Source organism: Pseudomonas sp. PSE1(2024), assembly GCF_050990555.1.
Classification (GTDB): domain Bacteria; phylum Pseudomonadota; class Gammaproteobacteria; order Pseudomonadales; family Pseudomonadaceae; genus Aquipseudomonas; species Aquipseudomonas aphyarum.
Genome location: NZ_CP158967.1, coordinates 3,122,930 through 3,179,018, shown reverse-complemented (window position 1 = coordinate 3,179,018; position 56,089 = coordinate 3,122,930). Strand labels below are relative to the sequence as shown.

General features: G+C 59.4%; 56 protein-coding genes and 1 pseudogene (2 of these 57 cut by a window edge). 39 read left to right on the top strand and 18 right to left on the bottom strand.

Annotation, left to right across the window (positions count from 1 at the left end):
* The 8 genes from ABTV87_RS14385 to ABTV87_RS14350 form a co-directional block, all read left to right on the top strand.
* A protein-coding gene (locus tag ABTV87_RS14385) for an ABC transporter substrate-binding protein (protein ID WP_221533323.1) crosses the window boundary here: on the top strand, positions 1-625 show its final stretch. Its footprint begins 686 nt before the window's first position; the window shows 625 of its 1,311 coding nt (coding positions 687-1,311); its start codon lies beyond the left edge, outside the window; it ends in the stop codon at positions 623-625.
* 153 nt (positions 626-778) lie between these two features.
* A complete protein-coding gene (locus tag ABTV87_RS14380) occupies positions 779-1,705 on the top strand; it encodes a carbohydrate ABC transporter permease (RefSeq protein WP_039768250.1) in 927 nt (308 codons plus the stop codon).
* Between the two features lie 8 nt (positions 1,706-1,713).
* Positions 1,714-2,544: a carbohydrate ABC transporter permease gene (locus ABTV87_RS14375; RefSeq protein ID WP_007957423.1), complete on the top strand. Its 831-nt coding sequence runs from the start codon at positions 1,714-1,716 to the stop codon at positions 2,542-2,544.
* 23 nt (positions 2,545-2,567) lie between these two features.
* Positions 2,568-3,671: an ABC transporter ATP-binding protein gene (locus ABTV87_RS14370; RefSeq protein ID WP_007957424.1), complete on the top strand. Its 1,104-nt coding sequence runs from the start codon at positions 2,568-2,570 to the stop codon at positions 3,669-3,671.
* Positions 3,672-3,687: 16 nt separating this feature from the next.
* Positions 3,688-5,163, top strand: coding sequence for a mannitol dehydrogenase family protein (locus ABTV87_RS14365; protein WP_085603841.1), 1,476 nt, complete (start codon positions 3,688-3,690; stop codon positions 5,161-5,163).
* 123 nt (positions 5,164-5,286) lie between these two features.
* Positions 5,287-6,783, top strand: coding sequence for a xylulokinase (gene xylB, locus ABTV87_RS14360; protein WP_433899815.1), 1,497 nt, complete (start codon positions 5,287-5,289; stop codon positions 6,781-6,783).
* Positions 6,784-6,796: 13 nt separating this feature from the next.
* Entirely contained in the window at positions 6,797-7,735 is a 939-nt protein-coding gene (locus ABTV87_RS14355) for a carbohydrate kinase family protein (protein ID WP_433899814.1), read from the top strand.
* 44 nt (positions 7,736-7,779) lie between these two features.
* Positions 7,780-8,400: a hypothetical protein gene (locus tag ABTV87_RS14350; protein ID WP_085603850.1), complete on the top strand. Its 621-nt coding sequence runs from the start codon at positions 7,780-7,782 to the stop codon at positions 8,398-8,400.
* 57 nt (positions 8,401-8,457) lie between these two features.
* On the opposite strand, the gene ABTV87_RS14345 is transcribed toward ABTV87_RS14350, so the two are convergent.
* Complete coding sequence (locus ABTV87_RS14345; protein ID WP_433899813.1) at positions 8,458-9,759, bottom strand: OprD family porin; 1,302 nt, start codon at positions 9,757-9,759, stop codon at positions 8,458-8,460.
* A gap of 361 nt (positions 9,760-10,120) precedes the next feature.
* Between ABTV87_RS14345 and ABTV87_RS14340 the strand changes: the two genes are divergently transcribed.
* The 7 genes from ABTV87_RS14340 to ABTV87_RS14310 all read left to right on the top strand — a co-directional run bounded on the left by ABTV87_RS14340 (position 10,121) and on the right by ABTV87_RS14310 (position 17,760).
* On the top strand, positions 10,121-12,193 hold the full coding sequence (locus tag ABTV87_RS14340) for a type VI secretion system tip protein VgrG (RefSeq protein WP_433899812.1): 2,073 nt from the start codon (positions 10,121-10,123) through the stop codon (positions 12,191-12,193).
* Positions 12,190-13,014, top strand: coding sequence for a DUF4123 domain-containing protein (locus ABTV87_RS14335; RefSeq protein ID WP_433899811.1), 825 nt, complete (start codon positions 12,190-12,192; stop codon positions 13,012-13,014). The genes ABTV87_RS14340 and ABTV87_RS14335 overlap by 4 nt, the downstream gene beginning before the upstream one ends.
* Positions 13,015-13,082: 68 nt before the next feature.
* A complete protein-coding gene (locus tag ABTV87_RS14330; protein WP_433899810.1) occupies positions 13,083-13,937 on the top strand; it encodes a hypothetical protein in 855 nt (284 codons plus the stop codon).
* 12 nt (positions 13,938-13,949) lie between these two features.
* Positions 13,950-16,178, top strand: coding sequence for a lipase family protein (locus ABTV87_RS14325; protein ID WP_433899809.1), 2,229 nt, complete (start codon positions 13,950-13,952; stop codon positions 16,176-16,178).
* Between the two features lie 247 nt (positions 16,179-16,425).
* The gene (locus ABTV87_RS14320; RefSeq protein WP_433899808.1) at positions 16,426-16,614 is read left to right on the top strand and encodes a hypothetical protein; all 189 of its coding nucleotides are present in this window, start codon (positions 16,426-16,428) and stop codon (positions 16,612-16,614) included.
* Positions 16,615-16,673: 59 nt separating this feature from the next.
* The gene (locus ABTV87_RS14315; RefSeq protein ID WP_433899807.1) at positions 16,674-17,468 is read left to right on the top strand and encodes a hypothetical protein; all 795 of its coding nucleotides are present in this window, start codon (positions 16,674-16,676) and stop codon (positions 17,466-17,468) included.
* A gap of 22 nt (positions 17,469-17,490) precedes the next feature.
* Positions 17,491-17,760: a hypothetical protein gene (locus ABTV87_RS14310; protein WP_433899806.1), complete on the top strand. Its 270-nt coding sequence runs from the start codon at positions 17,491-17,493 to the stop codon at positions 17,758-17,760.
* A 198-nt stretch (positions 17,761-17,958) separates the two neighbouring features.
* Here the strand turns inward: ABTV87_RS14310 and ABTV87_RS14305 are convergent, their stop codons facing one another.
* Together ABTV87_RS14305 and ABTV87_RS14300 are read right to left on the bottom strand one after the other, a co-directional pair.
* The gene (locus tag ABTV87_RS14305) at positions 17,959-18,255 is read right to left on the bottom strand and encodes a hypothetical protein (RefSeq protein ID WP_433899805.1); all 297 of its coding nucleotides are present in this window, start codon (positions 18,253-18,255) and stop codon (positions 17,959-17,961) included.
* Between the two features lie 364 nt (positions 18,256-18,619).
* A complete protein-coding gene (locus ABTV87_RS14300) occupies positions 18,620-18,757 on the bottom strand; it encodes a hypothetical protein (protein ID WP_433899804.1) in 138 nt (45 codons plus the stop codon).
* Here ABTV87_RS14300 and ABTV87_RS14295 point away from each other — a divergent pair.
* Together ABTV87_RS14295 and ABTV87_RS14290 are read left to right on the top strand one after the other, a co-directional pair.
* Complete coding sequence (locus tag ABTV87_RS14295) at positions 18,750-19,019, top strand: DUF2790 domain-containing protein (RefSeq protein ID WP_273903077.1); 270 nt, start codon at positions 18,750-18,752, stop codon at positions 19,017-19,019. The two genes, ABTV87_RS14300 and ABTV87_RS14295, sit on opposite strands and share 8 nt — an antisense overlap.
* A 90-nt stretch (positions 19,020-19,109) precedes the next feature.
* Positions 19,110-19,508, top strand: coding sequence for a hypothetical protein (locus ABTV87_RS14290; protein WP_163975128.1), 399 nt, complete (start codon positions 19,110-19,112; stop codon positions 19,506-19,508).
* Here ABTV87_RS14290 and ABTV87_RS14285 read toward each other — a convergent pair.
* Positions 19,505-19,771, bottom strand: a complete 267-nt coding sequence (locus ABTV87_RS14285; protein WP_007957441.1) for a DUF1652 domain-containing protein — start codon at positions 19,769-19,771, stop codon at positions 19,505-19,507. The two genes, ABTV87_RS14290 and ABTV87_RS14285, sit on opposite strands and share 4 nt — an antisense overlap.
* A gap of 371 nt (positions 19,772-20,142) precedes the next feature.
* On the opposite strand from ABTV87_RS14285, the gene eco reads away from it, so the two are divergent.
* Entirely contained in the window at positions 20,143-20,628 is a 486-nt protein-coding gene (gene eco, locus ABTV87_RS14280) for a serine protease inhibitor ecotin (protein ID WP_258713557.1), read from the top strand.
* A 26-nt stretch (positions 20,629-20,654) separates the two neighbouring features.
* Here eco and ilvA read toward each other — a convergent pair.
* Positions 20,655-21,644: pseudogene (ilvA, locus tag ABTV87_RS14275) on the bottom strand (threonine ammonia-lyase, biosynthetic); the annotation flags it as partial.
* Positions 21,645-21,895: 251 nt separating this feature from the next.
* Between ilvA and ABTV87_RS14270 the strand changes: the two are divergent.
* Entirely contained in the window at positions 21,896-22,234 is a 339-nt protein-coding gene (locus ABTV87_RS14270; RefSeq protein ID WP_085603881.1) for a DUF2834 domain-containing protein, read from the top strand.
* Here ABTV87_RS14270 and ABTV87_RS14265 read toward each other — a convergent pair.
* Both ABTV87_RS14265 and ABTV87_RS14260 read right to left on the bottom strand, forming a co-directional pair.
* Positions 22,215-23,138, bottom strand: a complete 924-nt coding sequence (locus tag ABTV87_RS14265; RefSeq protein WP_258713556.1) for a magnesium transporter CorA family protein — start codon at positions 23,136-23,138, stop codon at positions 22,215-22,217. The two genes, ABTV87_RS14270 and ABTV87_RS14265, sit on opposite strands and share 20 nt — an antisense overlap.
* Before the next feature lie 7 nt (positions 23,139-23,145).
* Positions 23,146-24,720 carry a RimK family protein gene (locus ABTV87_RS14260; RefSeq protein ID WP_258713555.1) on the bottom strand — a complete coding sequence of 525 codons (1,575 nt, stop codon included), beginning with the start codon at positions 24,718-24,720 and terminating at the stop codon, positions 23,146-23,148.
* Positions 24,721-24,812: 92 nt separating this feature from the next.
* Between ABTV87_RS14260 and ABTV87_RS14255 the strand changes: the two genes are divergently transcribed.
* Positions 24,813-25,916 carry a GNAT family N-acetyltransferase/peptidase C39 family protein gene (locus ABTV87_RS14255; protein ID WP_258713554.1) on the top strand — a complete coding sequence of 368 codons (1,104 nt, stop codon included), beginning with the start codon at positions 24,813-24,815 and terminating at the stop codon, positions 25,914-25,916.
* Positions 25,917-25,921: 5 nt separating this feature from the next.
* Here the strand turns inward: ABTV87_RS14255 and ABTV87_RS14250 are convergent, their stop codons facing one another.
* Together ABTV87_RS14250 and ABTV87_RS14245 are read right to left on the bottom strand one after the other, a co-directional pair.
* Positions 25,922-27,067, bottom strand: a complete 1,146-nt coding sequence (locus tag ABTV87_RS14250) for a PQQ-dependent sugar dehydrogenase (RefSeq protein ID WP_258713553.1) — start codon at positions 27,065-27,067, stop codon at positions 25,922-25,924.
* Between the two features lie 50 nt (positions 27,068-27,117).
* On the bottom strand, positions 27,118-27,459 hold the full coding sequence (locus ABTV87_RS14245) for a hypothetical protein (RefSeq protein ID WP_085603893.1): 342 nt from the start codon (positions 27,457-27,459) through the stop codon (positions 27,118-27,120).
* Positions 27,460-27,653: 194 nt separating this feature from the next.
* Between ABTV87_RS14245 and ABTV87_RS14240 the strand changes: the two genes are divergently transcribed.
* Complete coding sequence (locus ABTV87_RS14240) at positions 27,654-28,514, top strand: Ku protein (protein WP_258713552.1); 861 nt, start codon at positions 27,654-27,656, stop codon at positions 28,512-28,514.
* A 42-nt stretch (positions 28,515-28,556) separates the two neighbouring features.
* Here ABTV87_RS14240 and lpxO read toward each other — a convergent pair whose 3' ends face one another.
* A complete protein-coding gene (lpxO, locus tag ABTV87_RS14235; protein WP_221535435.1) occupies positions 28,557-29,456 on the bottom strand; it encodes a lipid A hydroxylase LpxO in 900 nt (299 codons plus the stop codon).
* A gap of 390 nt (positions 29,457-29,846) precedes the next feature.
* On the opposite strand from lpxO, the gene ABTV87_RS14230 reads away from it, so the two are divergent.
* On the top strand, positions 29,847-31,433 hold the full coding sequence (locus ABTV87_RS14230; protein ID WP_045121838.1) for an ABC-F family ATPase: 1,587 nt from the start codon (positions 29,847-29,849) through the stop codon (positions 31,431-31,433).
* Positions 31,434-31,736: 303 nt separating this feature from the next.
* Positions 31,737-32,924, top strand: a complete 1,188-nt coding sequence (locus tag ABTV87_RS14225; protein ID WP_258713551.1) for an MFS transporter — start codon at positions 31,737-31,739, stop codon at positions 32,922-32,924.
* A 4-nt stretch (positions 32,925-32,928) separates the two neighbouring features.
* On the opposite strand, the gene ABTV87_RS14220 is transcribed toward ABTV87_RS14225, so the two are convergent.
* Together ABTV87_RS14220 and ABTV87_RS14215 are read right to left on the bottom strand one after the other, a co-directional pair.
* Positions 32,929-33,966 carry an alpha/beta hydrolase family protein gene (locus ABTV87_RS14220; protein WP_007957461.1) on the bottom strand — a complete coding sequence of 346 codons (1,038 nt, stop codon included), beginning with the start codon at positions 33,964-33,966 and terminating at the stop codon, positions 32,929-32,931.
* 235 nt (positions 33,967-34,201) lie between these two features.
* Complete coding sequence (locus ABTV87_RS14215; RefSeq protein ID WP_258713550.1) at positions 34,202-34,813, bottom strand: FMN-dependent NADH-azoreductase; 612 nt, start codon at positions 34,811-34,813, stop codon at positions 34,202-34,204.
* Between the two features lie 127 nt (positions 34,814-34,940).
* On the opposite strand from ABTV87_RS14215, the gene ABTV87_RS14210 reads away from it, so the two are divergent.
* Both ABTV87_RS14210 and ABTV87_RS14205 read left to right on the top strand, forming a co-directional pair.
* The gene (locus ABTV87_RS14210; protein ID WP_258713549.1) at positions 34,941-35,849 is read left to right on the top strand and encodes a LysR substrate-binding domain-containing protein; all 909 of its coding nucleotides are present in this window, start codon (positions 34,941-34,943) and stop codon (positions 35,847-35,849) included.
* Positions 35,846-36,205, top strand: a complete 360-nt coding sequence (locus ABTV87_RS14205; protein WP_085603902.1) for an MmcQ/YjbR family DNA-binding protein — start codon at positions 35,846-35,848, stop codon at positions 36,203-36,205. Before ABTV87_RS14210 ends, ABTV87_RS14205 begins: the two co-directional genes overlap by 4 nt.
* On the opposite strand, the gene ABTV87_RS14200 is transcribed toward ABTV87_RS14205, so the two are convergent.
* Together ABTV87_RS14200 and ABTV87_RS14195 are read right to left on the bottom strand one after the other, a co-directional pair.
* On the bottom strand, positions 36,202-36,630 hold the full coding sequence (locus ABTV87_RS14200; protein ID WP_289202916.1) for a DUF1294 domain-containing protein: 429 nt from the start codon (positions 36,628-36,630) through the stop codon (positions 36,202-36,204). The two genes, ABTV87_RS14205 and ABTV87_RS14200, sit on opposite strands and share 4 nt — an antisense overlap.
* Positions 36,627-37,457 carry an undecaprenyl-diphosphate phosphatase gene (locus ABTV87_RS14195; RefSeq protein WP_433899803.1) on the bottom strand — a complete coding sequence of 277 codons (831 nt, stop codon included), beginning with the start codon at positions 37,455-37,457 and terminating at the stop codon, positions 36,627-36,629. The genes ABTV87_RS14200 and ABTV87_RS14195 overlap by 4 nt, the downstream gene beginning before the upstream one ends.
* A 304-nt stretch (positions 37,458-37,761) precedes the next feature.
* Here ABTV87_RS14195 and ABTV87_RS14190 point away from each other — a divergent pair, with 304 nt between their 5' ends.
* The 9 genes from ABTV87_RS14190 (at position 37,762) to ABTV87_RS14150 (ending at position 45,887) form a co-directional block, all read left to right on the top strand.
* The gene (locus ABTV87_RS14190; RefSeq protein WP_085603911.1) at positions 37,762-39,396 is read left to right on the top strand and encodes a methyl-accepting chemotaxis protein; all 1,635 of its coding nucleotides are present in this window, start codon (positions 37,762-37,764) and stop codon (positions 39,394-39,396) included.
* Positions 39,397-39,478: 82 nt separating this feature from the next.
* Complete coding sequence (gene pnuC, locus ABTV87_RS14185) at positions 39,479-40,042, top strand: nicotinamide riboside transporter PnuC (RefSeq protein ID WP_007957471.1); 564 nt, start codon at positions 39,479-39,481, stop codon at positions 40,040-40,042.
* Complete coding sequence (locus ABTV87_RS14180; RefSeq protein ID WP_258713545.1) at positions 40,039-40,563, top strand: AAA family ATPase; 525 nt, start codon at positions 40,039-40,041, stop codon at positions 40,561-40,563. Before pnuC ends, ABTV87_RS14180 begins: the two co-directional genes overlap by 4 nt.
* Before the next feature lie 357 nt (positions 40,564-40,920).
* Positions 40,921-41,370, top strand: coding sequence for a hypothetical protein (locus tag ABTV87_RS14175; RefSeq protein WP_221535436.1), 450 nt, complete (start codon positions 40,921-40,923; stop codon positions 41,368-41,370).
* Positions 41,371-41,943 (top strand): adhesin, encoded by a 573-nt coding sequence (locus tag ABTV87_RS14170; protein WP_085603919.1) that lies wholly within the window; start codon positions 41,371-41,373, stop codon positions 41,941-41,943.
* A gap of 70 nt (positions 41,944-42,013) precedes the next feature.
* Positions 42,014-43,003, top strand: a complete 990-nt coding sequence (locus ABTV87_RS14165) for a heme utilization protein (RefSeq protein ID WP_258713543.1) — start codon at positions 42,014-42,016, stop codon at positions 43,001-43,003.
* Between the two features lie 63 nt (positions 43,004-43,066).
* Positions 43,067-43,747, top strand: a complete 681-nt coding sequence (locus ABTV87_RS14160) for a C39 family peptidase (RefSeq protein WP_007957477.1) — start codon at positions 43,067-43,069, stop codon at positions 43,745-43,747.
* A 43-nt stretch (positions 43,748-43,790) separates the two neighbouring features.
* Entirely contained in the window at positions 43,791-44,537 is a 747-nt protein-coding gene (locus ABTV87_RS14155) for a hypothetical protein (RefSeq protein ID WP_085603925.1), read from the top strand.
* A gap of 45 nt (positions 44,538-44,582) precedes the next feature.
* Entirely contained in the window at positions 44,583-45,887 is a 1,305-nt protein-coding gene (locus ABTV87_RS14150; RefSeq protein WP_085603928.1) for a transporter, read from the top strand.
* Between the two features lie 82 nt (positions 45,888-45,969).
* Here ABTV87_RS14150 and ABTV87_RS14145 read toward each other — a convergent pair whose 3' ends face one another.
* Entirely contained in the window at positions 45,970-47,295 is a 1,326-nt protein-coding gene (locus ABTV87_RS14145; protein ID WP_007957480.1) for a sigma-54 dependent transcriptional regulator, read from the bottom strand.
* A 345-nt stretch (positions 47,296-47,640) separates the two neighbouring features.
* Here ABTV87_RS14145 and ABTV87_RS14140 point away from each other — a divergent pair, with 345 nt between their 5' ends.
* From ABTV87_RS14140 to nhaB, 3 genes are all read left to right on the top strand, one after another.
* Positions 47,641-47,907, top strand: coding sequence for a hypothetical protein (locus ABTV87_RS14140; RefSeq protein WP_007957481.1), 267 nt, complete (start codon positions 47,641-47,643; stop codon positions 47,905-47,907).
* A 285-nt stretch (positions 47,908-48,192) separates the two neighbouring features.
* The gene (locus ABTV87_RS14135; RefSeq protein ID WP_433899802.1) at positions 48,193-49,482 is read left to right on the top strand and encodes a hypothetical protein; all 1,290 of its coding nucleotides are present in this window, start codon (positions 48,193-48,195) and stop codon (positions 49,480-49,482) included.
* Positions 49,483-49,556: 74 nt separating this feature from the next.
* Positions 49,557-51,059, top strand: a complete 1,503-nt coding sequence (nhaB, locus tag ABTV87_RS14130; RefSeq protein WP_433899801.1) for a sodium/proton antiporter NhaB — start codon at positions 49,557-49,559, stop codon at positions 51,057-51,059.
* Positions 51,060-51,169: 110 nt separating this feature from the next.
* On the opposite strand, the gene ABTV87_RS14125 is transcribed toward nhaB, so the two are convergent.
* Genes ABTV87_RS14125 through gnd form a run of 3 tightly spaced genes read right to left on the bottom strand, consistent with a single transcriptional unit; the run spans position 51,170 to position 54,470 of the window.
* Positions 51,170-51,973 (bottom strand): HAD family hydrolase, encoded by an 804-nt coding sequence (locus tag ABTV87_RS14125; RefSeq protein WP_433899800.1) that lies wholly within the window; start codon positions 51,971-51,973, stop codon positions 51,170-51,172.
* Entirely contained in the window at positions 51,970-53,493 is a 1,524-nt protein-coding gene (gene zwf / locus ABTV87_RS14120; protein ID WP_127798041.1) for a glucose-6-phosphate dehydrogenase, read from the bottom strand. The genes ABTV87_RS14125 and zwf overlap by 4 nt, the downstream gene beginning before the upstream one ends.
* Complete coding sequence (gene gnd, locus ABTV87_RS14115) at positions 53,490-54,470, bottom strand: phosphogluconate dehydrogenase (NAD(+)-dependent, decarboxylating) (protein ID WP_258713539.1); 981 nt, start codon at positions 54,468-54,470, stop codon at positions 53,490-53,492. Before gnd ends, zwf begins: the two co-directional genes overlap by 4 nt.
* A gap of 272 nt (positions 54,471-54,742) precedes the next feature.
* Here gnd and ABTV87_RS14110 point away from each other — a divergent pair, with 272 nt between their 5' ends.
* Both ABTV87_RS14110 and ABTV87_RS14105 read left to right on the top strand, forming a co-directional pair.
* On the top strand, positions 54,743-54,925 hold the full coding sequence (locus ABTV87_RS14110) for a DUF6026 family protein (protein ID WP_258713538.1): 183 nt from the start codon (positions 54,743-54,745) through the stop codon (positions 54,923-54,925).
* A gap of 212 nt (positions 54,926-55,137) precedes the next feature.
* Positions 55,138-56,089: the 5' portion of a phosphoethanolamine transferase CptA gene (locus ABTV87_RS14105; RefSeq protein ID WP_007957509.1), read on the top strand. Its footprint extends 800 nt past the window's final position; 952 of the gene's 1,752 nt are visible here — the first part of the coding sequence; it begins with the start codon at positions 55,138-55,140; its stop codon lies beyond the right edge, outside the window.

The window sequence follows — 56,089 nt, the reverse complement described above, 5'->3', positions numbered from 1 at the left end:
CACCATGAAGAAGTCCGGCCCGCCCGGTGCATCCAGCAACGGTTTCAACGAAAACCTCGCCCTGTTCAACAGCGGCAAATGCGCGATGTGGGTCGATGCCAGCGTCGCCGGCTCGTTCGTCACCGACAAGACTCAAAGCAAGGTCGCCGATCACGTCGGCTTCACCTACGCGCCGCATCAGGTCACCGACAAAGGTTCGGCGTGGCTGTACTCGTGGGCGCTGGCGATTCCGACCAGCTCCAAGGCCAAGGATGCCGCCAAGCAATTCAGCGCCTGGGCCACTTCCAAAGAGTACGGCGAACTGGTCGCCAAGACCGACGGCATCGCCAACGTTCCGCCGGGCACCCGCGCGTCGACCTACAGCGACGCTTACATGAGCGCCGCGCCGTTTGCCAAGGTCACGCTGGAATCGCTGAAAGCGGCTGATCCGAGCAAACCGACCCTCAAACCTGTGCCGTATATCGGCATCCAACTGGTGACCATTCCTGAATTCCAGGGCGTGGGCACCCAGGTCGGCAAGCTGTTCTCGGCAGCGCTGATCGGCCAGACCACGGTCGACCAGGCGTTGACCGCTGCCCAGCAAACCACCGAACGCGAGATGAAGCGCGCGGGTTATCCGAAGTAACTCGCAAAGCTCGCTCCTGCCTCCTGTGGGAGCGGGCTTGCTCGCGAAAGCGGTGTATCAGTGAAACATTTGCTGTCTGACACGACGCCTTCGCGAGCAAGCCCGCTCCCACCGGGGATCTCCATAGGTCTGTATGACTCGGTTGTGATCACCATGAATACTTCAACTGCCAAAGCCCACATCGACCTGTCGCAGCCCCGGCGCAAAAGCCGTGTGGCCAATCCCGGCTGGTTTCTGGTCAGCCCTTCGGTGGCCCTGTTGCTGCTGTGGATGATCGTGCCGCTGGGCATGACCGTCTATTTCTCGATGATCCGCTATAACCTGCTCGACCCGGGCACCAACGAATTCGTCGGGCTGGAAAACTTCACCTACTTCCTGACCGACTCCGGCTTCATGCCCGGCGCCACCAACACTTTGCTGCTGGTGGGCAGCGTGCTGCTGATCAGCGTGGTGTTCGGCGTATTGATCAGTGCGCTGCTGGAGGCCAGCGAGTTCTTCGGTCGCGGCATCGTGCGGGTGATGCTGATTTCGCCGTTCTTCATCATGCCCACGGTCGGCGCTTTGATCTGGAAGAACCTGATCTTCCACCCGGTGTCCGGGATCCTCGCCTACATCTGGAAACTGTTCGGCGCGCAACCGGTGGACTGGCTCGCTCACTACCCGCTGCTGTCGATCATCATCATTGTCTCGTGGCAATGGCTGCCCTTCGCGATCCTGATCCTGATGACCGCCATGCAGTCCCTCGACCAGGAACAGAAAGAAGCCGCCCGCCTCGACGGCGCCGGCCCGATCGCGATCTTCTGGCACCTGACCCTGCCGCACCTGGCACGCCCGATTGCCGTAGTCGTGATGATTGAAACCATCTTCCTGCTATCGGTGTTCGCCGAAATCTTCACCACCACCAACGGTGGCCCCGGCTACGCGTCGACCAACCTCGCCTACCTGATCTACAACCAGGCGCTGGTGCAGTTCGACGTCGGCATGGCCTCGGCCGGCGGCCTGATCGCCGTGGTCATCGCCAACATCGCCGCGATCATTCTGGTGCGGATGATCGGCAAAAACCTGACTGACAAAGCCTGAGGCCTGCCATGACTCTTCAACAATCCCGCCGGCTGCAAAGCCTGCTGCTCGGCACGCTGGCCTGGGCCATCGCGATCATCATTTTCTTCCCGATTTTCTGGATGGTGCTGACCAGCTTCAAGACCGAAATCGACGCCTTCGCCACGCCGCCGCAGTTCATCTTCACGCCGACGCTGGAGAACTACCTGCACATCAACGAGCGCAGTGATTACTTCAGTTTCGCCTGGAACTCGGTGGTGATTTCCTTCAGCGCCACGGCTCTTTGCCTGCTGATCGCGGTGCCGGCAGCCTACTCGATGGCGTTCTACGAAACCCAGCGCACCAAAGGCACGCTGCTGTGGATGCTCTCCACCAAGATGCTGCCGCCGGTGGGCGTGCTGATGCCGATCTACCTGCTGGCCAAGAGTTTCGGCCTGCTCGACACGCGCATCGCGCTGATCGTGATCTACACGCTGATCAACCTGCCGATCGTGGTCTGGATGGTTTACACCTACTTCAAGGACATCCCCAAAGACATCCTCGAAGCCGCCCGCCTCGACGGCGCCACCCTCGCCCAGGAAATGCTCCGCGTGCTGCTGCCGATCGCCAAGGGCGGCCTCGCGTCGACCGTGCTGCTGTCGCTGATCCTGTGCTGGAACGAGGCGTTCTGGTCGCTGAACCTGACCTCGTCCAAAGCCGCGCCACTGACCGCGCTGATCGCCTCCTACTCAAGCCCTGAAGGATTGTTCTGGGCCAAGTTGTCGGCTGTCTCGACCCTGGCCTGCGCGCCGATCCTGATCTTTGGCTGGATCAGCCAGAAACAACTGGTGCGCGGCCTGTCGTTCGGCGCCGTCAAATAAGAATTCGCATGAGGAGCGCCACCATGGCCAACCTGAAAATCAAGAATCTGCAAAAAGGCTTCGAAGGTTTTTCCATCATCAAGGGCATCGACCTTGAGGTGAACGACAAGGAATTCGTGGTGTTCGTCGGCCCGTCGGGCTGCGGCAAATCCACCCTGCTGCGACTGATCGCCGGCCTTGAAGAAGTCAGCGGCGGCACCATCGAACTGGACGGGCGCGACATCACCGAAGTCAGCCCGGCCAAGCGCGATCTGGCGATGGTGTTCCAGACCTACGCGCTGTACCCGCACATGACCGTGAAGAAGAACATGTCGTTCGCCCTCGACCTGGCCGGCGTGCCAAAAGCCGAAGTCGAGAAGAAAGTCGGCGAAGCGGCGCGCATTCTCGAACTGGGCCCGATGCTGGAACGCAAGCCGAAGCAGTTGTCCGGCGGCCAGCGTCAGCGCGTGGCCATCGGCCGGGCGATCGTGCGCAACCCGAAAATCTTCCTGTTCGATGAGCCGCTGTCCAACCTCGACGCCGCCCTGCGGGTGCAGATGCGTCTGGAGTTGCTGCGCCTGCACAAGGACCTCAAAGCGACAATGATCTACGTGACCCACGATCAGGTCGAAGCCATGACCATGGCCGACAAGGTCGTGGTGCTCAATGGCGGCAAGATCGAGCAGGTCGGCTCGCCGCTGGACCTGTATCACAACCCCGCCAACCTGTTCGTCGCCGGTTTCCTCGGCACGCCGAAAATGGGTTTCCTCAAGGGCCAGATCACGCGAATCGATGGCGCGAGCTGCGAAGTTTCGCTGGACGCCGGCACCCGCATCACTCTGCCGTTCAACGCGTCGAACCTGAGCGTCGGCAGCGCCGTGACCCTGGGCATTCGCCCGGAACATCTGGAACTGGCGCAAGCGGGCGACTGCACCCTGCAAGTCACCGCCGACGTCAGCGAACGGCTGGGCAGCGACACCTTCTGCCACGTCAAGACCAACGCCGGCGAAGCCCTGACCATGCGCGTACGCGGTGATCTGGCGAGCCGATACGGCGAACAACTGAACCTGCACCTGGACGCTGCCCACTGCCATCTGTTCGATGCCGACGGTGTGGCGCTGACCCGCCCGTTGCGCGCGGCCGCCTGATTTCGAGACTGACCCGATGAAACTGAACAAGCAAAATCTCAACCGCCTCGCCGCCGAAGTGAAACTGCCGGCCTACAGCCTCAGCGACACCCGCCAGGGCATCGCTCACATTGGCGTCGGCGGTTTCCATCGCGCGCATCAGGCGTATTACACCGATGCGCTGATGAACACCGGTGAAGCGTTGGACTGGGCCATCTGCGGCGTCGGCCTTCGCGCCGAGGACCGCCGTGCCCGGGACGACCTCAAGGAGCAGGACTACCTGTTCACCCTGTTTGAACTCGGCGACAGCGACGACACCGAAGTCCGCGTCATCGGCGCGATCCGCGACATGCTGCTGGCCGAGGACAGCGCCCAGGTGCTGATCGACAAACTCGCCGACCCGCAGATCCGCATCGTCTCGCTGACCATCACCGAGGGCGGTTATTGCATCGATGACAGCAACGGCGAGTTCATGGCGCACCTGCCGCAGATTCAGCACGACCTGACGTACCCGCAACAGCCGAAAACCGTGTTCGGTTTCCTCTGTGCCGCACTGGCCCGACGGCGTGCGGCGGGCATTCCGGCGTTTACCGTGATGTCCTGCGATAACCTGCCGCACAACGGCGCTGTCACCCGCAAGGCACTGCTGGCCTTCACCGCGCTGCTAGATCCGGACCTGCGCGAATGGATCGACGCCAACGTCAGTTTCCCCAACGCCATGGTCGACCGCATCACGCCGATGACCAGCACCGCGCATCGCCTGCAACTGGCGGACAAACACGCCGTCGACGACGCCTGGCCGGTGGTCTGCGAACCGTTCGTGCAATGGGTGCTGGAAGACAACTTCGTCAACGGCCGACCGGCCTGGGAAAAGGTCGGCGTGCAGTTCACCGACGATGTTTCGCCCTATGAAGAGATGAAGATCAAACTGCTCAACGGCAGCCATCTGGCGCTGACTTATCTGGGCTTTTTGAAGGGTTACCGCTTCGTTCACGAGACCATGAACGACCCGCTGTTCGTGCGCTACATGCGCGCCTACATGGACCTGGACGTGACTCCGCAACTGGCGCCGGTGCCGGGGATCGACCTGACCGAGTACAAGGACACGCTGGTGGCGCGGTTTTCCAATCAGGCGATTGCCGATCAGCTTGAGCGGGTTTGCTCGGATGGTTCTTCGAAGTTTCCCAAGTTCACCATTCCGACGATCAATCGGTTGATTGCCGATGGGCAGGAGACCAAACGGGCAGCGTTGGTGGTGGCGGCTTGGGCGCTTTACTTGAAGGGTGTGGATGAGAATGGCGACACTTATTCGATTCCGGATCCTCGGGCGGCGTTTTGTCAGGCGTTGGTGGCGGAGGATGCCTTGATCACTGAGCGGTTGTTGGGGGTTGAGGAGATTTTCGGCGTGGCGATACCGCGTTCGCCAGAGTTTGTTGCGGCGTTCGAGTGGTGTCTGAACAGCTTGCGAGAAGACGGCGTGACACGAACTCTGGAAAAAATTCTCGTCGCCTGATCGTTCCCACGCTCTGCGTGGGGATGCAGCCCGGGACGCTCCGCGTCCCATTCAACAGCGGACGCAGAGCGTCCATTGAGGCATTCCCACGCGGAGCATGGGAACGATCTTTGTGGAGAGCATATGACAACCCAGCAACTGTTCCTCGGCATCGACTGCGGCACCCAAGGCACCAAAGCCATCATCCTCGACGCCACCAGCGGTCAGGTGTTGGGCCAGGGCGCCGCCGCCCACACGATGATCAGCGGCGCCAACGGTCGTCGCGAGCAAGACACCGCGCAATGGCTGGAAGCCTTCGCCCTCGCCACCCGCCGCGCTTTATTGGCGGCAAATGTCGATGGCCAGTCAATCATCGGCATCGGCGTTTCCGGCCAGCAACACGGCCTGGTGCTGCTCGACGACCAAGGCCAGGTCTTGCGCCCGGCCAAGCTCTGGTGCGACACCGAAACCACGCCTGAAAACGGCCGCCTGCTGACTCACCTGGGCGGTGAACAAGGCTCACTGGAACGCCTCGGCGTGGTCATCGCGCCGGGCTACACCGTCTCTAAATTGCTGTGGACCAAGGAGCAACATCCGGACGTGTTCGCCCGCATCGCACGAATCCTGCTACCCCACGACTACCTGAATTTCTGGCTCACCGGCCGTGCGTGCAGCGAATACGGCGATGCGTCCGGCACCGGCTATTTCAACGTGCGCACCCGCCAATGGGATCTGCAGTTGCTGCGCGACATCGATGCCAGCGGTCGCCTGCAATCCGCGCTGCCGGAACTGATCGACGCCCATCAAGCGGTCGGCACGATCCTGCCCGCAATCGCCGAACAACTGGGCCTCAACCCCAACGCATTGGTGTCCAGCGGTGGCGGCGATAACATGATGGGCGCCATCGGCACCGGCAATATTCAGCCGGGCGCGATCACCATGAGCCTCGGCTCTTCCGGCACGGTGTACGCCTACGCCGAAGCGCCGAAGGTCAGCCCGGACGCATCGGTCGCGACCTTCTGCTCGTCAAGCGGCGGCTGGCTGCCGCTGATCTGCACCATGAACCTGACCAATGCCACCGGCGCGATCCGCGAACTGTTCGACCTCGATCTCGACGCCTTCAACGCCTTGGTGGCCCAGGCCCCGATCGGCGCAGAAGGCGTAAGCATGCTGCCGTTCCTCAACGGCGAACGCGTGCCTCCCCTGCCCCACGCCACCGGCAGCCTGCATGGCCTGACGATCGATAACCTGACGCAAGCCAATCTGTGCCGCGCCGCCGTCGAAGGCACCACCTTCGGCCTGCGTTATGGACTGGATCTGTTGCGCCAGAATGGTTTACAAAGCCGCAGCATTTGCCTGATCGGCGGCGGTTCGAAAAGCGCGGTGTGGCGGCAGATCGTCGCCGACATCATGAACACCCCGGTGATCTGCACCGAGCAAAGCGAAGCCGCTGCGCTCGGCGCGGCGATTCAGGCGGCGTGGTGCAAGTCGTGGTCGAACGGCCACGAAGACACTCTGGCCGATCTGTGCCAGCGCTGCGTGAAGCTCGACCTGAACAGTGAAACCCTGCCGGTTGCCGCCAATGCCGCGGCGTTCCAGCAGGCCTATGAACGCTATCGACTGCATGTCGCAACCTTATAAAGAGCAAACAACTATGTACCTGGTGTGTGGCGAAGCGCTGTTCGATTTCTTCAGCGAAGACGATGCCGGCGGACAGGCATCGAAAGTCAATTTCAAGGCGATTGCCGGTGGCTCGCCGTTCAACGTGGCGGTGGGTTTGCGCCGGCTGGGCGTGGATTCGGCGCTGTTTGGCGGGTTGTCCACCGACTACCTCGGCCGGCGCTTGCAGCAAGTGCTGCAGGATGAAGGCGTAAGCCCGGACTATCTGGTGGATTTCGCTGCGCCGACCACGCTGGCGATGGTCGCGGTGGGCGCCAATGGCTCGCCGCATTACAGCTTCCGTGGCGAAGGCTGCGCAGACCGCCAGTTGAGCCTGGCGCACCTGCCAACGTTAGGCCCTGAAGTGCGTGGTCTGCACTTCGGTTCCTTCTCGCTGGTGGTGCAACCGATTGCTGACACCTTGCTTGCGCTGGTGCAACGTGAAAGCGGCAAACGCCTGATCAGCCTCGACCCGAACGTGCGCCTCAACCCCGAGCCGAACATCGACCTGTGGCGCGAACGAATCGCTACGCTGGTGCCGTTGGCGGACTTGATCAAAGTCAGCGACGAAGACTTGAGCCTGCTGTACCCCGAGCAGGATCCGGCGCGCGTCATCGAAGGCTGGCTGCAGCATCGCTGCCAGGTGGTGTTCCTGACCCGTGGCGGTGAAGGCGCGACCGTGTTCAGCCGCGCTCACGGTTCATGGTCGGTGCCGGCAAGCTCCGTGAAGATTGCCGACACCGTCGGCGCCGGCGATACCTTCCAGGCCGCGTTGATCACCTGGCTGACCGAGCATGAGCTGGATTCGGTGGAAGGCGTGCAGCACCTGAGCCGTGAACAGATCGACGGCATGCTCAGGTTTGCCGTACAGGCGGCGGCCCTTACATGCAGTAAAACAGGTCCGGATTTGCCTTATCGCCACCAGTTGACCTGACCGCGTAGACTGGCGCCCTTTTTTGCACGACGGGATGACGGCTTTTGAATTCGGGGCGCACGGTTGGACTGGTGGTATTGGCGGCACTGTTGACCGGTTGCGGAACATCGCCACCGCGTTCGCCGGAAAACCTCTGCGAGATTTTCCGCGAAAAAAGTGATTGGTACGACGCGGCGCAAGTCACGCAAAAGCGCTGGGGCGTACCGATCCAGGTGCCGTTCGCGATCATGTATCAGGAGTCAGGCTACCGCTACGACGCCAAGACGCCGCGCAAATACCTGCTATGGGTGATTCCGTGGGGTCGCGTCACGACGGCCTCGGGTTATGCGCAGGCCAAGGATGAAGTCTGGTCCGACTACCAGAAAAGCACCGGCCGATATGGCGCCGATCGCGAAGACTTCGATGACGCCATCGACTTCGTCGGCTGGTACATGGACAAGACGACGTCGATCAACGGCGTGTACAAGTACGACGCCTACAACCAGTACCTCAACTATCACGAAGGATGGGGCGGCTTTCGCCAGAAGACCTACGCCAGCAAGGCGTGGCTGCCGCCGGTGGCGCGCAAGGTGCAGAATCGCTCGGACATGTACGGTCAGCAATACGCAGCGTGCAAGGATGATCTGAATCGCGGGTTCTGGAGCCGGTTCTGGCATTGGCTCTGATCGCAGGCCAAAAAACCATCACGAGTTAACTCGCGATGGTTTTTTTTCGGTTCGGATTTACAACACCGAAAAGTTGTAACTCACGATCAACCGGGTCTCATCCACATCCCGGGCAAAGTTCTCGTAGTTGGTACGGTAAGTCGCATTACGCAACCGCAGGCTGACATCCTTGAACGTCCCGGTCTGAATCACGTACTTCAACTCGCTGTCGCGTTCCCACTCTTTGCCTTCCTGATCGCTGCCCGGCACTTTGATGTGGTCGCCGTTCACATAACGGGTCAGGAAGCTCAGGCCGTTGATGCCGATCGCCTTGAAGTCATAATCATAACGCAGCTGCCAGGAACGTTCCTGCGCGGCGGCGAAGTCGTTGACCTGCACGTAATTCACCAGATACGGGTTGCTGCCATCCAGATACGGCATCGAATTGTCGCCGTTCATGCGCTGCCAGCCAGCGCTGAAGGTATGACCACTGATGCCGTAGGACAGCATGCCGCTCAACGCCCGGTTATCGATGGAGCCGGCTTTTGCATCACCGCTGTCGGCGCTTTTCAGCAAACGCAGATCGGCTTTCAACACACCGTCACCCAGAGGCTGATTGGCCAACAGACCCACGAAGTGCTGGCGATAGATGTCTTCCAGCTCGGCGTAGTGGTACTGCGCGGTCAGGCGATCGTTGATCTTGTAGTCGAAGCCGTACATGTCGAAATGATCGGCGGTGGTGTTGCAGGCGTAGCGCTTGTTCTTGCAGTGCACGCGGATGTCCTGCGAATCGGTCGAATCCCGCGCGGTGTACTTGTCCAGACGCGCGGCCATGAAGGTCAGATCCTTCACCTCTTTGGAGGTCAGCATCGCACCGTTGAACATGGTCGGCAGCAGACGGCCGTCGTTGTACTTGAGCAGCGGCAGATCCGGCAGCAGCGCGCCGTATTTCAGCACCGTATCCGAGACTTTTACCTTTGCGGTCAGCCCCATCTTCGCGTACTGACCTTTCGAACCGCGCGGGTTCTCGCCGCTGGACGGCAACAGGCCGCTGTTGCTGCGATCCGGGCTGGAATCGAGCTGGAAACCCGCCATGCCCAGTGCATCGATCCCGAAACCGACGGTGCCTTCGGTGTAGCCCGATTGCAGATTGAGAATGAAGCCCTGCGCCGACTCTTCGCGCTTGGACGCGCCCTGATCACTGGAGGTGTGCCCGTCACGGAAGTCGCGGTTGAAGTACATCGTGCGCGACTCGATCTTCGCCGTGGTGTCTTCGAAAAAACCGCTGGCCTGGACCTGCGCGGTAAAACCGGCGCACAGCACAAAGGCTCCGAAGCCAAGCGACTGGCGCGGGGTGATGAGGGGAAATGGGGGACGCATTGAAAACTCCAACAGAACAACGATTGCGCAGAGGCGCAAACAACCAGAAATAGCTCCCGTCCCGAGTCGATAAAGAACCAGGAGGCAGTGAACACGCGGGGTGAGCGGCAATGATGGCAGATGGCTTTGACGTGCTACAGACGACTTTAGTCTGAAACTGACTGGTTGTTCCCGGATGCCGGATGCGGCGTTCGCGGCAGATCGGTCCATCCGCAAGTACCGGTTTTACTGGGCCAAACCGTGTGTCTAAGGGTTTTCCCTATGGGCTCGGACCACTTCCTCTACGGCATTTGCGCCTTGAACGAGGCGGTTTAATCCTGCACCATCCGCCCACGCTAATCCAAAGGACGGAAATAAAGGCATGCTGGACGCCAACGCTACCCACATTACCCTCACGCTCGAAGGCGCTTCCGCCGACCTGCAAGTCCTCAGCTTCACCGGTCGCGAAGCCCTCAACGAACCGTTCCGTTTCGACATCGAACTGGTCAGCGCCCGTCCCGACCTCAAACTTGAAGAACTCCTGCACAAGCCTGGCTGCCTGACGTTCGGCGCCACTGGCGAGGGCAAGATTCATGGTCTGGTGTATCGCATCGAGCAAGGCGATTCCGGCAAGACCCTGACCCGTTACAGCCTCAGCCTGGTGCCGCAACTGGCCTACCTGCGGCACAACCATGACCAGCAGATTTTCCAGCAACTGACGGTGCCGAAGATCATCGCCCAGGTTCTGGAAGATCGCGGGATCCTGGCCAACGCCTACAGCTTCCAGCTCGGCGCCGAATACCCGGAACGCGACTACTGCGTGCAGTACGACGAATCCGACCTGCATTTCATCCAGCGCCTGTGCGAAGAGGAAGGCATTCACTTCCACTTCCAGCACAGCAGCAGCGGCCACAAACTGGTGTTCGGCGACGACCAGACCGTGTTCCGCAAACTGAAACCGGTCAACTACCAGCAAGACTCCGGCATGACCGCCGACAAACCGGTGATCAAGCGCTTCAACCTGCGTCTGGAAACCCGTACCAGCCGCGTCAGCCGCCGCGACTACGATTTCGAGAAACCGAAGATCCTGCCTGAAAGCGCGGTCAAATCCGCGTTCATGCCGGATCTGGAGGACTACGACTACCCCGGCCGCTTCACCACGCGCGAGCGCGGCAAGTTCCTCTCGACGCGAGCGCTGGAACGCCATCGCAGCGACTACAAACTCGCCGAAGGCAAAGGTGACGAACCGACCCTGACCAGCGGCCACTTCATGACCCTGGCCGAACACCCGCGCGCCGAATGGAACGATTTGTGGCTGCTGCTGGAAGTCTTCCACGAAGGCAAACAGCCGCAAGTGCTGGGCGAAAACGTCACCAGCGACGTCACCGACAACAAGAGCGATTTCCACCAGGGCTACCGCAACTCGTTCGTGGCCACCCCGTGGGACGCCCACTACCGCCCTGCCCTCGATCACCCGAAACCGAAAGTCCTCGGCAGCCAGACCGCCATCGTCACCGGCCCCGCTGGCGAAGAGATTCACTGCGACCAGTACGGCCGCGTGAAAGTGCAATTCCACTGGGACCGCGACGGCCAGGCCGACGACAAGACCACCTGCTGGCTACGCGTCGCCAGCGGCTGGGCCGGCGCAGCCTACGGCGGCATCGCCGTCCCGCGCATCGGCATGGAAGTGCTGGTGACCTTCCTCGAAGGCGACCCCGACCAGCCATTGGTGACCGGTTGCCTGTACCACAAGGAAAACGTTGTTCCTTACGACTTGCCGGCGAACAAGACCCGCAGCACCTTCAAGACCCTGAGTTCCCCGGGCGGCAAGGGCTACAACGAATTCCGCATCGAAGACAAGAAAGGCGCGGAACAGATCTACATCCACGCCCAGCGCGACTGGGACGAGAACATTGAGCACGACCAGAAGATTCGGGTTGGCAATGAGCGGCATGACACGGTCGAAGCCAATGTTTTAAGTGAATTCAAGGTTGAAGAGCACCGCATCACTCATCTGGATCGTGTCAGTGAGATGCGGGCGAATGATCACCTGACCGTGGGCGTGACCCAGCATGTGAAGGTCGGCACCGGGCAGTTTGTCGAAGCGGGCACGGAGATTCATTACCACGCCGGCGAAAAAGTGGTGATCGAAGGCGGGATGGAACTGACGGCGAAGGCTGGCGGCAGTTTCGTCAAGGTTGATGCGGGTGGCGTGACCATCAGCGGTGCGGAAGTGAAGGTCAACACTGGCGGTGCGCCGGGCGTCGGAACAGGCATCGGGATTCTCGAACCCGTTATCCCGTGGCTAGCGGCCAAAGACAAGGCTGGTGCCCTGCTCGTTCCCGCAGTTGTACAAATGGCCATGGCCAAAGCCGCCCGGGAGGCAGGCAATACCCGTTGCCCGATCTGTGAAGCTTGCCGTGAAGGCAAATGCGATTTGGGGGCAACAGCATGAGTGACGCCCTCAACAATTGGCTGAGTGAACAGTCACGCCTCAATCGCGTGCTGATCTTGGCCGTCGACAGTCTCGCCGAACCCAACCCGGTTACGTCGCTTTACAGCGCTGGGGCGATGCAGCGTTCGGTGCAGCTCTACCAACGTACCGAGTACGCGAAATTCGCGGCCATCAGCCCATGGCTGACCGAACTGGACAATCCAGGCAACGAGGCGTTTCGCGAACTGCTCGACGCCCCCCAACGCAACTGGGGCTGGATTGGCAGCATGGATCAGGCCGACCTAGACAGTCTGACCCAGCACTGGGTCGCGCGCATGGTCATCGACGAAGACGGCGACCGATCACTGTTCCGCTTTCAGGACAACCGCGTACTTGCCCGCTGTCTTGGCAACCTCAATGAAAGCGAATTTGCGCTGCTGTTGGGGCCGATCAGCAGTGTTCTGTATTGGGATGAAAACCAGTGGAAACACACGGACAACGGCAAGCCAGGCATGTACCCGGTACCCAGCCCTGAACCGTGGCTGCGCAACCCCGAGTCCGGCGAACAGGCGAGAAGCATCCTGCGTGACAACCTCAGACGCTGGCTGCTGACCTATCACGTCGAAGCCGCCGCTAATCTCGCCGAAACCCGAGTGGTCAGCGAATGGCTGGAGGAGCAGATGGATTTACTCGATGCATGGGGCTGGCAGACGCCGGAGCAGCGCGAGTTGATGCTCAGCCGGCGACTGTCTGAGCAGTGCATGAAAGATGTTGCGTGGGAGCCATTGCCGGAGGAGTCACCGGAGGTTCATTTTGCGCGGTGTCAGCGAGTGTTCGGATAAATCAATCTACGGCCTGACGGCACGAATTTTCAGAAAGCCATCCCAATGGGATTGGTTTGGAGTATCCAGTGAGCAGGATCTTTCTTCCATTCAGTACCAAATCATTAGCTTTGTGGATGCTGCCTTTGATTGGAGCTTGCAGCTCGGCCGGCCAGCTCGTTACGAGTACTGTTGACGGTGCATCCAGCTATTACGGAACCGACTCATTCACTCTCGTAGCGACGTCTCCTGCCAATTTCGGGCTGGTATCGAAAGCACAGTACGCACCCGAGGCAGGACAAACCTGCAAGGTTTATTCACCCGGACTAGGCGGCGAGGTCTCGCGACGGCATCAAAAAACCGACGAAATTCATATTAAGGATGTGGAGCAAACCGCCACTTTTAATATTCCCCTTAGTTACCATGTCGCCGGGTGCCGCATGGAGCTAAAGCGGGTAGAACTGTCAATCGAAGCACGCTATGGCCCTTCGTCTTTGGATATTGCTGGAGATGTGGGCGGAATATCCATCGTGAGCAACGCCTCACCTAGTCAAAATGACAGCGCAACAACTGCTAACTTCCGTGGTGTGTGCACTTGGATGTTTCAGCTCAGCGAAGCAAGAATCCAAAAAGATGGAATATCAAAGGTTCTTTCCTGCAGTGCGGCAAGCTCGGACTGGACAGTGCCGAGCGACTATATGGAGCGATCCAAGATTGGCGGCAGCATTCAAAAATCCAAGTTAAATAACAGCAAGGTGACTATTGATTTCCGCGTGGCGGGTGAAGAAGAACCCAGCATGGACAATCGGTGGGTTAAAACTGTAAAAGGCTGGAAACCCTGCCAAGGTACCGAAAAATCAAATCGCTGCCAGACACCTCCTTCCTTTAAATCATTCAAAATGAACGGCCGCGAGTGCACGGTTTATCCCGCTTGCAATGAATAAGGACATTCGCTAATGACGGAACCATATCTGTGTGACAAGAGAGTCTGCCCTGCAAGAGGCAGCTGGATTAGTTTCAGGTTCGTGGACGAATTTGGGGACGGAAAACCATATGCTGGCTTGGCCTACGAGCTGACTGACTCAGAGGGCGAGAAGACGGAAGGTAACCTTGACAGCGACGGTTATGCGAAAGTCAGTGACAACTACAAAGGGCCGGTTACGTTGTCATTAGCAAAGCCTTACGCTGGTGGGGACAAGTGGTATGAAGATCTTGCTGACCGAAAAAATTACCGACTTCCACTGACCGACTTTCAAGTCGCCGCTGAACAAACCTTGCATCGCCCAATCGGTAGTGCAGCAAAGAGCGGTGCATATAGAGCCTCGTCAGAGAAGGCCGAATTTTATAATGTTGAAGTACGACAGTTTGTTAAATACTCTCGCCATCTTCCAACCGCAGCAAAGCTATCCAAACCTGTCCCCTATGGCTGGACGAAACTTGCATGTGATTTTGGCAAAAATAAAGTACCGGACTATGGAACAGCTTTACTCCCGGACAAACATTACGTACTTGAGGTGCGTGCGTTACGCGCATATAGACCACTGATCTCACTTTCACCGAAATTCAGCGCAATCAACCTTTATCACATGTCGCTCTTCGCGACGCTGAGTTACGCACCTTTCGGACAGTTTCCGTTAGATCCGAATGCACCGAAGGACCCGAAAGACGAAAAATCCAGAGAGCCTGGTGGGGAAATCAGCTTTCCAGTTGTCGGCAGTATCGGCCACGTGCTTCAAACCTGTCTGGCTTGCCATGAAGAACCTATGCGCTACGCGGACTCAAAAACGCCAAATTATCCAATCGTCGAAGATGTGCCGTATTCGAAACGTTTGGAGATCGTGCCGTACGATCCGAAAACCTACATCGCAGATGATGAGCAAGAAACGCCATCGCAGGTCCATTTTTTCAGCGATGAACGTCAAGGAATGACCGATTGGAAAAATACCGACACTCAAGCGTTCGCTACGCATGATGACCGTATGATTTTAATCGCAGTGCGCGGAACCGCCGAGAAATGGGATGCATGGCGAGACGGCGACGCAATGCAGGTCCCGGTCGAAGATGGCGTAGGAAAAGCTCACCAAGGTTTCCATGAGGGTTACGTCGCGGTAAAAAAATTCGCCATCAAATACCTCGACAGGTTTCGCACTGGTAACCAAAGAATCATGGTGTGCGGACATAGTCTCGGCGGGGCAATTGCACTCTTGCTGGCGGCCTGGATTCGTAACAACTATGACGAGAACGTGATTCTTTATACCTTCGGTGCTCCACGAGCGGGCGATGCGACATTCGTTGAAAGCGCCAAAGGGCTGATTCACCACCGAATTGTAAACAACAACGACCCTGTACCTAGCGTACCCGCTGGCTGGATGGACACCAAAAAAGCCGTGTGGATCACAGGTGTTGCTGCAACAGTTACTGGCGGCGTGGCACCAGTTGTTGGAGGCCTTGTTTTTGGGGCGGGGTTAAGCCGCTTCGGTGGAGAACCCTATCGACATCAGGGCGAACAACGTTACTTCATGCCGTTGAGACTGCCGGGCAACCAAGTGTCTTCGATTTTGTGGACGCCGGGGTGCGAGGGCTACGAAGAGTCCGCGATGACTCAACTGTGTTACGCAAACCTCAAGAATAACGATACGCCGGATCGGAAGAGCTTGGCTGTCCAGGCGCTTAACGCTGGTGATCACACTATGCTGAGCGGCTACATTCCGGCGTGCTGGGCAACCCTGCGGCGTTGGCAAGATACGCAAACCAGCGGCGGAAATATTTTGACCGCGCGCGAAGCGGTTAACCTTCGCACTCAGTTGGAAAATTACCGTTCTGCTCTTGAACAATGGCAGCAGGCACAACGGGTCGAATTCCCAGGCCGAACGATTGAGGGCCGACCGCAGGATCGAGCCACTGCTACCCAAAGACGATCGACGATGTCCGATTTGCAATCTCGTCAAAAAGAGATCGACTTGGCTATTCGACACAATGAGAACGAAATGGTTGATATCAGCGAATCCTTGGCACGAATCGGATCGCTTGAATCAACACAGTTGAATATCGCCGACGTTTACGGCGACCGAGCCGACCTTCCCGAACTCAAGAAGCACGTTGAGCGTTGGGCGGCACACAAGGAAAACCAGGCCGTTGTCCGAATTGCTCAGATTCCTCAAGACGCAATGTCCAGCACAGCCTGACCCTGTCTAGCTCTGCACTCAGCCAGCCCCCACACTAATGTGCGAGGGCTGGTTAGTTTTTCGGAACAAAGAGCACTGACTAAGAGATGGCTTGAATCCGGCGCCTTGGCTGTAAGTCCCTACCCCGCCGGAACGAACCCGCGAAATCCTGCGTGCCAACCTGAAACGCTGGCTGCTGGTGTATCACGCCGAAACCGCTGCAAAAATTTCCGAAACCCGCCCCATCCTCGAATGGCTGGAAGAACAGATGGACCTGCTCGAAGCCTGGCAATGGAACACGCCGGAGCAACGGGAGTTCATGTTGACCCTGCACCTCGATCCCAGGAATGCCGAGGACCTGGCCTGGCAGCCCCTGCCGGGGGAAACGCCGGAGAAGCATTTCGAGCGGTGCGAACGGTTTTTCGCCGATCACAGCGACGACGCCGCACTGAATTGAATTCAAGACCTTGGGCGTCACTCGCTCGAAACGACCGCCACGGGACAAAGGACAATCAAATGCGTCAACGCAATGTTTTCAATGGGTTTGTTTGCAGCTTGATGATTGGGCTGGGTGCGATTGGGGCTACTGGTTGTTCGGTTGCTCAGCAGGACAGCTTTACGTTGGTGACGGAGCTTCCGCCGGGGTTTGAGATACTAGTTGAGGCGAAGTATGTTCCTCGGATGGGTGAGACGTGCAGTGTCCCTGTCAAGAAGGGACGTGAACATCCGGGTTACAAGTTCTTCGAACAGAAACACAGTGATAAGGCCCAAACTGCGAACTTTCAAGTTCCGTTGACCAGTATCGAAGGGGGATGCCCGCTCGTTTTGGATAATTTCGATTACGAAATTTATGCCAAATATGCCGCCGGCCGTTCTGACGTTGGAAGAGGCTACTCAGGAGTTGGATTTCAGGAAGGTACGGCTGACAAAGGAAGTCTTCCCTCTCCTCTGATGTTACAACGACAGTGTGAGTGGTTGTTTCGCACCGCTGGGCCGGATCGAAATATCGTTAAGATCTTAAAATGCGCTCCAGTGGACACAGCGGAACAAGTAAACGGCTCCGTTGCGAAGGGGCCTTTGCAACGCACGCAGTTGGCAGGAAAGACGTTGAACGTTTCTTTCTCAATGTCCAATGAGGAAAGGCCAGCTGTCGGAGACAACTGGGTGAAATTCCCCAATGGATGGAAAAGGTGCATGGGCAAGAGTCTCGAAGACCCCTATGCGTTCTGTCGCGGTAACACAACCGATTTCAAACCTTTCAAAATGCCGGGCGGACGCGATTGCACCATCTATCCGACGTGTACCGAATAGCTTGAAAGCCAAAGAGGCAGAGTTGAACAGTCCTTTCCAATCCGATCGCCGAGCCGCCATGCAACAGGCAAGCGTATTGAGAGCGGAGATTGGCCGACTGGATACTTCTCGCCAGCGTCTTCATACCCTGAACTATCTCAAGCTCACGCCTGAAGACATCTATGGTTCTGCGACTCAGGCACCGGAGCATGACGAGAACCTGCAACGCTGGCTGGCGAAGAAAGAGAACAATGTCGAGGTTCGACTCGCGATGATTCCCCAGGCGGGCAGTGCCCAGCTAAGGACTGCGTAATTTCGGTAGGAGCGCATGGGGAAAGCCTGAAAGCCCCCTATGCATTCTGTCGGGACAACACCACCGGCTTCAAACCCTTCAAAATGTCAGACGGCCAAGACTGCACCATCTACCCCGGCGCACAAAATAAGCTGATTCCAGCCAGCCCAATGACCAAGGGGAGTCCAGACGGACTCCCCTTTTTACTTTTGCGTTCCGTTAAACCGACGCCTGACAGTTCAACATCCGTTGCTGCGCAACCTGCAGCAAATCACTGCCATCCTGCGTCAGCAGATACAGCGCATGGGTGATGTGGGGAATGTCCTGGACATCGGCGTGTTTGAAGCACAGGCAGTGCAAGGTTTCGAGCAGGTCGCTGGCGGCGCGGATGCGTTGCACAGCGGCTTCGAAGAGATCTTTTGGGTTGGCTTGGGTGTCGATGACCAGCGGAGCGCTGTCGGTGACGCCGCTGTTGAGTGGGAGGTAACGAGCGGAGCTTAATTTCAGGATTGGCATTGGAATTACTCAAGGCAGCTTGAAAGTAACCGCCAGCACCGTGACCAAACGATGGGGAGGCGGACTGTGAACAGGCTTGGTCAACCGAGAACCACCTGACTCGGCTCGCCCGAAGGCGACCCTGTACACAGCCGCCACAGCAATGCACTCCACGGACACGAATGTCCGTCGGGGCGAATAATGGCACACATGCACAGGTGATTACGTTAGGTGACCAAACCTAAGCCGCTGATTTTGCAGCGACGCCAAACCATAACCTCCCCACTCCAGCCCCCGAAAGCAGACAAGGCATCCACCCTTGTAGGAATCCGCCGAGACTCCCCCGCGAAACAATCCCCGCCCAGACAGCCGGCGTTCAGCCCGGTTAACCATCGCTTAACGCCGCGGTCAAAAACTCTACTGAACCGCACACCCTCAGCCCTTGGCTGACGCCCAGTGCGGCAGGTTTGGCTTGCAACAAGTTGAACTCAATTTCCGTCGCACCGGAGTCCATCATGAACATTCGTCCGTTCCTGCTCACCACCGCCCTCGCCTGCACCGCGTTTGCCGGGCTGGCCCAGGCCAATGATACGTCCGCCAATGCCAAGGCTGTGCCTTACGAATACGGCATGCCGCTGCACGTCAGCAAAGTGATCTCGATGACCGAGCCGCAGACGCAGCAATGCAAGGTCATTACCGCCGACATGAAGTACCTCGACAACGCCGGCAAGCCCGAGGAAATCAGTTACCGGAAAATGTCTGACGCCTGCAACTTCCAGAACTGACAGAAAGCTCTGATTTGCGGCTTTGCGGTAGGCGAGCACGGGTCTCGAAGAGTATGCTCGGGGCCCTCCTCACTGCCGCAAGGATTCGCCATGCAGTTGTCGTTTCGCACGTTGTCGACCCTCACCTTCTCCCTGTGTTTTCTGCTTTCCCTTGCATGGGGCCTGGCGCCACAGGTGTTGCTGGCGATCTGGAGCATTGAGTATTCGGAAGCAGCCGGATTCGTCGCACGGCGCAGCGCAGTGCTGTTTGCAGCGTTAGGAGTGATGTTTTATCTGGTGCGCAACGCGCCGGTGTCGATCGCGCGCAATGCGCTGAGCAACGGCTTTATCGTCGGCTGTTTTGGCCTGGCGGTGCTGGGGTTTGCTGAATGGCTCAACGGCCACGCCGGCCCCGGGATTCTGCTTGCGGTGCTGGTCGAGTTCGCGCTGGGCCTTGGCTTCTTGCAGGCCCGGCGCGTGACGGTCGAACTGGGTGAAACAGTCGGTTAGACGACTCGGGATCGCGGCACTGAATGAGTTGCCGAATGTTGCGCAAGATCCGAGCGCAACCCGGCGATCAGGCCGTTGATTTCGCGACAGCTGTTCAAGTGACTGGCATCGATGCCACTCACCAGCAGCTCAACCTGATCGGTTTGGTGATCGCCATACACCTTGACGGTCATCGACAGATCCGGGGACAGCGTGCACTGGCAGCGTTTTGGTAGAAAGCTGCTTTCTATGATGTTGCGGAGTTCCAAGGCAGACAGAAACATGGCGAAACCTCTCCTTACTGTGAGACTGCCAATCAAGTATTCACGTTGACCGTTGCCACGGCTTCCCACGGGTGTATCCCCGCTGAATCCCTGGGTGTGACAAGCGGCTGTACTGCGAAATGCCCATTGGAGTGTAGGCGCCCAGACTCGGTGCGCCGCACCAAATCAACGCATAAAACGTGCCTTTCATCGGGTCGCTTTCACCTCCTTGCAAATCAATGACTTGTGGAAAAGGGACGCCACTGGCCAGTTGCAAAATGCAAGATTCGATCGTGCAGGCACTGCAATTTGCATGCGGCTGGCAGTTTGCATTCATCGCCTGTGACAGTGAGAATGCCCGTCAACCAACGTACACCCGCCAGGAGGCTTCAATGGGAAATTTCACTGTTTACGCGACCGCCGGCCTGATGCTCGCCAGCCTGTCCACCCTCGCCCACGCCGCCAAACTTGAAGACACCGCGCCCTATCCGAAGGCCGAAGCGGGCTTCACGCGTCAGGTCATCCACCTGCCGCAACAAGCCCAGGAAGAAAACTTCAAAGTAGAAATCCTCGCTGGCAAGACCCTCGAAGTCGACTGCAACCGCCAGCGTCTGGGCGGCACCCTCGAAGAGAAAAACCTCGAAGGCTGGGGCTATCCGTTCTACCGACTGGAAAAAGTCAGCGGCCCGATGAGCACGCTGATGGCCTGCCCACCCGGCACCCCGAAAAAACGCGCGTTCGTACCGGTGATCGGTGACGGTTTCACCGTGCGCTACAACAGCAAGCTGCCGATCGTGATCTACGCACCGCAGGACGTCGAAGTGCGCTTCCGCATCTGGTCGGCTGCGGACAAGGTTGGCGTGGCCATTCCCGAATAATCTCAAGCCACAACGCCGCACGCCGCCGCTCGCTCGGCGACATGGCGCAGGCTGTCGAAGTTGATATTGGCGCCGGAATCGATGGCGATAAACGTCTGATTCCGTGCGCCGGTTTGCGCGACGTACTGTTTGATGCCTGCGACCGCCAATGCACCGGAAGGCTCGGTGATCGAGCGGGTATCGTCGTAGATATTCTTGATCGCCGCGCAGAGCTCATCGTTGCTGACGGTGATGACCTCATCCACGCAGAAGCGACAAACCGCGAACCCGTAGGCGCCGATCTGCGCCACCGCCACGCCATCGGCGAAAGTGCCCACATTGGGCAGCACCACTCGCTCATCTGCTTGCATGGCAGCCTTCAGGCAGGCCGAGTGCTCGGACTCGACACCGATGATCCGTACTTCAGGTCGCAGGTATTTCACATACGCCGCGATGCCGGCGATCAACCCGCCGCCGCCCACCGGGACGAAGATCGCATCCAGTGCGCCCTGGTGCTCGCGCAGGATTTCCATCGCGACCGTGCCTTGGCCAGCGATCACATCGGGATCGTCGAAAGGCGAAACGAACGTTCGCCCAGTCTGCTCAGCCAGTTGCAGCGCGTGAGCCAGGGCAAAGGGGAAGCTTTCGCCATGCAATAGCGCCTCGGCCCCACGACTGCTGACGCCCCGCACTTTCAACTCCGGGGTGGTTGCCGGCATGACAATGGTCGCGGCAATACCCAGTTCCCGCGCCGCCAGCGCTACGCCTTGCGCATGATTGCCCGCCGACGCCGTGATCACCCCGCGCGCCTTTTGCTCGTTGCTCAATTGCACCAGTTTGTTGTAGGCACCACGGATTTTGAAGGAGAACGTCGGTTGCAGGTCTTCGCGCTTAAGCAGGATCCGGTTGCCCAGCGCTTCGGACAGCGCCGGCGCCGGTTGCAGCGGCGTGCGCACCGCCAGTTCATACACCGGCGCGGCGAGGATCTTTTTCACGTACTGCTCAAGCAGGGCTTGCTGGGCGGGGCTGTAGCGCATGGTCGTCTCCTGACGTGTGATTCAGAACCCCGGAGACAGAAAGTAAAAACCCGCCTCTAGGGCGGGTTGGGTGCTGCAGTCGTGAGCTAGCCCGCCAAATGAGGAATGGCGGTAATAATGCTTGGCTGGCAGCGCAGTACGGTGAAAGTCATGGCCCCGAAATTAGCCCGGGCGGTGCTGGCAAGTCAATGGCGATTTTTGCGGCGGGTCTGTAGGCTGGCCTTTCGCTCATCTGCCCAAGGAAGGAATACCTGATGTCCATCGCCCTGCCCCTCACTGCATTGATTGCCTTCAGCGGCTACACCGTTTCCGTGATGCTGCAAGCCGAGCAATCGCTGATCGACTTCGGCATCAGCCTGATGTCGCGGCCCGACACAGCGCAAGTGGTGATCGACCTCTATCTGCTGGCAACACTGGCCGGCGTCTGGATGTACAAGGACGCGCGCAAGCGTGGGCAGTCGGGCTGGTCCGTGGTGCCGTATCTGTTGCTGACGGCGGTGTTTGTTTCAGTCGGGCCGCTTTTGTACCTGGTGATTCGGGGCCTGCAGGATCGCAAACGCCCGGCCCCGGTCATTTCGCCAGACGCCTGAGCCCGAACAGCATCCCCCCCGCCCCCAACAGCATCGCCGCCAGGAACAACGGGTACGACACCCACCACGGCGTGCCGGCGGTCATCATGCTGAATTCCGACATGCCGCCGATGCTCGCAATCAGGTTGAGCGGCAGAAACACCACGTTGATCAGCGTCAGTTTGCGCAGCAGGTTGTTCATGCTGTTGTTCATCAGGTTGCCCCGGGCGTCGATCAGCCCGGAGAAAACCGTCGAGTAGATTTCCGCCTGCTTGTAGCACTGGTTGTTTTCGATGATCAGGTCGTCGATCAGGCCGATCGCTTCGCTGCCGAAATGCTGTTTTTCCGCGTGATTGCGCAACCGCGTGAGCACCGCGCCGTTGCTGTGCAGGGCGTTGATGTAATAGATCAGGCTTTCGCTGAGGTTGAACATCTGCACCAGATGATGGTTTTGCATCGAGGCGTTGAATTTCTGCTGCAACTCCCGGGCGACCAGTTTGATCACCTTCAGGTGCCCGAGGTAGTGATGGATGTTGTTGAACAGCAGATCCAGCAACACATCCAGCGGAGTGTTCAGTGGCTGACGTGTGCCGACGCCGTGCAACGGCGTGTCGTCGGTGGCGATGACCAGCAACTGGCCCGGTGAGAACAGCAAACCGCAGGACGACACCTCGAAGGCCAGGCTGCCACCGCCGGAATAGTTTTCCGGGCGTTTCCAGATCAGAAACAAGTGATCGGGGTGAAACTCGATCCGCGACACCTCGTCCGGGTCGAGCGCCGAGGCCAGCGCGTGTTCATCGAGTTTGAAGTGACTGTGCAGCAAGTCGCGCTCGGCGGCGTCGGGGTCGCTGAACAGCATCACCTCGGCGTCCAGCCGCTCGACCCGCTGCAAGGCGCCGTGATTGAGTGCAAAGCTGTTGATCATCGGCCGGTCACCAGGCCTGGCCGCGACGTTTGAGTTCGAGGCGCCGCACGAACTCTTCCAGTACCAGCGAATACAGGTCGTCCTGCAGGTAGGCGTCTTCGATGCCGGCGTCGAGGTTCGGGTTGTCGTTGACCTCGATCACCACCACCTTGTCGCCGGCCTGTTTCAAATCGACACCGTAAAGTCCGTCGCCGATCAGGTTGGCGGTTTTCACCGCCAGTTCCACCACCGCACGCGGCGCCTCGTGGATCGCCAGCGTGCGGCATTCGCCGTTGACGTCCTGGCCTTTGGCCTTGTGGTTGTAGATCTGCCAATGGCCCTTGGACATGAAGTACTGGCAGGCAAAGATCGGTTTGCGGTTGAGCACGCCGATGCGCCAGTCGTACTCGGTGTAGAAAAACTCCTGAGCCAGCAGCAGCACCGAATGCTCGAACAGTTCGGCGGTGGCTTCCAGCAAGGCCTGCTGGCTCTCGACCTTGATCACGCCACGGGAGAAACAACCGTCGGGGATCTTCAGCACCAGCGGAAAACCGAGGCGCTCGCCGACCCGCTCGAAGTCTTCGGGTCGCTCCTTGTAGAGGATTTCCGTAGCCGGCATGCCCAGTTGATGGCTGTTGAGCAGGTCGGTGAGGTAGACCTTGTTCGTGCAGCGCAGGATCGACGTCGGGTCGTCCATCACCACCAGCCCTTCACTTTCGGCTTTCTTGGCGAAGCGGTAAGTGTGGTTGTCGACGCTGGTGGTCTCGCGGATCAGCAGGCCGTCGTACTCGGCCAGCCTTGCGTAGTCCTTGCGTTCGATCAGCTCGACATCGATGCCCATGCCCTTGCCGACCCGCACGAAGTTTTCCAGCGCGCGAGCGTTGGATGGCGGCAACGCCTCCTGCGGATCGTGCAGGATCGCCAGGTCATAACGCGCCACTTGCGGCGAACGCGGAACACGCCAGACCTTGCGACTGAAGCCGTCCAGCGCATTGGCGAACTGATCTTCCTGATCGTCGCGCAACTTGTGCAAGACGCCGGACTTTATACCTTCGATGTGCCAGCCGTTAGTTCTACGGAATTCAACTAACAGAATCGGACACGGGAACACTTCAAACAATTGCCGGGCCAGATCCTGCAATGGCTCAATATGGGTTCTGCCGAAATAAAGTGTCAGCGTAAAACCTTCGGTGTCGCTGTAGAGATGATGGCTGAGGGCTTTTTCCAGGGTTTTATCCAGGTCGTCCAGTGCCAGGCCATAAAGAGATTTTCGCGTCAGCTCGCTGATGGTGCGCACCGAAGGAATCACCTTGTGCCCCCGGGCTTCAGCCAACAGCGAGCAGTAATAGCCGTGGCCCAGGTACTTGTAGCTGCGGCACAGGTTGATCACCTGCACCCGTTTTCCCGGCTCGCTGTCGGGTGGTTGTTCGAGGTATTCCTGAGCCGTCAGGATGTCTTCGCTGGGGAAGTACGAGGCCCAGTCTTCCTTGCGTTCGACGATGATCAACACTTGACTGGAAGTTCTGATCTGCGGTTTTAAATAAGTTGCCGGTGGCAAACTTTGACTGGATACTTCGCGCCAATGACCCTGTACCGCTGACATAGAAATTGATCCGTTGGAGAACAAGACCTTTTCTATTAAGCACGAAGTTTTTCGAAAGTCCCGTTTCGTTACGCAACTTTTACGGTGGTCATATGAATGCTGTTTTTCGCCTGGCGGTCGTTGATGATTTGCCAGCGTTGCTCACGCTGGAAATGCACTGCTTCACCACGGACCGGCTCACCCGCCGCAGTTTCCAATGGATGATCACCCGGGCCCACGGGCAATTGTGGGTGGCCGAACGCGAGGGTCAACTGGCCGGGTATGCGCTGGTGCTGTTTCATCGCGGCACCTCGCTGGCCCGGTTGTATTCGATTGCGATTGCTCCCGAGGCGCGCGGCGGTGGTCTGGGCAAGCAATTGCTGCATCGGATCGAGGCCTGCGCGCTCGAGCACGACTGCGCCTACCTCCGGCTGGAAGTGCGCACAGACAATCCGGCCGCCATCGCCCTGTACGAGCGCAACGGTTACCGGCGCTTTGCGCTGATCCATGACTACTACGAGGATCACGCCGACGCGCTGCGTCTGGAGAAACGCATTCTCCAGCACCGCGACTCACGCAACATCAAGGTCCCCTATTACCGACAAACCACCGATTTCACCTGCGGCCCGGCCTGCTTGTTGATGGCCATGGGCGCATTGCAGGCCGATCGTTTGCTGGAGCGGCGCGAAGAGTTGCAGTTGTGGCGCGAGGCAACCACGGTGTTCATGACGGCCGGCCATGGCGGTTGCAGCCCCCAAGGCTTGGCGCTTGCGGCGTGGCGCCGGGGTTTTAAAGTGCGTTTGCAACTGAGCATGACCGGGCCGCTGTTTCTCGACGGCGTGCGCGATGCGCATAAAAAAGATGTCATGCGCCTGGTACACGACGAGTTCATGGCGCAACTGAACGACACAGACGTCGATCAGGTCATTGGCGTAATGCTGGACTTGCCCGCATTGCTGGCCAACGGTGGTCAACCCTTGGTGCTGATCAGCAGCTATCGCCTGACCCGGTCCAAGTCGCCGCACTGGGTGATCGTCACCGACTGCGATGAAGACTTCGTCTACCTGCACGACCCTGATGTCGATCACAGCCAGCATCGTCAGCCCATGGACTGCCAGCACGTGCCGGTCAGCCATGGGGAGTTCGAGAAGATGTGCCGCTTCGGTCGCGGCAAGTTGCGGGCAGCGGTGGTGCTTTACGCTCGCTCACCCGCATGAAGGCTTCATTTGAGTCCGATCTTGTACAGCGAGCCGTCGGACTCATCCGTCAGCACATACAGGTAACCGTCCGGCCCTTGGCGCACATCACGGATCCGCTGTTTCAGTTCGCCCAGCAAGCGTTCTTCATGCACCACCTTGTCGCCGTCGAACTGCAAACGGATCAGTTCCTGCGTAACCAGCGCTCCGATGAACACGTTGTGCTGCCAGGGTTTGAACCGATCGGCATCGTAGAACGCCATACCGGTGACACCCGGGGACTTTTCCCACACATGGTGCGGCCCGACCGTGCCTTCGGCGGTCTTGCCCTTGGCTTCCGGGATCGGTTGCATGGAGTAATTGATGCCGTGGGTCGCCAGCGGCCAGCCGTAATTTTTGCCGCGTTCGATGATGTTCACCTCGTCGCCACCGCGCGGGCCGTGCTCGTTTTCCCACACGGTTCCGGTCCACGGATTGAGCGCGGCGCCCTGGGGATTGCGGTGCCCGTAGGACCAGATCTCCGGGCGCACACCGGACTGGCCGACAAAGGGATTGTCATCGGGTACTTTGCCGTCGGGGTAGATCCGCACGACCTTGCCTTGCAGCTTGTCCAGATCCTGCGCGGTCGGGCGATCATTGTTTTCGCCCAGAGTGATGAACAGATAACCGTCCCGGTCGAACACCAGCCGCGAGCCGAAGTGGTTGCCGACCGACAGTTTCGGTTCCTGACGGAAAATCACGTTGAAGTCCTTCAGGGTTTTCAGGTCATCCGACAGACGCCCGCGCCCCACCGCCGTTCCGGCCTTGTCACCCGCTCCGCCGCCCTCGGCGTAGGACAGGTACACGAGACGATCCTGTTTGAAGTCCGGTGACAGCACCACGTCGAGCAATCCGCCCTGCCCCTTGGCCCAGACATCCGGCACACCGGTGATCGGCGCAGACAGTTTGCCGTCAGCGCCTACCACACGCAGGTTGCCGGGGCGTTCTGTCACCAGCATGCCCTGGCGATCCGGCAGGAACGCCAAGGCCCATGGATGCTCGAGGCCTTGGGTAATCGTCGTGACTTCAAGGGTGCCCTGCTCGCTTTGCAGCTCTTTGGGAGCGGCAGCGAACGCCGGGGCGGCGATCAGTGCACTGGCACACAGGCCGGCCAGAAGGGTTTTACGCAACATGCACGATTCCTTTTGTTCGTTTGAAGGGCTGACAGAAGCGGTTCTGCCATTCAACGGTTGCTCCCGCTGTCACGGGCTGGAGGATTGGGAATGAAGGTGGGTGGCGTGCTCGGGACCGAGCGCAGCGGCTGGCCATTGCCGATGCCGTGGTTTTCCAGGGTCGGCGGCCGAGGCACGGGCACCGTGTTCGGCCCGCGTACAGGCGGAGCGCTGGGCTGGGTGCCTTGCATGCTGTTGGGGTTCGCCCGGCGGATCGGGCTGTTGTAGGGGTTGTTGCTGTTGCCGGTCGGACTTTGTGCCAGCAACAACGATGAATGCGTGGTGGCGTCCTCGGCGTGAACCAGCCCGCCACTGAGGACCAGCAACGCAATGCCAAGCAGGAAACGGTTCATGAACGGCCTCTCTCGATGCACGTGGATTAGAGCCTTCGAGTCCACGCTACGCCCAGGGTTCGGATTTGTTAACCCGTCACCGCTAAACAAGATGTAACACGGCTTGACCTGCCGTTTACCGCCGCACCCCGCAAACAACGGAAACTTTTACGCCGGGCCACGGGTCACCCGAACATCACTCGGAGAACAGCACCATGGCTCGGGCAATCTGGAAAGGCGCAATCAGTTTCGGTCTGGTGCACATCCCCGTGGCGCTCGTTTCGGCGACCTCGTCCCAAGGCGTCGATTTCGACTGGCTCGACAGCCGCAGCATGGATCCGGTCGGCTATAAACGGGTCAACAAGGTCACCGGCAAGGAAGTCACCAAAGAGCACATCGTCAAAGGCGTGCAGTTCGAAAAAGGCCGCTATGTGGTGCTCAGCGAAGAAGAAATCCGTTCGGCGCACCCGGTATCGACTCAAACCATCGACATCTTCGCCTTCGTCGACAGCGAGCAAATTCCGTTGCAGAACATCGACACGCCCTATTACCTGGCCCCGGACAAGCGCGGTGGCAAGGTCTACGCCTTGCTGCGTGAAACCCTGAGCAAAACCCAGAAGGTCGCCCTCGCCCGTGTGGTTTTACACACGCGCCAATACCTGGCGGCGCTGATGCCTCTGGAATCGGCGCTGGTGCTGGTGAAGCTGCGCTGGCCGCAGGAAGTGCGCAGCCTCGACGAATTGGCGCTGGGCAGCGAAGTGACCAAGCCGCAGTTGGCCAAGGGTGAACTGGACATGGCCAAACGGCTGGTGGAAGACATGACGGCGGACTGGACGCCAGAGGATTACAGCGACGAGTTCGAAAACAAAATCATGGCGCTGGTGGACAAAAAGGCCCATGAAGGCAAGATCGAAGACGTTGAGACGGTTTCCGGTGAAGAAGAGCGTAAATCGGCCGATGTTATCGACCTGACCGAACTGCTCAAGCGCAGTCTCGGCGGGAAAGCCCCGGCCAAACCGGCGAAGAAGACCGCCAGCAAGACCACAGCGGCGAAAAAAACCAAAAAAGCGTCGTGAAAATGAAATCGGGCGACTGTCTTTCAACAGTCGCCCGACTCATCAGATCAGAATGAAGATCGCCAGCAGACCGCCGAAGATCGCCCACTTTTCCATGTAATAGAGTTTGCGATTGCGCTTTTTCAGTTCTTTGCCGCGCAGGCGAATCTTGTAGATTTTGGTAAACAAGCGGTTGATGCCACCGGTGCGGTCACCCGCATCGTTAGGCGCACCGGCCGCCGACATCACGTTGCGGCTGAACCAGCCGTTGAACGCCGCTGCCCAGCGATACTTCATCGGACGTTCAACGTCACAGAACAGGATGATGCGGTTCTGGTCGGTGGTGTTTTCCGCGTAATGAATGAAGGTCTCGTCGAACATCACCGCTTCGCCATCACGCCAGTGATAGTTCTCGCCATCGACGTTGATGTAGCAACCGGCGTCGTTCGGCGTTTCCAGGCCCAGGTGATAACGGTAGGAACCGGCGTATGGGTCGCGGTGACGCACCAGTTTCGAGCCCGGCGGCAATTCTGCAAACATCGCAGCCTTGATCGAGCCGATGCTCTGCACCAGTTCAGTGGTGCGCGGGCACAATTGCAGCGCCGACGGGTGGCTGTCGCCGTACCACTTCAGGTAGAAACGCTTCCAGCCAGTCTTGAAAAACGAGTTGAAACCGACGTCGTCGTACTGGTTGGAACGTTTGATTTCGCCGGCGCGCAGCAGGTTGCGGCCTTCCTCGCGGATTTCTTCCCAGTGCGCCTGCAACGGGCTCAGATCCGGAAAGTCCTTCGGATCCAGGTACGGCGTGTTGGGTTTTTTCGAGAACAGGTAAAGGAAGCAGTTGATCGGTGCCAGAAACGAAGAGTGATCGCTCAGTTGACGACCGATTTTGTGGCGCACACGACCGCGCAGGTGAACGTATGCAATGGAAATGACATATACAGCGGCAATGATGAGTTTCACGGAAATCGTCACACGTCAGAAGTGAACAAACTGCGCGCCTTTAGGGCTGTGGCCCAAGGTCTGTGGCAGTGGTCTGAAATCAAAAAGCGTCCCGGTGGCGCATCCTTGAGCCCATGCCGTACAAGGCATTGGGTGAATGGATGGCATTTTAGCCACAGTTTGTAACCAATAGTGAACACTCATCTGTGAAAAACTGTCCCGCGATCGCGCCAAACGGCAATCGGGATGTCACTGCCCTATCGTTTAAAGAGCCAGACCAGTACAATCGCCGCCAAACTTTACGCGCCCCCCTTGGTTGATGACGGGATTGTCCCGCCTCAGCGCACTTCGACTCGGGCCAAGCGCTCCGGCTGCACCCTCGCTACTCAGCACGCTTCGCAGGAAAAACCTTTGATTTCTACAGCTAACATCACCATGCAGTTCGGCGCCAAGCCGCTGTTTGAAAACGTTTCGGTCAAATTCAATGGCGGCAACCGCTACGGCCTGATCGGCGCCAACGGTTGCGGCAAGTCGACCTTCATGAAAATCCTCGGCGGCGACCTCGAGCCGTCCGGTGGCCAGGTCATGCTGGAGCCGAACATTCGCCTGGGTAAACTGCGCCAGGATCAGTTCGCCTACGAAGAATTCACCGTGATCGACACCGTGATCATGGGTCACGAAGAGCTGTGGAAGGTCAAGGCCGAGCGCGACCGCATCTACTCGCTGCCGGAAATGAGCGAAGAAGACGGCATGGCCGTGGCCGAGCTGGAAACCGAGTTCGCCGAGATGGACGGCTACACCGCCGAATCCCGCGCCGGTGAACTGCTGCTGGGTCTGGGCATTCCGCTGGAACAGCATTTCGGCCCGATGACTGAAGTTGCGCCGGGCTGGAAACTGCGTGTTCTGTTGGCCCAGGCACTGTTCTCCGATCCGGAAGTGCTGCTGCTCGACGAACCGACCAACCACCTGGACATCAACACCATCCGCTGGCTGGAAACGATTTTGACGGCGCGTAACAGCACCATGATCATCATTTCCCACGACCGTCACTTCCTGAACAGCGTCTGCACCCACATGGCCGACCTGGACTACGGCGAGCTGCGTCTGTTCCCGGGCAACTACGACGAGTACATGACTGCGGCGACCCAGTCCCGCGAGCAACTGCTGTCGGACAACGCCAAGAAGAAAGCCCAGATCGCCGAACTGCAAACGTTCGTCAGCCGCTTCTCGGCCAACGCCTCGAAAGCCAAGCAGGCCACTTCCCGCGCCAAGCAGATCGACAAGATCCAACTGGCCGAGGTCAAGCCATCGAGCCGCGTGAGCCCTTTCATCCGTTTCGAACAGACCAAGAAGCTGCACCGCCAGGCCGTGACCATCGAGCAGATGTCCAAGGGCTTCGACGGCAAGACCCTGTTCAAGAACTTCAGCTTCACCGTTGAAGCCGGCGAGCGCGTGGCGATCATCGGCCCGAACGGTATCGGCAAGACCACTCTGCTGCGCACGCTGATGGGCGAACTGACCCCGGACGCAGGCACGGTGAAGTGGACCGAAAGCGCGGAGCTGGGCTACTACGCTCAGGACCACGCCCACGACTTCGAAGACGACGTCAGCCTGTTCGACTGGATGGGTCAGTGGACTCAGGGCGAGCAAGTGATCCGTGGCACCCTCGGTCGCATGCTGTTCTCCAACGACGAGATCCTCAAGTCGGTGAAGGTGATTTCCGGTGGTGAGCAAGGTCGCATGCTGTTCGGCAAGCTGATCCTGCAAAAGCCGAACGTACTGGTGATGGACGAACCGACCAACCACCTGGACATGGAATCGATCGAGGCGCTGAACCTGGCGCTGGAAAACTACCCGGGCACGCTGATCTTCGTCAGCCACGACCGTGAGTTCGTATCGTCCCTGGCCACGCGCATCATCGAGCTGAGCCCGAACGGCGTGACCGACTTCAGCGGCACCTACGACGATTACCTGCGCAGCCAAGGCGTAGTGTTCTAAGTCGAATCGAGCGGTAAACAGAAAGCCCTGTCCTTGTGACAGGGTTTTTTTTACTCATTCCTGATCGTTCCCACGCTCTGCGTGGGAATGCCTCAAGGGACGCTCCGCGTTCCAGCTCTGGAAGGGACGCGGAGCGCCCCGGGCTGCATTCCCACGCGGAGCGTGGGAACGATCAACGGGAAACGGGGAAACGGGGAAACGGGGAAACGGGGAAACGGGGAAACGATCGTTAGCCTGCTTTCTTTTATTTCAGCGCCACGCCATGATGCGGACTCTCCCACCGCCGCCCGCGAACGAGTCCTCATGTCTGCGCAGCAACAGCCACCGCAAAGCTCCATGGCGATCACCCTGCAGATCGTCTCCATCGTTTTCTATACCTTTATTGCCTTCCTCTGCATCGGCCTGCCGATTGCGGTGCTGCCCGGCTACGTGCACGAACAATTGGGTTTCAGCGCCGTGATCGCGGGGCTGGTGATCGGTTCGCAATACCTGGCCACCCTGCTCAGCCGACCGATGGCCGGGCGCATGTCGGACACCATCGGCACCAAACGGGCGATTGTGTATGGCTTGTCGGGGATTGTGCTCAGCGGCGTGTTGACGCTGGTTTCGACGCTGCTGCAGAGCTTGCCGTTGTTGAGCCTGTCGATCCTGATCGTCGGTCGCCTGTTGCTGGGGATCGCGCAGGGTTTGATCGGCGTCGGCACCATCAGTTGGTGCATGGGCCAGGTCGGTGCCGAACACACCGCACGCTCGATTTCCTGGAACGGCATCGCGTCCTACGGTGCGATTGCCATCGGTGCGCCGCTGGGCGTGGTGATGGTCGCCGATTACGGTTTCGAAAGCCTTGGCATTGCGTTGTCGCTGCTCGCAGCCGGCGCACTGCTGCTGATCCGCAACAAGCCGTCGGTGCCGGTGGTGCGCGGTGAACGGCTGCCGTTCTGGGCAGTGTTCGGGCGGATTGCACCGTTCGGCGCCAGTCTGAGCCTGGCGTCGATTGGCTACGGCACGCTGACCACCTTCATCACCCTGTATTACCTCAATCGCGGCTGGTCCGGTGCGGCGTACTGCCTGACCGTATTCGGCGTGTGTTTCATTCTGTCGCGGTTGCTGTTCATTTCGGCCATCGGGCGTTTCGGCGGATTCACCTCGGCGATTGCCTGCATGACCATCGAAACCGTCGGCCTGGTCATGCTGTGGCTGGCGCCCTCGACCGCGTATGCCTTGATTGGCGCCGGTCTGGCCGGCTTCGGCCTGTCGCTGGTGTATCCGGCGCTGGGCGTCGAGGCGATCAAGCAAGTGCCCAACTCCAGTCGCGGTGCCGGGCTGAGTGCCTATGCGGTGTTTTTCGATCTGGCGCTGGCGATTGCCGGGCCGTTGATGGGCGCGGTGGCGCTGAATCTGGGCTATTCGTGGATTTTCTTCAGCGCAGCGGTGCTGTCCGTGACCGGACTGGGACTGACCTTGCTGCTCAAGCGCCGAGCCATGACGTAAAGGCTCACTGATCCGCCGTCTGCATCCCCGCGCGGGTCGGCCGGCCCAAGGCATGGGAGAAGAACCGCCCGGCCTCGGAAATCAGGTTGCGGTGGATGTCTTCGCGGTCCACGCCATCGGCATCGGTGCACAGCGCCGGCATGGCGAGGATCTGCTCTTCGGTGCACGGCGCCATGAACACGAAGTGCCCTGCCCCGGCCAGCAATTTGAAGTCGGGTGCGGTCGGCAGTTTGCGCGCCAGGGCGGCGGCGTTTTTGTCGAAGGCCACCAGTTTGTCGCCGTCGCCGCTGTAGAGCAGCACCGGCACATGCACATCAGCCAAAGTGTGCCGACCGAATTTCAGACTCAACGGTGCCATCAGCAACAACGCATGCACGCGCGGATCGGCCACCGGTTGCAGATCGTCGCGGTCGACAATCAACTCACCTTGGGTGTTGCAGGCGTCGCGGTCGTCCGGGCGTTCCTGGCAGTAACGGCGCAGACGATCCAGATCCGGCTGTGCGCCGGACAGAATCAGCGCCGTTTCGCCGCCCGCCGAATAGCCGATCACGCCGACCTGCTCGGCGTTCACATACGGCGCGAGCATGCGATCGCCCAACGTCGCGGTAATGGCTTCGGAAATCTGGATCGGCCGGCCATAAAGGTTGCTCAGTGTGCCGAGGCGGCTGTGATCCTTGGAGTTGTCGCCGGGGTGAATCACCGCCACCACTACAAAGCCCTTGCGTGCCAGTGACGTGGCCAGGTCGTGCAGTGCCAGTGGCGTGCCGGTGTTGCCGTGGGACAGCATCAGCATCGGGAAGCGGCCGATGGCGACTTTGGTGTCTTCGCCGGCTTCGACAGAATAGCCTTCGAGCAGGCTCATGTGTTCGCGGTCGCTGGAGGGATAGAACGCGATGGCGCGCATCGGTTGCAGGTCGAGCGGATCGAGGAACGTCATCTCGTGATAGCCGACGCTCCAGCGCGGGTGCTGCCCGGGCGCAGCGTGCACTGAATTCAGGCTGCCGAGCAGGCAAATCAGTAACGCTGCACAAAGACGCATCATGGGATGCCCCACCCTGTTGTTACTCAATCGAAAGATCCGTTGTGTTCGACGCCCGAAATTCCGAGGTTCGGTGATCCGGCGCGACGTTGCACTCAGACGTTGATCATCAGACTGCATAACCTGGGCCAGATTATGTAACAGTCAGAAACAAAAAACTCCGTATCTGGCCCTTGCGGAACCAGAATACAGAGTTTTTTTGGGTTTGCCTGAACAGGAGCTGTTCTTTACGCAAGCCTTACGCGGCGGCGAACAGTTGCTCGCTGATCTTCGCCTGAGCGGCAGTCATGGCGTTGTTGCGCACTTCTTCGCCGTAGGCCAGGCCTTCGGCACGCACGACTTCGATGTCGCTGATGCCGAGGAAGCCGAAGACCAGTTTCAGGTAGTCTTCGTGCGCTACGCCCGAAGCTTGACCTGCGTGGATGCCGCCAGCGGTGGACACGATCACCACTTTCTTGCCACCGCACAGGCCTTCAGGGCCGGCTTCGGTGTAACGGAAGGTCTGGCCGGCGACGGCGATGCGGTCGATCCAGGCTTTGAGCTGGGTCGGCACGGTGAAGTTGTACATCGGTGCAGCAACGACGATGGCGTCGGCGGCGATGAATTCGGCCAGGGTGGTGGCGCTCAGTTCGGCTTCGTGCTGTTGGGCGGCGTTGCGCAGTTCAGCGGTGGTGCCGGCGGCAACCAGAGTAGTCGACGAGAAGTGGCTGATGGCGTCGGCGGCCAGGTCGCGGTAGGTCACGACAGCGCTTGGCTCGGCGGCTTGCCAGGCTTGAGTCACCTGACTGCTCAGCTGACGGGAAGCGGAGTTGTCGCCCAGAATGCTCGAATCGATGTGCAGCAGTTTCATGTGGAATCTCCTGGAATGAATCGCCGGTGGCGACGGAATGGAGACAATCCTACCGACGAAACCAATAGCTGATTAGACGGCAACAATGCGATAGTTTGTCCCACTGATAGAACAGTCGGATTTCCAGATGCAAGACCTCAACGATCTCTACTATTTCGCCAAAGTGGTCGAAGCCGGCGGATTCGCCGCCGCCGGCCGCTTGCTGGGCATTCCCAAGTCACGCCTTTCGCGGCGCATCGCCGAGCTGGAAGAACGCCTCGGCGCACGCTTGCTGCAACGCACCACTCGCCAATTGAAGCTGACAGCCGTCGGCGAACGCTATTTGCGTCACTGTCAGGCAATGCTGCTGGAAGCGGAAATGGCCGACGAGACGGTGGCCAGCATGTCCAGCGAGCCTCGCGGACGCCTGCGGGTTTCGAGCCCGACGGGCTTGGCCCATGAAATGCTCCCGGTGGTGATCAGCAATTTCCTTGGCAAATACCCCAAGGTGCAACTGGAAGTGACCCTGATCAATCGCCGGGTCGACCTCATCACCGAAGGCATCGACGTGGCCCTGCGCGTGCGCGAACACGGCGATGAAGAACCGATGCTGGTGACCCGCCGCCTGCGTCAGGCGCAAATGGTGGTGGTGGCGAGCCCTTCCTTTATACAGGGCGTGGAAATCAATCATCCGCAGGACCTGAAGAACCTGCCGGTGTTGGGCGCGCTGGAAGCGGATCGCATGGTGCATGTGCGCCTGCTCGATCAGCACGGCGAGAGTTGTGATCTGGCGCTGGAAGCACGGCTGGGCATCGACGATTTCATCGTGCGCAAGGCCTGTGTGCTGGCCGGCCAGGGGTTCACCCTGTTGCCGATGATGTATTGCGAAGCGGAGCTGAACAAAGGCACGCTGGTGCAGTTGCTGCCGGACTGGTCACTGCCCGGCGGCTGGCTGCAAGCGGTGTATCCGCACCGGCGTGGGGTGATGCCGGCGGTGCGCGCATGGATCGATCATCTGGTCGAATCGTTCAATGCCTGTGGAGAGCGGCTGTTATGAAACAAGGGAAGATGAACGAGCAGGATGTCGCGGATTTCTGTCTGGCCCTGCCCGGCGCCCGGGAAGACTACAAATGGGGTGGCGTGCGGGTGTTTTCGATTGCCGGCAACAAGATGTTTGCCTTGCAGGGTTTGCGCGGTGATTCGCTGGCGTTCAAGGTCGACAAGGACCTGTTTCTCGGTCATTGCGACCGTCCGGGCATTCACCCGGCACCGTATCTGGCCCGGGCGCAATGGATCATCATGCACCCGCCCTACCCGCTGGGCACCGAGGAGCTGCAAGGGTTGCTGCAGCGCTCCCATCAACTGGTGGTGAGCAAGCTGCCCAAGCGCGTGCAGGTCGGACTGCTGCTCTAGAACAGCGCCAGCAGGTTCGAACCGAGAAACAACTGATCGATCCAGAACACCTGGTGCAACGCCACGATCATCCAGAACAGAATCTGAAAAGACACCTTGCGCGTCTTGTGCCGGAAAACCTGTTGAGCGATCAACGCGCCCGGCCAGCCGCCGGCCAGTTCCACCGCGTGCAGGATGTTTTCCGGTGTGCGCCAGGCGTCGGCGCGGGCCTTGCGCTTGTCCGCCCAGTACAGGAAAAACGCCAGCACGCTGACCAGCCCGTAAGCCGTCAGCGGTACCAGGGAAATCCCGCGCAGCCACATCGATAACGAGCCGGACAACGGCAACGCGCAGACGATCAGCAGCACCACCAGCTTCAATTTCAGATGCTGAATATTGCCACCGGAAGGCCCGCGATCCGGGCGGCGTGCGCGGGAATCACTCATGGCTGGGCGGCCGTCCAGTCGATCCAGCCGAACTGCCAGGTCGCCAGGATCACCAGACCAAAGACGATTCGGTACCAGGCGAACGCCGCGTAGCTGTGGCTGCCGATGAACTTGAGCAGCCCGCGCACCGCGATCATGGCGAAGATGAACGCCGTGACGAAACCGATGGCGAACACCGGGAAGTCTGCCGGAACGAACAGGTCGCGATACTTGTAGCCCGAATACACCGCCGCACCGATCATGGTCGGCATCGCCAGGAAGAACGAGAACTCGGTGGCGGTCTTGCGCGACAGACCGAACAACAGGCCGCCGATGATGGTCGAGCCGGAACGCGAAGTGCCGGGAATCATCGCCAGACACTGGGCGAAGCCGATCTTCAGCGCATCCGTCCAGCGAATCTCGTCGACCGTTTCGGCGTGCACTTCATGCTGACGCTGCTCGGCCCACAACATCACGATGCCGCCCACCACCAGCGCGGCGGCCACGGTGATCGGGTTGAACAGGTAATGGTGAATCAGATCCGCGAAGATCACGCCCAGCACCACGGCGGGCAGGAAGGCGATCAGCAGGTTGGCGGTAAAACGCCGCGCACTCGGCTGGGTCGGCAAGCCGATGACCACGTCGAGGATCTTGCGGCGGAATTCCCAGACCACAGCGAGAATCGCGCCAAGCTGGATGATGATGTTGAACGCCATGGCCCGCTCGCCTCCGAAATCGAGCAGGTCGGCAACAATGATCTGGTGTCCGGTACTGGAAATGGGCAAAAACTCCGTCAGCCCCTCTACAACTCCTAGAATCAATGCCTGCAAGGCGGTCCAAAGATCCATCAATCCCCCAAAGAGCGATGCCCGGCGGCATGCCCCGATAGTATTTTTTTACGTTCACTGCGTTCAGCGTAGCTGGTTAAAGCTGTACCGATTCCGCACGCACAGGATCCACACGAAACAGTCAAAATTCCGTGAAAAATCAATTTGGATTCAGGTTTTCACGCGCGGCGCCGAAATCCTAACAGACAAGCCGTAATAGCGCTGCCGCGTTATACGACTTGGGTCGCGTATGCCCGGCTACCGAAACGTGGTTGGATGCTGGCGGTGGTTTATTACAAGAAAAAGAATCCGGAGTGACAGCGTTATGAACAGCTTGCGCAGTGTGTCGATCAGCCGACGCTTGTGGCTCATCTTGATTGTGGCAGTGGTCATGCTGCTGACCTTGGGCGTGTTGATGCTCAAGCAGATCCACGATGACCTTTACCACGCCAAGGCCCAGAAAACCCAGCATGTGGTGCAGACCGCCAGCGGTTTGCTGACTTACTACCAGGGCCTCGAAGCTGCGGGGACCCTGACCCGCGATGTGGCGCAGAAACAGGCGCTGACCGCGATCCGTGGCCTGCGCTATGACCAGAACGATTACTTCTGGATCAACGACCTCACACCCGTGATGGTCATGCACCCGACCAATCCCAAGCTTGAAGGCCAGAACCTCTCGGCGATCCGCGACCCGGACGGTTTTGCGGTGTTCAACGAAATGGTCGCCATCGCCAAAGCCAAGGGCGCCGGCATGGTCGATTATCGCTGGCCCAAACCCGGCGCCAGTGAGCCGGTGGCCAAGACTTCCTACGTGAAACTGTTCGAGCCGTGGGGCTGGGTCATCGGTTCTGGCGTTTACGTCGACGACGTGCAGGCCGAGTTCCAGGGTCAGGTGATCAAGGCGTCGGTAGTCGGGCTGGTCATCGCGGTGATCATGGCGCTGCTGGTGATCCTGATTGCCCGCAGCATCGTCCGTCCGTTGCAGGAAACCGTGAACGCCATGGCCAACATCGCCAGCGGCGAAAGCGATCTGACCCGCAGCCTCGATACTCACGGCCAGGACGAAGTCACTCAGTTGGCCCATCACTTCAACGCCTTCACCGCCAAACTGCGCCGGGTGATCGGTGACTTGCAGGTGTCCGCCAGTGCCTTGGGCCAATCGTCCAGCGAACTGGGCAACGATGCGACTCAGGCCCAGCAGCGCAGCCAGCAGCAATCGCAGCAGATGGAACTGGTGGCCACCGCCGTCAACGAAGTGACCTACGGCGTGCAAGACGTGGCGAAGAACGCCGAACACGCCGCCAGCGAAATGCGTGACGCCGAAGCCCAGGCCCAGCAGGGCCAGATCAACATTGACGGCAGTCTGCAACAGATCGACAAGCTCTCCGGCACCATCGATCAAGCGGTGGAAGTCATCCGCACGCTGGCGACTGAAAGCACGCAGATCGGCAGCGTGCTGGAAGTGATCCGCTCGATTGCCGAGCAGACCAACCTGCTGGCCCTCAACGCCGCGATTGAAGCGGCTCGCGCCGGCGAACAGGGTCGCGGGTTTGCGGTGGTCGCCGACGAGGTGCGTTTGCTGGCGCAGCGCACGCAGAAGTCCACGGCGGAAATCCAGACGATGATCGAACGTCTGCAAAACCATTCCGAAGCCGCCGTGAAGGTCATCGGCGACAGTAGCAAGGCCTCGCAACTGACCATCGAACAGGCCGGTCTTGCCAGTGCCAGCCTGAATGCCATCGGCCAGGCCCTGCGTAACCTCAATGGCCTGAACGCCTCGATTGCCAGCGCAACGCTGCAACAGGCGCACGTGGTCGAAGACATCAATCAGAACGTCACCCAGGCGGCGGGGTTGTCCCACAGCACCGCACTGGCGGCCGAGCAATCGAGCGTGGCCAGCGTGCGTCTGGGCCAACTCAGCGAGCAACTGAACGGTTTGCTGCGTCAGTTCAGAGTCTGATCGCCCTTGCAGGTGGGAACTCGTTTCCCACCTGTTTTTCGGTACAATCCGCTCCCTCTTTTATTCCCCCCAAGGATCCTGCATGTCCGGGCTTGAACTGTTTGCGGCCGCCCTCGGCGTAATCGCCGTGTGGCTCACGGTCAAACAGAATCCGTGGTGCTGGCCGATCGGGCTGGTCATGGTGTCGCTCTACACCTGGGTGTTCTTCGAAGTGAAGCTGTATTCGGACATGCTGCTGCAAGTCGTTTATGCCGGGCTGCAAATCTATGGCTGGTGGCAATGGACGCGGGCCGGGACGATGCATGACGGGCGCGAGGTCAGCCGGCTCGACAATCGCTCGATTGCGCAAGGGCTGGCCATCGGCGCGGTGGGCAGTCTGCTGCTGGGCGCGGCCATGGCTCACTGGACGGACGCTGCGCAACCGTGGCTCGACGCGGCGCTGACCGGTTTCAGTCTGGTCGCGCAATTCTGGATGGCCCACAAACGTCTGCAATGCTGGGCGTTGTGGTTCGTGCTGGATGTGATCTTCGTCGGGCTGTTTCTCTATAAAGGGCTTTACCTCACGGCGGCGCTGTATGCCCTGTTCACCCTGATCGCAGTGCAAGGCTGGCGCGAATGGCGTGCCGATCCGGCGTTGCAACGATGAAAGTGATTGTCCTGACCGGCCCCGAGTCGACGGGCAAGAGCTGGCTGGCGGCCGGAATCCAACAGCAGTTCGGCGGTTTGCGGGTGGACGAATATGTGCGCTGGTTCATCGAGCAGAAACGTCGCGATACGTGCCTGGCCGATATTCCCGAGATCGCGCGCGGCCAGTTGCAATGGGAAGACGCGGCACGCGCGCAGCAGCCGCGACTGCTGATTCTCGATACGCATCTGTTGAGCAATATCCTGTGGAGCCAGACCCTGTTCGGCGACTGCCCGTCCTGGCTGGAATCCGAATTGCTGGCCCGTCATTACGACCTGCACCTGCTGCTCTCCCCCGAGCAGATCGAGTGGACGGACGATGGTCAGCGTTGCCAGCCCGACTTGAGCGAACGGCTTGCGTTCTATCAGGCAACCCGAACCTGGCTGGAAACCCATCACCAGCCTTTGCAGATCATTCAGGGCAGTTGGGCGGATCGCCAGCAGCAAGCCTTCGACGCGGTTCGCGCCCTGCTCGCGGACTGACCCGGTTTTCGGGGCGTTTGCCCCGTCGTATCCCCCTGCTTTGGGGCCAAAGTGTCCGTTCCTGAAACACTCCTTCGGGTTCAAAGTGCCCGTCTCAGCACCCTTCATCCCTTTGTCATGCGACTTGTTACGCGGTTGAAACACAGCCCTGCAAACCCTTGTTCCAGAGCTTTGCAATGACTTTGTGAGGTTGCGAAGGCAATGACTTGTTTCAACGATGAAACAGCTTTTGTACCAGACCTGCGCTCGTCAAACCCAACATATTGAAATTCAAAGACAATTCAAAAGCGGCACAGCTTTCGCTCTCTCCTTCACAACGCTGAACAGGCTCAGCCCACTGAAGAAGGAATTGCCGTCGTGGGGAATATCAAAAAAGCCTTCACCTGCCTTCTGCTGATCGGATCAGCCGCCAGCACTTTCCTCAGTTTCAACGTTCAGGCCGAAGGCAATGGCGTGATCGTGCTCAATCGTGACGTCCAGCCGATCCCGATCGGCCGCAGCGGCGGCAAAGACCCGTACCCCACCACCGTCAATGCCAATCCTTCGGGCCGCATCGGTCAAGCAATGACCAGCACCGAACTCAACGACGGTGAATTTGCCAGTGTAGCCAGCGGATCCTCGATTCGCGGAAGTATCACCACCCCGACTTCGAACATCCCCGGCATGAACACTGTGACCAATCCGAATGGCTTGCCTGGTATGGGAGGCGGTCACGGCGGCGGTGCCGGCGGCTCGATCTCCAATACCGTCAACCGTGCCATGAGCTCCGGTCTTGCCCCTCTGACTCGCATGGCTGGAGGCCAATAAATGAATCGCTCCCTGCTCCTGCTCGCCCTCCTCGGCTGCACCAGCGCAATGGCTGACCCGAGTTCCGTGAACAACGCGAACATTCAGGAAACCGGCATCCAGTACCGCGGCAACTACAACGTCAACCAGGCGGCCGGCGACCAGATGCAACAAACCAACACCAAAGCGATCGCCATCGGCACCAGTGCCAGCGCGACCACGAGTGTCATTCAGCACATCAACACACCCGCCGAGCGCACTGGCAATGCCAGCGCCACCATTGGCGGCAACTCTTTCAGCAATGGCAACGGAATCCTGGGCGTGAATCAGGGCGCCGGGGCCAACAACCAGATGGCCAACGTTACGCGCGTCAGCATCAGTGCTGCCCCGCAGAGCGTTGACGATAGCGCCCTTTCCCAACAGAACGTGGCGTTGTTACCGAGCTCAGGAGCAACTGGTACCTCACCCGGCAGTCGCCAGGTCACGACAAGTGATCAGGCCTTCACCGGCAGCCGAGGGGTAATCCAGGTGAACCAGAGTGCCGGGGTGGGGAACCGAATGGCTAACACCCTGAGCATCCGGGTCGCTGACTGACCCAAACAACAAAAGCAGTGCAATTAGAAAGTACCAACACTTAACCAACTAATAAGCACGGAGAAACACCATGAAACCTACAATGGCCCTCAAACCACTGGTTTTCGCACTCGCAGCAGTGATGGCAATCGCAGCACAGGCAGGCGGTCGTGATGATAATCACGGTCATGGTAACGGGCATGGCAACCATGAACCAAAAGGCCCAACCCTGGAACAACTGCTGCAAATCGGCGCTGGCGCCGGGGCGGCAGTGCTCGACACGCAAAGCAGCTCTGGCAACCTGGTCGGCAACCAAGGCACCAAAAATGATGCCAACGTCAACAACTCGGCCAATGGCACCAACGGCAACGTTGGCATGAACAACACCGCCGGCGATGGCAACCAGCAAGACAATGCCGCCGCTCTGGCAACTGCCGATGAAAGTTTCATCTTCGGCTCTGCGGTGTCGGTCTCCAGCGCAACTCAAGTCAACACCAACAACGCCGTTGCGAACTACTCCACCACAAACAACGCCAACCTCAACAACGTGGGTAACGGCGGTTCCGGCAACATTGGCGTGAACAACAGTGCCGGCAACTTCAACCAACAGAAAAACAACCTGGCAATTGCTGTATCGGGTGGTCGTGTAGCTAACGCTGCTGCTGCTGCGAACCAAACCTCCACTGGCCTGACCGTAGCCAACAACGGCACTCAAACCTACAAAAAAGATACCCTCACCGGCACTTTCGCCGGGGCTGGCGCGTTCTACGCGAAGGGCACTGCAAAAATCGAAGACGACGATCACGGTCATGGCGGATATGGCAATAACGATAGAGGCCATGGCGGCGACAAAGATCAAAAAGCCAAATTCGAAGCAGTGGGCGTCTTTGGCCTGGCAGGTGTGACCACTCAACAAGTGATGACCCCTGATGGCTGGAAAAACCCTGTGACCAACAACGCTTCCATCTCCAATGTTGGTAACAACTTCTCGGGTAACGCTGGTTACAACAACGCCGCTGGTGTTGGCAACCAACAAAGCAACTCGCTGTCCATCGCCGCAGGTTGCAAAGCCTGCATGTAATCGCGATCGAAACGAAAGCCCCGGAAACGGGGCTTTTCCTCAGTCCGCAAAGGCGTATCGATCATGCGTAAGACTGCCCTCCTCGCTCTGCTTTGCTTCTGTGGCCTGACCCAGGCTGCCCAGATGCCCGTTGCCGCCCTGCCTGGCGGCACACTCGTCTACAAGAACGTGCAAAGCATTCGTGAGCGCAAGTTTGCCGACATCGTCGAACAGAAAACCGACTTCAGCTGCGGCGCCGCCGCACTGGCCACGGTATTGCGCCAGGCTTATTGGCTCGACGTCGATGAGGAGCACATCATCAAAGGCATGCTGGTCAACGCTGACCAGGACCTTGTTCGTACTCAGGGTTTTTCCATGCTGGACATGAAGCGCTACATAGAAAGCATCGGCATGCGCGCCAGGGGCTACAAGATTCCGCCGGAAAAACTCGACGCTGTCACGATCCCGGTGGTGGTACTGATGGAAATTCGCGGCTACAAGCATTTCGTGGTGATGCAGCGGGCGGACAAGGATTGGGTTTACATCGGAGACCCGGTTTTAGGACACAAACGCTACTCCCATGATGACTTTGTCAAAGGTTGGAACGGCATTGTCTTTGCCATCGTCGGCCCCGGATATGACAAGGCCAATGCCTTGCGCAGCCCTCCGGTACCGGTGACGGCCAAGAACAAGCTGGATGCCTTCAACCCGGTCAAAGATGCTGAATTGATGGACTTCGGGTTCATACAGAGCGACTTCTTTTAATCGCCGATTACAAGAGTGGGGCTGGATGTCCCGGGAGCAGCAGATGAAAACCTCATACTGGCTGGCCGCCGCCTGCCTGGCAGCGAGCGCCTCAGGCTATGCCAATGCAGGATTCAAACCCATCGAAATCAAGGACCAGGAGCTTTCAGAGCTACGTGGTCGTTATGTGATGCCGGGCCGGATCATCAGCTTCGGTGTTGTCATGAGCAGTACCTGGCGCAACGCCAGCGGAGATCTGATCGGGGCCTCGGCCACCATGCAATTGCAGGCCGCTTCGGTCAAACCTGAATTCTACGTCTCGACCATCAAGGAACACGGCAATGGCAGTACCCCGGAACTGGGGACTGGCTCGGTCGTGGGTGGCGCGGGACTCAACTCAAGCCAGGGCGTGACGCAGAGTGTGCGCGCCGCTGGCGACGGCAACTCCGCCTATAACAACGTTGCGATCAACGTCAAAGAAGCCAGTCAGGCACCTGCCCTGATGCCCGCCCAGGGCCAGGCCTTGATGGCCGGCCAGACCATCTCCGGCAGCAACGGCGCCGGCAGCGTCGCGGTTTCAGCCACAAATGGCGGTGTGCAAATGGCCATCCAGGCCTCCGGCAATCAGGGTACAGCCTTGCAACAGGTCGCCCAGGGCGGACTGCTGCAAAACACCCGTTTGCTGGGTAACGCGAACGTAGTCAACAACCTGACACAACTCAACGTTGTCCTTAACAATAACGGCATGAGTGCCGGCGCACTGGACTGCAACCTGACTCAACTCAGGGCACTACGCAACATCGGATATTGAACTACGCTGAGTCTCGATCATTGGGCTTAAAGGGACGGCTTATTCATGTATCGATCAGTATCACTGCGTGCCGCTGTATGTTTGAGTACTCTTCTACCCGCGGCGATGTTGCAAGCGGCACCCGACGCAGATGTAGAAGCCCTGAAACAGGAACTTCTGGAGCTGAAGCAACGATACGAAGTGCAGCAAAAGGCCCTGGCGGTGCTTGAACAACGGGTCCGCCAGGTCGAAGAGCAACCCGCCTCCCCACCCCCAAAACGCCTGGCCAAATCGCCTTCGGACATGAAAGGCAACCGGGTCGCCACTGGCACCGGGGCCGCAGCAGCGTCGGGGGGCGCCGCCGGGGGCAGCGGCGCATCCTATGGCCAGTCGCTGGCCGATGATTCGCAACCGGCACAGAGTGTGTCCAACCTGTACGACGAAGCCAGCGGCTTCTTTGGCGGCGGCAAGTTCAGCTTTGAAACCGGCGTGACCTACTCGCGCTACGACACCCGCCAACTGATTCTCAACGGTTTCCTCGCCCTGGACTCGATCTTTCTGGGCAACATCAACCTCGACCGGATCAAGGCCGACACCTGGACCCTCGACCTGACGGGACGCTACAACTTCGACAATCGCTGGCAGTTCGACCTGAACGTGCCGGTGGTCTACCGTGAATCGACCTATCAGTCCGGCGGCGGCAACGGAGGCGCCTCCAACGTCACCACCGAACAGGACGTAAGCCGCGATCCGACCATCGGCGACGTCAACTTCGGCATTGCGTACAAGTTCCTGGACGAGTCGGTCAACACCCCGGACGCCGTGGTGTCCTTGCGGGTCAAGGCGCCTACGGGCAAGGATCCGTTCGGGATCAAGCTACGCCAGACCGATGCCAACTCGAACCTGTTCGTGCCTGACACCCTGCCCACCGGCAACGGCGTCTGGTCGATCACCCCGGGCATCTCGCTGGTCAAGACGTTTGACCCGGCCGTGCTGTTCGGCAGCCTGTCCTACACCCACAACTTCGAGGAATCGTTCGACGACATCAGTTCGACCGTCAACCAGAAAAACCCGGGCAAGGTACGCATCGGCGACAGCTTCCAGATCGGCGCAGGTGTTGCCTTCGCACTGAACGAGAAGATGAGTATGTCGTTCTCCGTCTCGGACCTGGTGCAACGCAAGAGCAAGCTGAAACAGGATGGCGGGGATTGGGAATCGGTGGTGTCCAGCGACGCCAACGCCGGTTACTTCAACGTCGGCATGACCATCGCCGCCACCGACAACCTGACCATCGTGCCCAACCTGTCCATCGGCATGACGGACGATGCCCCGGACTTCTCCTTCAGCCTGAAATTCCCTTACTACTTCTAAACCGCGACATCATAAAAAGGCCCGCTGCGACTTGCATCGCAGCGGGCCTTTTCAGCTTCCTGTCTTCAGGAAGCACCGCGCCCTAGCGGATCTGGTGCTTGTGCAGCAAACGGTAAAACGTCGGCCGGGAAACCCCCAGCACTTTGGCGGCAACGCTGAGATTGTCGCTGTGCCGGTTCAACACATCGCATAACGCCTGGCGTTCGGCGCGGGTCTTGTAGTCTTCAAGCGTACCCATGGGTGCCGCGATCGACTGCTGGCTGATCAGCCCCAGGTCACGGGCCTCGATCTGCCGCCCTTCCGCAAGTACCAGGCCTCGACGCACGCGGTTGGCCAGTTCGCGGACATTGCCCGGCCAGTCGTGCTTGCCCATGGCGATCAGCGCGTCTTCACTGAAGCTGCGCGGACGGCGGCCGGTTTCATGGCTGTAGAAGTGGGAAAAATGGTTGGCCAGCATCGACAGATCGCCGTGGCGCTCGCGCAACGGCGCGGTCACCACCTGCAACACATTGAGCCGGTAGTACAAGTCCTCACGAAAGCGCTTCTTCTCGATGGCGGCTTCGAGGTCGACGTGAGTCGCCGCCAGTACCCGCACATCCACCGGGATAGGCTGGCTGCCACCAACCCGTTCGATGTGTTTTTCTTGAAGGAAGCGCAACAGATTGGCTTGCAGTTCCAGCGGCAGATCGCCGATTTCATCGAGAAACAAGGTGCCGCCATTGGCCGCTTCAATACGCCCGACCTTGCGCTGATGAGCGCCGGTGAACGCACCTTTCTCGTGACCGAACAGCTCGGACTGGATCAAATGCTCGGGAATCGCCCCGCAGTTGATCGCCACAAACGGTTTGCTGTGGCGTTGCGACTGCCGGTGCAGGGTGCGGGCGACGAGTTCTTTACCGGTACCGCTTTCGCCGCGAATAAGCACTGGCGACTCGGTGGGTGCCAGTTTGCTCAGCAACTTGCGCAGCTCGCGGATCGGTTTGCTGTCGCCCAACAGCTCGTGTTCCGGCTGGTCAACGTGAATCGTGCCCTGCCCGCGCAGGCGCGCCATGCCGAACGCCCGGCCGAGGGTGACCTGCACCCGCGACACGTCGAACGGCAAGGTATGGAAATCGAAAAACCATTCGCAGACAAAGTCGCCGACGTTCTGCAAGCGCAGCACTTCCTGATTCAGCACGGCGATCCATTCGGTACCACTGCGGCTGATCAGCTCTTTGACGGCTTCGGGACGTTCCAGGTGAAAAGGTTGTAACCGCAACAGGCCGACATCGCAGCTTCGGTCGGCGGCATTCTCCAGGCTACAACTGTCGACGTCCCAACCCACGGCACGTAAACCCGGAAGCAATCGGTGACAGTCGTCGCACGGGTCGACGACCAATAAACGTCTTAATGCAGGCGCTTCGCTCATGACTGTTCCTTGGCGCCAAATTTTAGGAAATGATCGTAAAAACAGTCATTTGGCAAACCTGACTGTTACATTAGCAAGAATTTGACGGCGTCTTGTATCGATTGCTTATAGGTGTACAAGTGAAGCAGTTATAAGAACCCGCTTTATTAGTTAGCTATCGACTTGATTCTTTCGCCAGGCTTTCAAAACCTGTCTGAATATTGAGTGTATGAAAGAAAGTCGAAATTTCTTCAGATTCTGTGTGACCTGCCAGCGGGTTGCGTGCATCAGTACAAGTAACTCGCCGAACGGTAAGCCCAACCGACGGCACATCACTTGATTGGGCATTAATAGAGAGAAGACCCCATGACCGCCCCGCTCCGTATCAACGAAGCTCTTTTGATTGCCAACCGCGCATTTAAACCTTTTCAATGCGTCGCCTGGGCCCCACAAGACGGCAATGGCGAACTGAGCCTGACCGTCATTGACCGTACCAACTCCCAGATCGGTCGCACCCAGATCCCGAGCAGCGCCTACTCCGATCCGGCGCAACTTGAATACCTGCTGCAACAGGCCCGCGCCGAACTGAGCGAAGAAGGTTACGCGTTGCAATCCTGGTCGATGCCACACTGATATTTGCGGGTAATGCGGATGACGCTCAAGTCATCCGCCCTCTTCTGTTAGTTGCGAATCGTTTTCCAACTTCAGTCTTTTTGTACAACTTTCCTCAATACTTTCGCGGCTGAATGCTTGGCAGGCTTGCGACTGGTTCAAAAAGACACTGTTCTGGCACAGTGCGACCCTCCATCTGTTAGTTCTTACAGTTGTACTAACGCGTATTCAGGGATTGAATGTTTCGCTCATGCAGTTACCCGTTCCGCCTCCCGGAAATCGGTCGACTCGCAAGGAGAAGCATGCATGTCATCCCAGATCGCCATAGCGCTGCCGACGCTTGCGAATAACGCCGGACAACTCGACAAGACCTTTTCCAGCAACGGTGTGGCGCAGGTCTACTTCGCCGGCAGTACGTCCAGCCTGACCCAGAGCGTGGCGCTCGATGCGCAAGGCCGGATACTGGTCGCCGCCAAGGTGGGCACTGCTCAAGGCAGCCGTTTCGGTCTGGCCCGCCTGCTTGAGGACGGCTCGGCGGATCTGGGGTTCGGCTTTCAAGGCAGCGTCATCGGCCGGTTCGCTGCCGGTTTCGAAGCCACCGGCAGCAAGGTTCAAGTCCTGCATGATGGTCGGATTCTGCTGGCGGGTCTGCACTACGAATCGGAACATCGCACCCTGCCCGCCCTGGCCCTCTTCGATGCTCAGGGCAGACCTGCCCCGGATTTTGGTGACAACGGCCGGCAAATTGTCCGCCTACCCGGCGACCTGTCCATGGGCACCCGCGATGCCTGGCTCCCGCCGGGCGTTCCGGGCGCCGAAGCCTGTGATTTCGCGGTGCAGCCCAACGGGCATATCCTGCTGATCGCCAACCATCACTTCGAACTGGCCGATCACGTCGGCATACTGATTCGCCTCAAACCCGACGGCCGCCTGGATCCCTCCTTCAACGGTCGCGGATTCGTCATGGTTCGCCACTTGCTGCTCAATACCTGGCTCGGCGGCCTGCTGTTGCAAGAAGACGGAAGAATCGTGGTGGCCGGCTCCATCGATTTCCCACAGGAAGGCCTGCTCGCCCGCTATCTGCCGGACGGGCAACTCGACGAACGCTTCGCAGTAGACGGTTTTCTGGCCTTCAAAGTCCACGGGCGCAGTGCGCTGGTCAATCAGGTCATCGAATCGGCAGAGCATCTGCATTGTTTTGGCAGCAGTCGCGATCCGATCCGATGCATGGCGCAGTCTGTTCACGGCAACGGTCGCCCCGACCTGCACTGCAACGGTGGTCAGCCACACCTGCTGGAAGTCGGCCCAAGCGGATGTCAGTGGAGCGCGGCACAAGTGATGCCGGACGAGCGCATCATCGCGGTCGGCGCGACGATCGGCGGGGTTGAAGCTGACTTTATCGTCGCCCGCTATCTGGCCAACGGCAGCCTTGATCGAAGCTTCGGTTCCGGTAATGGCTGGTTGCGTACGCGGCTGGGGCGCAGCCTCGATACCGCTACTTCACTGGCGATCCAGCCGGGTGGCGAGATACTGGTGGGCGGTTATTCGCTGGATGGCAATTACCGCGCAGTGGTCGCGCGTTATCTGAATCACTGATGCGAACCTTCCCACACTTGATCTTGCCCATCGCTTACGGCAACTTGCGCGCTTCTTAAAACAAGGAGCAACCGATGTCCGGTTCGATGGCCCAGGCGTTCGCGCACAATTTTCTCGGGCATTCGCCCCGCTGGTACAAGGCGTGCCTCGTCGGTTTTCTGATTATCAACGCACTGGTGCTGTGGACTGTCGGCCCGGTCGCGGCCGGCTGGTTGCTGGTGATCGAGTTCATTTTCACCCTGGCCATGGCGCTCAAGTGCTACCCGCTGATGCCCGGCGGCTTGTTGCTGATCGAAGCGCTGCTGCTGAAAATGACCACACCCCAGGCGCTGTACGAAGAGCTGCAGCACAATTTCCCGGTGATTCTGCTGCTGATGTTCATGGTCGCCGGCATCTACTTCATGAAAGACCTGCTGCTGTTTCTGTTCTCGCGCCTGTTGCTGGGTGTGCGTTCGAAGGCGCTGCTGGCCCTGATGTTCTGCTTTTTGTCGGCGTTTCTCTCGGCATTTCTCGATGCACTAACCGTAACCGCAGTGATCATCAGCGCCGCCGTGGGCTTCTATTCGGTTTACCACCGGGTGGCCTCTGGCAACGATCCGCGCCAGGACAGCGAATTCAGCGATGACCAGCATCTGCCTCAACTGCATCACGAGGACCTGGAACAGTTTCGCGCCTTCCTGCGCAGCCTGCTGATGCACGGCGCCGTCGGCACTGCATTGGGCGGCGTCTGCACCCTGGTCGGCGAACCGCAGAATCTGCTGATCGGTCATGAAATGGGTTGGCACTTCGCCGAGTTTTTCCTGAAGGTCGCGCCGGTTTCCCTGCCGGTTCTGGTCGCGGGGCTGGTGACCTGCATCTTGCTGGAGAAACTGCGCTGGTTCGGTTACGGCACGCTGCTGCCGGACAACGTACGCGCCGTGCTGGCCAACTACGCCGCCGAAGACAACGCCGAGCGGACCCCGCGCCAACGCGCCGCCCTGCTGGTACAAGGCTGCGCTGCACTGATCCTGATTGCCGGGCTGGCGTTCCATATTGCGGAAGTCGGCTTGATCGGCCTGATGGTGATTGTGCTGATCACGGCTTTCACCGGCATCACCGACGAACACCGACTGGGCAGCGCCTTCAAGGACGCCATGCCGTTCACCGCACTGCTGGTGGTGTTCTTCGCCGTGGTCGCGGTAATTCACGACCAGCAACTGTTCGCGCCGCTGATCCAGTGGGTGCTGGCGCTGCCGGCCGATCAGCAGCCGGGGATGCTGTTCATCGCCAACGGCCTGCTGTCGGCGATCAGTGACAACGTGTTCGTGGCCACGATCTACATCACCGAAGTGAAGCAGGCATTCCTGTCCGGCCACATGAGCCGTGAGCATTTCGAGACGCTGGCGATCGCGATCAACACCGGCACCAACCTGCCGAGCGTGGCGACGCCCAATGGTCAGGCAGCGTTCCTGTTTCTGCTGACGTCGGCGATTGCGCCGCTGGTGCGGTTGTCGTACGGGCGGATGGTGTGGATGGCGTTGCCTTACACCGTGGTGATGGGATTGCTCGGCTGGTACGCCGTGAGTTACTGGCTGTAGAAAAAAGATAAAAAATGTGGGAGCGAGCTTGCTCGCGATAGCGGTGTGTCAGTCAACCAAGATGCTGACTGACTTAGCGCCATCGCGAGCAAGCTCGCTCCCACATTGTTTTACAGGATGTACTTTTCGATGGCCTGCGCCACACCATCCTCGGTGTTCGGCCCCGTCACCACGTCGGCCTGACGCTTCACCGCATCCTCGGCCTGCCCCATGGCAATCGACAACCCGGCAACATGGAACATCGCCGGATCATTGCCGCCATCGCCAATTGCGGCGGTCTGCGCCAGCGGTACGCCCAAGTGCTCCGCCAGGGTTGCCAGTGCGGCACCCTTGTTGGCGTCCATCGCAGTCACATCCAGAAAAACCGGTTGCGAGCGCGACACCTGCGCCAACCCTTCGACCTTCGGCAGCAATTGCGCCTCCAGTTCGATCAGCAATTGGGTGTTGTTGCTGGTCGCCACGATCTTGTCGATGCGTTCCAGATACGGCTCGAAGCTCTCCACCACCACCGGCGGATAACCGAGCCCGTGCTGCTCGCGAGGCACCATCGGCCCGTGCGGATCCTTGAGCAGCCAGTCGCCGCCGCTGAACACCCAGATTTCGACATCCGGCTGATCGGCGAACAATGCTAATGCAGTCAACGCCGCCGTTACGGGCAGGTAATGCGCAACCAGAATGCTGCCATCCGGGTTGACGATCGTGCCGCCATTGAACGCCGCCGTCGGCAGATCGACACCCAGCGCTTCGATCTGCTGCAACATGGCTTTGGGCGGACGCCCGGTGGCCAGGCTGAACAGAACGCCCGCCTCGCGCAACGCACGAACTGCATCGATGGTGCGCTGGCTCAGGCTGTGATCGGGCAGCAACAGCGTGCCGTCCATGTCACTCAACAGAAAACGGATCGGCTCGCTCATCCGAGACCATGCCAGACGCGACCATCGCGAGTCAGCAGGTCATCGGCGGCTTTCGGCCCGTCTTCGCCCGCGGCGTAACCCTGCACGCTCGCGTCCTGTTGCCAGGCGTCGAGGAACGGCTGCACCGCGCGCCAGCCGTTCTCGATGTTGTCAGCGCGCTGGAACAGCGTCTGGTCACCGGTCAGGCAGTCGTAGATCAGGGTTTCGTAGCCGGTGGACGGCTGCATTTCGAAGAAGTCCTTGTAGGCGAAACCCAGCTCGATATTGGCCATGTTCAGCGCCGGCCCCGGCCGTTTGGCCAGCAGATCGAACCACATGCCTTCGTTGGGCTGGATCTGGATACGCAGGTAGGTCGGCTGCAACTCGTCGACCTCGGTGTCCCGGAACTGCGCATACGGCGCCGGTTTGAAGCAGATGACGATCTCGGTGTCGCGCACGCTCATGCGTTTGCCGGTGCGCAGGTAGAACGGCACGCCGACCCAGCGCCAGTTGTCGATCATCACTTTCAGCGCCACGTAGGTTTCCGTGGTGCTGTCGGGCGAGACGTTGTTCTCATCGCGATAACCGGCCACCGGTTTGCCGGCGACTTCACCGGCGCTGTATTGACCGCGCACCGAGTTTTCCCGTGCTTCTTCGGTAGTCCACGGGCGGATCGCGCCGACTACCTTGGCCTTCTCGCCCCGCACCGCATCGGCGCCGAACGCGGCCGGCGGCTCCATCGCGACCATCGCGAGCAACTGGAACAGGTGATTGGGCACCATGTCCCGCAGGGCGCCGGTGTGTTCGTAGAAACTGCCACGGGTTTCGACGCCGACGGTTTCGGCGGCGGTGATCTGCACGTGGTCGATGTAGTGGTTGTTCCAGAACGCTTCGAACAGGCTGTTGGAGAACCGGCTGACCAGAATGTTCTGCACGGTTTCCTTGCCCAGATAGTGATCGATCCGGTAGATCTGCTTTTCCGACATGACCTTGAGCAGGCAGGCGTTCAACGCCTCGGCAGTTTGCAGGTCGGAGCCGAACGGTTTTTCGATCACCACCCTTCTGAAGGCTTCCGGGGTTTCTTCGAGCAACCCGGCGCTGCCGAGACGGCGCACCACTTCGCTGAAGAAACGTGGCGCGGTGGCCAGGTAGAACACCGCATTGCCAGTGCCGCTGTCGGCGATTTTCGCCGCCAGGGCTGAATAAGTGCTGTCATCCAGGAAGTCGCCCTGGACGTAGCTGATGCCTTTGGCGAGCTTGGCCCACAAGGCCGGATCAAGTATCTGATCGCCCTTGCCGACTTTCGCTGCCACTTCAGTGCGGATGAAGTCTTCGAGCTTTTGCGCGAAGGCTTCATCGGTGATGGCGTTGTGGTCAACGCCGACGATCCGCAGGCCATCATCCAGCAGGCCGTCGCGACTCAGGTTGTACAGCGCCGGCATGAGCAGGCGCTTGACCAGATCACCGTGGGCGCCGAACAGAAACAGCGTGGTCGGTGGCGCGGGTTCTGCCTTGGATTTCCTGCGGATCGTATGGGTCATTTCTTCGGTGTCTCCACATGGCCGCCGAAGCCGAAGCGCTGGGCCGAAAGAATCTTGTCGCCGAAAGTGCCCTGGCCGCGCGAGCGGTAGCGCGAGAACAGCGAGTTGGACAGCACCGGTACCGGCACTGCTTGTTCCATGGCCGCTTCGATGGTCCATTGACCTTCGCCGCTGTCCGCCACGGAGCCCGAGAAACCGTCGAGTTTCGGATCGCTGGCCAGCGCGTCGGCGGTCAGGTCCAGCAGCCAGGACGACACCACGCTGCCACGACGCCAGACTTCGGCGATGTCGGCCACGTTCAGGTCGAAACGCTGATCTTCCGGCAGGCGCTCGCTGGACTTGGTCTTGAGGATGTCGAAGCCTTCGGCGAAGGCCGCCATCATCCCGTACTCGATCCCGTTGTGGATCATCTTGACGAAGTGACCGGCACCGGCGGGACCCGCGTGGATATAGCCGTGCTCGGCACGGTGATCATCGGACTTGCGGTCCTTGGTGCGCGGGATGTCACCCATGCCCGGCGCCAGCGCGGCGAACAGCGGGTCGAGACGCTTAACGGTCTCGGCATCGCCACCGATCATCATGCAGTAACCGCGCTCCAGGCCCCAGACGCCGCCGGAGGTGCCGACGTCGATGTAGTGCAGGCCTTTCTCGGCCAGGGTTTTGGCCCGGCGGATGTCGTCCTTGTAGTTGGTGTTGCCGCCATCGATGATGGTGTCGCCCGCCTCAAGCAGATTGCTCAGGGTTTCGATGGTGTCTTCAGTCGGTGCGCCGGCCGGCAGCATGACCCACACCGCACGCGGCTTGGCCAGGCCTGCGACCAGTGCATGCAGGTCGGCGACGCCGGTAGAGCCCTCGGCGGCCAGGGTGTCGACAAAGGCGGTATTGCGGTCGTAAACAACGGTGGTGTGACCGTTGAGCATCAGACGTCGCGCAATATTGCCGCCCATGCGGCCCAGTCCAATAATCCCGAGTTGCATGTGCTGATGCTCCTTACTACAAATAAAAGTGTGTCAAAGGTATAGCCCAACGCGACTAATGGAGGTTAGTCCAGAGCGTCGGGTTGAAGTTTCCGTGCATTGTGCCCGATCCAGACTGATAACGTCTGGAAACGCGCCGAAGACACAACGACCATGAAAAATAAAAAAGTTCCATTCACGAGCAAAAGAAATCAAAATCGGCGCCGATAGCAGGTCAAGGCCCGAAACCGGGGCTGATCTGCAGTTGAGACACGCCATTTGCGAGGTGAGCAATGGGCACAGTACACACAGCAATGCCGCCACAAACCCTGTACGTCACCATCCGTCGCGATGAATTGCGACAGTTGAAAGATGAACGCGATCAGCTCAAGCAGGAACTCGCGCAATTGCGCCTGCTGACCCAGGGCGCCGAGCCACAGCCTCTGCCGCGCGTACAGCGCTCGCCTAACGCCTGATCTCCCCGCCCGTTTCGGGAGCGGCCATTGCCGTTCCCGACATGCTGCACCTCCAGCCGATTCCGGCAACTAACAAAGTTTTCACATTCGCTTGTTGATACTCCGGCGCATTCTGGCCGTGCGTGTCTGCGCATGGCCTCCGTTCGTCGGGTTCATGCGCCGGTTGCATGACGCGCCCGGCGGTGGATGTGACGACTGAGCTGGAGTGCTGAATGGCGGTGTTCAAACGCAGCAATACGACTGCGACAGGTTTCGACTGGGCCGGTTTTCTCTGGCTGTTCGTGTTTTTCTGGTACTTCTCCGGTATCACCCAACTGCTGATCCAGTTGACAGGCACCTCCGGGTTCACCGGCTTTCGCCAGGCCTTCGTGATGAGCGCCGTGTGGCTCGCGCCGATGCTGCTGTTCCCCAAACGCACCCGTCTGCTCGCCGCGCTGATCGGCGTGGTGCTGTGGGCCTGCTCGATGGCCAGCCTGGGTTACTTCTTCATCTACCAGCAGGAATTCTCCCAGAGCGTGATCTTCATCATGTTCGAGTCGAATGTGTCCGAAGCCGGCGAGTACATGACCCAGTACTTCGCCTGGTGGATGGTCCCGGCGTTCCTCGCGCACACCGCATTCGCCTATTTCCTGTGGACCCGCCTGCGTCCGGTGTACCTGCCCCGTGGCCGCGCGTTCGTCGCCGCCATGGCGATTCTGGTGGCCGTGATCGGTTATCCGCTGGTCAAGCAGACAATGCGCACCGGCAGCTTCGCCCAGGGCTTCGAGAAATTCGAAACCCGCATCGAGCCGGCTGTGCCGTGGCAGATGGCCGTGGCTTATCACCGCTATCAGGAAACCCTGGCCGACATGCAGGGCATGCTGCACAGCGCGAGCAAGATCCCACCGCTGAAAAACCTCAAGGACTCGGGCGCCAACCAGCCGGCGACCCTGGTGCTGGTGATCGGCGAATCCACCAACCGCCAGCGCATGAGCCTCTACGGTTACCCGCGTAAAACCACGCCGGAACTGGACAAGCTCAAGGATCAGCTGTCGGTCTTCGACAACGTCATCACCCCGCGCCCTTACACCATTGAAGCGCTGCAACAGGTGCTGACCTTCGCCGACGAAGAAAACCCGGACCTGTACCTGTCCACGCCGTCGCTGGTCAGCATGATGAAACAGG

What these genes read in the sequence shown, in the direction of transcription:
- pnuC (WP_007957471.1), top strand. Translation starts at nt 39,479, where the DNA reads ATGTCCGGGCTTGAACTGTTTGCGGCCGCCCTCGGCGTAATCGCCGTG.
- ABTV87_RS14345 (WP_433899813.1), bottom strand. Translation starts at nt 9,759, where the DNA reads ATGCGTCCCCCATTTCCCCTCATCACCCCGCGCCAGTCGCTTGGCTTC.
- ABTV87_RS14240 (WP_258713552.1), top strand. Translation starts at nt 27,654, where the DNA reads ATGGCTCGGGCAATCTGGAAAGGCGCAATCAGTTTCGGTCTGGTGCAC.
- ABTV87_RS14205 (WP_085603902.1), top strand. Translation starts at nt 35,846, where the DNA reads ATGAAACAAGGGAAGATGAACGAGCAGGATGTCGCGGATTTCTGTCTG.
- ABTV87_RS14335 (WP_433899811.1), top strand. Translation starts at nt 12,190, where the DNA reads ATGAGTGACGCCCTCAACAATTGGCTGAGTGAACAGTCACGCCTCAAT.
- ABTV87_RS14145 (WP_007957480.1), bottom strand. Translation starts at nt 47,295, where the DNA reads ATGAGCGAAGCGCCTGCATTAAGACGTTTATTGGTCGTCGACCCGTGC.
- ABTV87_RS14245 (WP_085603893.1), bottom strand. Translation starts at nt 27,459, where the DNA reads ATGAACCGTTTCCTGCTTGGCATTGCGTTGCTGGTCCTCAGTGGCGGG.
- xylB (WP_433899815.1), top strand. Translation starts at nt 5,287, where the DNA reads ATGACAACCCAGCAACTGTTCCTCGGCATCGACTGCGGCACCCAAGGC.
- zwf (WP_127798041.1), bottom strand. Translation starts at nt 53,493, where the DNA reads ATGACCCATACGATCCGCAGGAAATCCAAGGCAGAACCCGCGCCACCG.
- ABTV87_RS14290 (WP_163975128.1), top strand. Translation starts at nt 19,110, where the DNA reads ATGCAGTTGTCGTTTCGCACGTTGTCGACCCTCACCTTCTCCCTGTGT.
- ABTV87_RS14320 (WP_433899808.1), top strand. Translation starts at nt 16,426, where the DNA reads ATGGACCTGCTCGAAGCCTGGCAATGGAACACGCCGGAGCAACGGGAG.
- ABTV87_RS14295 (WP_273903077.1), top strand. Translation starts at nt 18,750, where the DNA reads ATGAACATTCGTCCGTTCCTGCTCACCACCGCCCTCGCCTGCACCGCG.
- ABTV87_RS14170 (WP_085603919.1), top strand. Translation starts at nt 41,371, where the DNA reads ATGAATCGCTCCCTGCTCCTGCTCGCCCTCCTCGGCTGCACCAGCGCA.
- ABTV87_RS14250 (WP_258713553.1), bottom strand. Translation starts at nt 27,067, where the DNA reads ATGTTGCGTAAAACCCTTCTGGCCGGCCTGTGTGCCAGTGCACTGATC.
- ABTV87_RS14140 (WP_007957481.1), top strand. Translation starts at nt 47,641, where the DNA reads ATGACCGCCCCGCTCCGTATCAACGAAGCTCTTTTGATTGCCAACCGC.
- ABTV87_RS14375 (WP_007957423.1), top strand. Translation starts at nt 1,714, where the DNA reads ATGACTCTTCAACAATCCCGCCGGCTGCAAAGCCTGCTGCTCGGCACG.
- ABTV87_RS14165 (WP_258713543.1), top strand. Translation starts at nt 42,014, where the DNA reads ATGAAACCTACAATGGCCCTCAAACCACTGGTTTTCGCACTCGCAGCA.
- ABTV87_RS14215 (WP_258713550.1), bottom strand. Translation starts at nt 34,813, where the DNA reads ATGAAACTGCTGCACATCGATTCGAGCATTCTGGGCGACAACTCCGCT.
- ABTV87_RS14365 (WP_085603841.1), top strand. Translation starts at nt 3,688, where the DNA reads ATGAAACTGAACAAGCAAAATCTCAACCGCCTCGCCGCCGAAGTGAAA.
- ABTV87_RS14160 (WP_007957477.1), top strand. Translation starts at nt 43,067, where the DNA reads ATGCGTAAGACTGCCCTCCTCGCTCTGCTTTGCTTCTGTGGCCTGACC.
- ABTV87_RS14200 (WP_289202916.1), bottom strand. Translation starts at nt 36,630, where the DNA reads ATGAGTGATTCCCGCGCACGCCGCCCGGATCGCGGGCCTTCCGGTGGC.
- ABTV87_RS14155 (WP_085603925.1), top strand. Translation starts at nt 43,791, where the DNA reads ATGAAAACCTCATACTGGCTGGCCGCCGCCTGCCTGGCAGCGAGCGCC.
- ABTV87_RS14370 (WP_007957424.1), top strand. Translation starts at nt 2,568, where the DNA reads ATGGCCAACCTGAAAATCAAGAATCTGCAAAAAGGCTTCGAAGGTTTT.
- ABTV87_RS14210 (WP_258713549.1), top strand. Translation starts at nt 34,941, where the DNA reads ATGCAAGACCTCAACGATCTCTACTATTTCGCCAAAGTGGTCGAAGCC.
- ABTV87_RS14355 (WP_433899814.1), top strand. Translation starts at nt 6,797, where the DNA reads ATGTACCTGGTGTGTGGCGAAGCGCTGTTCGATTTCTTCAGCGAAGAC.
- ABTV87_RS14255 (WP_258713554.1), top strand. Translation starts at nt 24,813, where the DNA reads ATGAATGCTGTTTTTCGCCTGGCGGTCGTTGATGATTTGCCAGCGTTG.
- ABTV87_RS14190 (WP_085603911.1), top strand. Translation starts at nt 37,762, where the DNA reads ATGAACAGCTTGCGCAGTGTGTCGATCAGCCGACGCTTGTGGCTCATC.
- ABTV87_RS14325 (WP_433899809.1), top strand. Translation starts at nt 13,950, where the DNA reads ATGACGGAACCATATCTGTGTGACAAGAGAGTCTGCCCTGCAAGAGGC.
- gnd (WP_258713539.1), bottom strand. Translation starts at nt 54,470, where the DNA reads ATGCAACTCGGGATTATTGGACTGGGCCGCATGGGCGGCAATATTGCG.
- ABTV87_RS14110 (WP_258713538.1), top strand. Translation starts at nt 54,743, where the DNA reads ATGGGCACAGTACACACAGCAATGCCGCCACAAACCCTGTACGTCACC.
- ABTV87_RS14135 (WP_433899802.1), top strand. Translation starts at nt 48,193, where the DNA reads ATGTCATCCCAGATCGCCATAGCGCTGCCGACGCTTGCGAATAACGCC.
- nhaB (WP_433899801.1), top strand. Translation starts at nt 49,557, where the DNA reads ATGTCCGGTTCGATGGCCCAGGCGTTCGCGCACAATTTTCTCGGGCAT.
- ABTV87_RS14315 (WP_433899807.1), top strand. Translation starts at nt 16,674, where the DNA reads ATGCGTCAACGCAATGTTTTCAATGGGTTTGTTTGCAGCTTGATGATT.
- ABTV87_RS14180 (WP_258713545.1), top strand. Translation starts at nt 40,039, where the DNA reads ATGAAAGTGATTGTCCTGACCGGCCCCGAGTCGACGGGCAAGAGCTGG.
- ABTV87_RS14285 (WP_007957441.1), bottom strand. Translation starts at nt 19,771, where the DNA reads ATGTTTCTGTCTGCCTTGGAACTCCGCAACATCATAGAAAGCAGCTTT.
- ABTV87_RS14220 (WP_007957461.1), bottom strand. Translation starts at nt 33,966, where the DNA reads ATGATGCGTCTTTGTGCAGCGTTACTGATTTGCCTGCTCGGCAGCCTG.
- ABTV87_RS14340 (WP_433899812.1), top strand. Translation starts at nt 10,121, where the DNA reads ATGCTGGACGCCAACGCTACCCACATTACCCTCACGCTCGAAGGCGCT.
- ABTV87_RS14225 (WP_258713551.1), top strand. Translation starts at nt 31,737, where the DNA reads ATGTCTGCGCAGCAACAGCCACCGCAAAGCTCCATGGCGATCACCCTG.
- ABTV87_RS14380 (WP_039768250.1), top strand. Translation starts at nt 779, where the DNA reads ATGAATACTTCAACTGCCAAAGCCCACATCGACCTGTCGCAGCCCCGG.
- eco (WP_258713557.1), top strand. Translation starts at nt 20,143, where the DNA reads ATGGGAAATTTCACTGTTTACGCGACCGCCGGCCTGATGCTCGCCAGC.
- ABTV87_RS14125 (WP_433899800.1), bottom strand. Translation starts at nt 51,973, where the DNA reads ATGAGCGAGCCGATCCGTTTTCTGTTGAGTGACATGGACGGCACGCTG.
- ABTV87_RS14195 (WP_433899803.1), bottom strand. Translation starts at nt 37,457, where the DNA reads ATGGATCTTTGGACCGCCTTGCAGGCATTGATTCTAGGAGTTGTAGAG.
- ABTV87_RS14150 (WP_085603928.1), top strand. Translation starts at nt 44,583, where the DNA reads ATGTATCGATCAGTATCACTGCGTGCCGCTGTATGTTTGAGTACTCTT.
- ABTV87_RS14305 (WP_433899805.1), bottom strand. Translation starts at nt 18,255, where the DNA reads ATGCCAATCCTGAAATTAAGCTCCGCTCGTTACCTCCCACTCAACAGC.
- ABTV87_RS14300 (WP_433899804.1), bottom strand. Translation starts at nt 18,757, where the DNA reads ATGTTCATGATGGACTCCGGTGCGACGGAAATTGAGTTCAACTTGTTG.
- ABTV87_RS14260 (WP_258713555.1), bottom strand. Translation starts at nt 24,720, where the DNA reads ATGTCAGCGGTACAGGGTCATTGGCGCGAAGTATCCAGTCAAAGTTTG.
- ABTV87_RS14265 (WP_258713556.1), bottom strand. Translation starts at nt 23,138, where the DNA reads ATGATCAACAGCTTTGCACTCAATCACGGCGCCTTGCAGCGGGTCGAG.